The 56,390-nt window shown below is 51.5% G+C and carries 53 protein-coding genes and 20 tRNA genes (1 of these 73 running past the window's edge); 18 read left to right on the forward strand and 55 right to left on the reverse strand.

Translation table 11 applies throughout. The features are described 5' to 3' along the window. The first annotated feature begins 20 nt into the window (after positions 1-20). Positions 21-97, forward strand: a tRNA-Trp gene (locus L6J37_RS07850). A 316-nt stretch (positions 98-413) separates the two neighbouring features. Further along, positions 414-1,271 (forward strand): endonuclease/exonuclease/phosphatase family protein, encoded by an 858-nt coding sequence (locus L6J37_RS07855; protein WP_192014561.1) that lies wholly within the window; start codon positions 414-416, stop codon positions 1,269-1,271. On the opposite strand, the gene L6J37_RS07860 is transcribed toward L6J37_RS07855, so the two are convergent. From L6J37_RS07860 to gloB, 3 genes are all read right to left on the reverse strand, one after another. Continuing rightward, positions 1,237-1,926 (reverse strand): YIP1 family protein, encoded by a 690-nt coding sequence (locus tag L6J37_RS07860; RefSeq protein WP_192014562.1) that lies wholly within the window; start codon positions 1,924-1,926, stop codon positions 1,237-1,239. The genes L6J37_RS07855 and L6J37_RS07860 overlap by 35 nt on opposite strands. Then, positions 1,923-3,512, reverse strand: a complete 1,590-nt coding sequence (locus tag L6J37_RS07865; RefSeq protein ID WP_237794715.1) for a LysM peptidoglycan-binding domain-containing protein — start codon at positions 3,510-3,512, stop codon at positions 1,923-1,925. Before L6J37_RS07865 ends, L6J37_RS07860 begins: the two co-directional genes overlap by 4 nt. A 71-nt stretch (positions 3,513-3,583) precedes the next feature. After that, positions 3,584-4,342: a hydroxyacylglutathione hydrolase gene (gene gloB, locus L6J37_RS07870; RefSeq protein WP_192014564.1), complete on the reverse strand. Its 759-nt coding sequence runs from the start codon at positions 4,340-4,342 to the stop codon at positions 3,584-3,586. A gap of 38 nt (positions 4,343-4,380) precedes the next feature. Between gloB and L6J37_RS07875 the strand changes: the two genes are divergently transcribed. Continuing rightward, positions 4,381-5,124, forward strand: a complete 744-nt coding sequence (locus tag L6J37_RS07875) for a methyltransferase domain-containing protein (RefSeq protein WP_192014565.1) — start codon at positions 4,381-4,383, stop codon at positions 5,122-5,124. Between the two features lie 16 nt (positions 5,125-5,140). On the opposite strand, the gene rnhA is transcribed toward L6J37_RS07875, so the two are convergent. Continuing rightward, positions 5,141-5,605 (reverse strand): ribonuclease HI, encoded by a 465-nt coding sequence (gene rnhA / locus L6J37_RS07880; RefSeq protein WP_192014566.1) that lies wholly within the window; start codon positions 5,603-5,605, stop codon positions 5,141-5,143. Positions 5,606-5,656: 51 nt separating this feature from the next. On the opposite strand from rnhA, the gene dnaQ reads away from it, so the two are divergent. Both dnaQ and L6J37_RS07890 read left to right on the forward strand, forming a co-directional pair. Then, positions 5,657-6,388, forward strand: coding sequence for a DNA polymerase III subunit epsilon (dnaQ, locus tag L6J37_RS07885; protein WP_218383886.1), 732 nt, complete (start codon positions 5,657-5,659; stop codon positions 6,386-6,388). A gap of 7 nt (positions 6,389-6,395) precedes the next feature. Continuing rightward, on the forward strand, positions 6,396-7,652 hold the full coding sequence (locus L6J37_RS07890; RefSeq protein ID WP_192014568.1) for a TIGR03503 family protein: 1,257 nt from the start codon (positions 6,396-6,398) through the stop codon (positions 7,650-7,652). 161 nt (positions 7,653-7,813) lie between these two features. Here L6J37_RS07890 and fadE read toward each other — a convergent pair whose 3' ends face one another. Next, positions 7,814-10,267, reverse strand: a complete 2,454-nt coding sequence (gene fadE / locus L6J37_RS07895; RefSeq protein WP_192014569.1) for an acyl-CoA dehydrogenase FadE — start codon at positions 10,265-10,267, stop codon at positions 7,814-7,816. Positions 10,268-10,624: 357 nt separating this feature from the next. On the opposite strand from fadE, the gene lpcA reads away from it, so the two are divergent. Then, a complete protein-coding gene (gene lpcA, locus L6J37_RS07900) occupies positions 10,625-11,209 on the forward strand; it encodes a D-sedoheptulose 7-phosphate isomerase (RefSeq protein WP_120510134.1) in 585 nt (194 codons plus the stop codon). A 30-nt stretch (positions 11,210-11,239) separates the two neighbouring features. Further along, positions 11,240-12,052, forward strand: coding sequence for a class II glutamine amidotransferase (locus L6J37_RS07905; protein ID WP_237794716.1), 813 nt, complete (start codon positions 11,240-11,242; stop codon positions 12,050-12,052). A 65-nt stretch (positions 12,053-12,117) separates the two neighbouring features. On the opposite strand, the gene purN is transcribed toward L6J37_RS07905, so the two are convergent. Beyond that, positions 12,118-12,762, reverse strand: coding sequence for a phosphoribosylglycinamide formyltransferase (gene purN / locus L6J37_RS07910; protein WP_192014571.1), 645 nt, complete (start codon positions 12,760-12,762; stop codon positions 12,118-12,120). Positions 12,763-12,765: 3 nt separating this feature from the next. Further along, positions 12,766-13,806, reverse strand: coding sequence for a phosphoribosylformylglycinamidine cyclo-ligase (purM, locus tag L6J37_RS07915; protein ID WP_192014572.1), 1,041 nt, complete (start codon positions 13,804-13,806; stop codon positions 12,766-12,768). Positions 13,807-14,000: 194 nt separating this feature from the next. Between purM and upp the strand changes: the two genes are divergently transcribed. Continuing rightward, complete coding sequence (gene upp / locus L6J37_RS07920; protein WP_192014573.1) at positions 14,001-14,627, forward strand: uracil phosphoribosyltransferase; 627 nt, start codon at positions 14,001-14,003, stop codon at positions 14,625-14,627. 76 nt (positions 14,628-14,703) lie between these two features. Here upp and L6J37_RS07925 read toward each other — a convergent pair whose 3' ends face one another. Further along, positions 14,704-15,954 carry a uracil-xanthine permease family protein gene (locus L6J37_RS07925; RefSeq protein WP_192014574.1) on the reverse strand — a complete coding sequence of 417 codons (1,251 nt, stop codon included), beginning with the start codon at positions 15,952-15,954 and terminating at the stop codon, positions 14,704-14,706. A gap of 455 nt (positions 15,955-16,409) precedes the next feature. On the opposite strand from L6J37_RS07925, the gene L6J37_RS07930 reads away from it, so the two are divergent. After that, complete coding sequence (locus tag L6J37_RS07930; RefSeq protein ID WP_237794718.1) at positions 16,410-17,546, forward strand: DUF2066 domain-containing protein; 1,137 nt, start codon at positions 16,410-16,412, stop codon at positions 17,544-17,546. Positions 17,547-17,617: 71 nt separating this feature from the next. Here the strand turns inward: L6J37_RS07930 and L6J37_RS07935 are convergent, their stop codons facing one another. The 4 genes from L6J37_RS07935 to L6J37_RS07950 form a co-directional block, all read right to left on the reverse strand. After that, positions 17,618-18,043 (reverse strand): DUF2069 domain-containing protein, encoded by a 426-nt coding sequence (locus L6J37_RS07935; protein WP_192014576.1) that lies wholly within the window; start codon positions 18,041-18,043, stop codon positions 17,618-17,620. A 46-nt stretch (positions 18,044-18,089) separates the two neighbouring features. After that, entirely contained in the window at positions 18,090-18,668 is a 579-nt protein-coding gene (gene wrbA, locus L6J37_RS07940; protein WP_192014577.1) for an NAD(P)H:quinone oxidoreductase, read from the reverse strand. Further along, positions 18,668-19,018 carry an arsenate reductase (glutaredoxin) gene (arsC, locus tag L6J37_RS07945; RefSeq protein ID WP_192014578.1) on the reverse strand — a complete coding sequence of 117 codons (351 nt, stop codon included), beginning with the start codon at positions 19,016-19,018 and terminating at the stop codon, positions 18,668-18,670. The genes wrbA and arsC overlap by 1 nt, the downstream gene beginning before the upstream one ends. Positions 19,019-19,126: 108 nt before the next feature. After that, entirely contained in the window at positions 19,127-20,599 is a 1,473-nt protein-coding gene (locus L6J37_RS07950; RefSeq protein WP_237794719.1) for a beta-barrel assembly-enhancing protease, read from the reverse strand. 157 nt (positions 20,600-20,756) lie between these two features. On the opposite strand from L6J37_RS07950, the gene L6J37_RS07955 reads away from it, so the two are divergent. From L6J37_RS07955 to L6J37_RS07965, 3 genes are read left to right on the forward strand one after another with little or no spacing between them, the layout of a single operon-like run. Then, positions 20,757-20,984: a sulfurtransferase TusA family protein gene (locus L6J37_RS07955; protein WP_237794852.1), complete on the forward strand. Its 228-nt coding sequence runs from the start codon at positions 20,757-20,759 to the stop codon at positions 20,982-20,984. Positions 20,985-20,991: 7 nt separating this feature from the next. After that, positions 20,992-22,059 carry an AI-2E family transporter gene (locus tag L6J37_RS07960; RefSeq protein WP_237794721.1) on the forward strand — a complete coding sequence of 356 codons (1,068 nt, stop codon included), beginning with the start codon at positions 20,992-20,994 and terminating at the stop codon, positions 22,057-22,059. 50 nt (positions 22,060-22,109) lie between these two features. Then, positions 22,110-22,976, forward strand: coding sequence for a DMT family transporter (locus L6J37_RS07965; protein WP_237794724.1), 867 nt, complete (start codon positions 22,110-22,112; stop codon positions 22,974-22,976). A 51-nt stretch (positions 22,977-23,027) separates the two neighbouring features. Here L6J37_RS07965 and bcp read toward each other — a convergent pair whose 3' ends face one another. Continuing rightward, positions 23,028-23,498, reverse strand: coding sequence for a thioredoxin-dependent thiol peroxidase (bcp, locus tag L6J37_RS07970; protein ID WP_192014580.1), 471 nt, complete (start codon positions 23,496-23,498; stop codon positions 23,028-23,030). A gap of 24 nt (positions 23,499-23,522) precedes the next feature. Continuing rightward, positions 23,523-24,065 carry a glycine cleavage system protein R gene (locus L6J37_RS07975; protein ID WP_192014581.1) on the reverse strand — a complete coding sequence of 181 codons (543 nt, stop codon included), beginning with the start codon at positions 24,063-24,065 and terminating at the stop codon, positions 23,523-23,525. Positions 24,066-24,353: 288 nt separating this feature from the next. Between L6J37_RS07975 and dapA the strand changes: the two genes are divergently transcribed. Both dapA and bamC read left to right on the forward strand, forming a co-directional pair. Further along, positions 24,354-25,250 (forward strand): 4-hydroxy-tetrahydrodipicolinate synthase, encoded by an 897-nt coding sequence (dapA, locus tag L6J37_RS07980; protein ID WP_027253793.1) that lies wholly within the window; start codon positions 24,354-24,356, stop codon positions 25,248-25,250. 17 nt (positions 25,251-25,267) lie between these two features. Further along, the gene (gene bamC, locus L6J37_RS07985) at positions 25,268-26,299 is read left to right on the forward strand and encodes an outer membrane protein assembly factor BamC (RefSeq protein ID WP_237794726.1); all 1,032 of its coding nucleotides are present in this window, start codon (positions 25,268-25,270) and stop codon (positions 26,297-26,299) included. Between the two features lie 139 nt (positions 26,300-26,438). Here the strand turns inward: bamC and lipA are convergent, their stop codons facing one another. The 12 genes from lipA to leuS form a co-directional block, all read right to left on the reverse strand. Next, positions 26,439-27,410 carry a lipoyl synthase gene (gene lipA / locus L6J37_RS07990; protein ID WP_192014583.1) on the reverse strand — a complete coding sequence of 324 codons (972 nt, stop codon included), beginning with the start codon at positions 27,408-27,410 and terminating at the stop codon, positions 26,439-26,441. A gap of 2 nt (positions 27,411-27,412) precedes the next feature. Further along, positions 27,413-28,057, reverse strand: a complete 645-nt coding sequence (gene lipB / locus L6J37_RS07995) for a lipoyl(octanoyl) transferase LipB (protein WP_192014584.1) — start codon at positions 28,055-28,057, stop codon at positions 27,413-27,415. Between the two features lie 115 nt (positions 28,058-28,172). After that, positions 28,173-28,448: a DUF493 family protein YbeD gene (gene ybeD / locus L6J37_RS08000; protein ID WP_192014585.1), complete on the reverse strand. Its 276-nt coding sequence runs from the start codon at positions 28,446-28,448 to the stop codon at positions 28,173-28,175. Positions 28,449-28,605: 157 nt separating this feature from the next. Then, on the reverse strand, positions 28,606-29,781 hold the full coding sequence (locus L6J37_RS08005; protein ID WP_192014586.1) for a serine hydrolase: 1,176 nt from the start codon (positions 29,779-29,781) through the stop codon (positions 28,606-28,608). 151 nt (positions 29,782-29,932) lie between these two features. Continuing rightward, on the reverse strand, positions 29,933-30,745 hold the full coding sequence (locus L6J37_RS08010; RefSeq protein WP_192014587.1) for a septal ring lytic transglycosylase RlpA family protein: 813 nt from the start codon (positions 30,743-30,745) through the stop codon (positions 29,933-29,935). Beyond that, complete coding sequence (gene mrdB / locus L6J37_RS08015) at positions 30,745-31,866, reverse strand: peptidoglycan glycosyltransferase MrdB (RefSeq protein ID WP_237794728.1); 1,122 nt, start codon at positions 31,864-31,866, stop codon at positions 30,745-30,747. The genes L6J37_RS08010 and mrdB overlap by 1 nt, the downstream gene beginning before the upstream one ends. Continuing rightward, positions 31,863-33,800, reverse strand: a complete 1,938-nt coding sequence (gene mrdA / locus L6J37_RS08020) for a penicillin-binding protein 2 (protein ID WP_237794730.1) — start codon at positions 33,798-33,800, stop codon at positions 31,863-31,865. The genes mrdB and mrdA overlap by 4 nt, the downstream gene beginning before the upstream one ends. A 5-nt stretch (positions 33,801-33,805) precedes the next feature. Further along, positions 33,806-34,276 carry a 23S rRNA (pseudouridine(1915)-N(3))-methyltransferase RlmH gene (gene rlmH / locus L6J37_RS08025; RefSeq protein ID WP_192014590.1) on the reverse strand — a complete coding sequence of 157 codons (471 nt, stop codon included), beginning with the start codon at positions 34,274-34,276 and terminating at the stop codon, positions 33,806-33,808. 7 nt (positions 34,277-34,283) lie between these two features. Beyond that, a complete protein-coding gene (rsfS, locus tag L6J37_RS08030; protein WP_192014591.1) occupies positions 34,284-34,601 on the reverse strand; it encodes a ribosome silencing factor in 318 nt (105 codons plus the stop codon). 172 nt (positions 34,602-34,773) lie between these two features. Beyond that, positions 34,774-35,805, reverse strand: a complete 1,032-nt coding sequence (holA, locus tag L6J37_RS08035) for a DNA polymerase III subunit delta (RefSeq protein ID WP_237794731.1) — start codon at positions 35,803-35,805, stop codon at positions 34,774-34,776. Next, entirely contained in the window at positions 35,802-36,449 is a 648-nt protein-coding gene (locus tag L6J37_RS08040) for an LPS-assembly lipoprotein LptE (protein WP_237794733.1), read from the reverse strand. Before L6J37_RS08040 ends, holA begins: the two co-directional genes overlap by 4 nt. Positions 36,450-36,528: 79 nt before the next feature. Beyond that, positions 36,529-39,105, reverse strand: coding sequence for a leucine--tRNA ligase (gene leuS / locus L6J37_RS08045; protein ID WP_218383860.1), 2,577 nt, complete (start codon positions 39,103-39,105; stop codon positions 36,529-36,531). Between the two features lie 214 nt (positions 39,106-39,319). Between leuS and L6J37_RS08050 the strand changes: the two genes are divergently transcribed. Beyond that, on the forward strand, positions 39,320-39,802 hold the full coding sequence (locus L6J37_RS08050; RefSeq protein WP_027253806.1) for a zinc ribbon-containing protein: 483 nt from the start codon (positions 39,320-39,322) through the stop codon (positions 39,800-39,802). 65 nt (positions 39,803-39,867) lie between these two features. On the opposite strand, the gene lnt is transcribed toward L6J37_RS08050, so the two are convergent. The 5 genes from lnt to miaB all read right to left on the reverse strand — a co-directional run bounded on the left by lnt (position 39,868) and on the right by miaB (position 45,434). Beyond that, positions 39,868-41,427 (reverse strand): apolipoprotein N-acyltransferase, encoded by a 1,560-nt coding sequence (lnt, locus tag L6J37_RS08055; protein ID WP_237794735.1) that lies wholly within the window; start codon positions 41,425-41,427, stop codon positions 39,868-39,870. Further along, on the reverse strand, positions 41,427-42,299 hold the full coding sequence (gene corC / locus L6J37_RS08060; protein WP_192014595.1) for a CNNM family magnesium/cobalt transport protein CorC: 873 nt from the start codon (positions 42,297-42,299) through the stop codon (positions 41,427-41,429). Before corC ends, lnt begins: the two co-directional genes overlap by 1 nt. Before the next feature lie 97 nt (positions 42,300-42,396). Continuing rightward, positions 42,397-42,861, reverse strand: coding sequence for an rRNA maturation RNase YbeY (ybeY, locus tag L6J37_RS08065; RefSeq protein WP_237794737.1), 465 nt, complete (start codon positions 42,859-42,861; stop codon positions 42,397-42,399). Between the two features lie 8 nt (positions 42,862-42,869). Continuing rightward, positions 42,870-43,934 (reverse strand): PhoH family protein, encoded by a 1,065-nt coding sequence (locus L6J37_RS08070; protein ID WP_237794853.1) that lies wholly within the window; start codon positions 43,932-43,934, stop codon positions 42,870-42,872. A 75-nt stretch (positions 43,935-44,009) separates the two neighbouring features. Continuing rightward, on the reverse strand, positions 44,010-45,434 hold the full coding sequence (miaB, locus tag L6J37_RS08075; RefSeq protein WP_192014597.1) for a tRNA (N6-isopentenyl adenosine(37)-C2)-methylthiotransferase MiaB: 1,425 nt from the start codon (positions 45,432-45,434) through the stop codon (positions 44,010-44,012). 302 nt (positions 45,435-45,736) lie between these two features. On the opposite strand from miaB, the gene L6J37_RS08080 reads away from it, so the two are divergent. After that, the gene (locus tag L6J37_RS08080; RefSeq protein WP_237794740.1) at positions 45,737-46,897 is read left to right on the forward strand and encodes a 2-octaprenyl-3-methyl-6-methoxy-1,4-benzoquinol hydroxylase; all 1,161 of its coding nucleotides are present in this window, start codon (positions 45,737-45,739) and stop codon (positions 46,895-46,897) included. A gap of 256 nt (positions 46,898-47,153) precedes the next feature. Here the strand turns inward: L6J37_RS08080 and L6J37_RS08085 are convergent. The 24 genes from L6J37_RS08085 to lolB all read right to left on the reverse strand — a co-directional run bounded on the left by L6J37_RS08085 (position 47,154) and on the right by lolB (position 54,096). Next, a tRNA-Leu gene (locus L6J37_RS08085) sits at positions 47,154-47,240 on the reverse strand. A gap of 59 nt (positions 47,241-47,299) precedes the next feature. Continuing rightward, a tRNA-Gln gene (locus L6J37_RS08090) sits at positions 47,300-47,374 on the reverse strand. A 29-nt stretch (positions 47,375-47,403) separates the two neighbouring features. Further along, positions 47,404-47,490, reverse strand: a tRNA-Leu gene (locus L6J37_RS08095). Between the two features lie 45 nt (positions 47,491-47,535). Then, positions 47,536-47,612 (reverse strand) — tRNA-Met (locus L6J37_RS08100). Positions 47,613-47,647: 35 nt separating this feature from the next. Continuing rightward, positions 47,648-47,722: transfer RNA gene (locus tag L6J37_RS08105), tRNA-Gln, on the reverse strand. 55 nt (positions 47,723-47,777) lie between these two features. Then, positions 47,778-47,864: transfer RNA gene (locus L6J37_RS08110), tRNA-Leu, on the reverse strand. Between the two features lie 66 nt (positions 47,865-47,930). Then, positions 47,931-48,005: transfer RNA gene (locus L6J37_RS08115), tRNA-Gln, on the reverse strand. A 4-nt stretch (positions 48,006-48,009) separates the two neighbouring features. Beyond that, positions 48,010-48,094 (reverse strand) — tRNA-Leu (locus tag L6J37_RS08120). A 34-nt stretch (positions 48,095-48,128) separates the two neighbouring features. Further along, a tRNA-Leu gene (locus L6J37_RS08125) sits at positions 48,129-48,215 on the reverse strand. Between the two features lie 85 nt (positions 48,216-48,300). Then, a tRNA-Gln gene (locus tag L6J37_RS08130) sits at positions 48,301-48,375 on the reverse strand. Between the two features lie 3 nt (positions 48,376-48,378). After that, positions 48,379-48,463, reverse strand: a tRNA-Leu gene (locus tag L6J37_RS08135). A gap of 32 nt (positions 48,464-48,495) precedes the next feature. Next, a tRNA-Leu gene (locus L6J37_RS08140) sits at positions 48,496-48,582 on the reverse strand. Between the two features lie 35 nt (positions 48,583-48,617). Beyond that, positions 48,618-48,694, reverse strand: a tRNA-Met gene (locus tag L6J37_RS08145). A 40-nt stretch (positions 48,695-48,734) separates the two neighbouring features. After that, positions 48,735-48,809 (reverse strand) — tRNA-Gln (locus L6J37_RS08150). A 78-nt stretch (positions 48,810-48,887) separates the two neighbouring features. Further along, positions 48,888-48,974 (reverse strand) — tRNA-Leu (locus L6J37_RS08155). A 41-nt stretch (positions 48,975-49,015) separates the two neighbouring features. Further along, positions 49,016-49,092 (reverse strand) — tRNA-Met (locus L6J37_RS08160). A 45-nt stretch (positions 49,093-49,137) separates the two neighbouring features. After that, positions 49,138-49,212: transfer RNA gene (locus L6J37_RS08165), tRNA-Gln, on the reverse strand. 4 nt (positions 49,213-49,216) lie between these two features. Further along, positions 49,217-49,301 (reverse strand) — tRNA-Leu (locus L6J37_RS08170). Positions 49,302-49,338: 37 nt separating this feature from the next. After that, a tRNA-Met gene (locus L6J37_RS08175) sits at positions 49,339-49,415 on the reverse strand. A 276-nt stretch (positions 49,416-49,691) separates the two neighbouring features. Continuing rightward, a complete protein-coding gene (gene ychF, locus L6J37_RS08180; RefSeq protein ID WP_192014599.1) occupies positions 49,692-50,783 on the reverse strand; it encodes a redox-regulated ATPase YchF in 1,092 nt (363 codons plus the stop codon). A gap of 70 nt (positions 50,784-50,853) precedes the next feature. Next, positions 50,854-51,444 carry an aminoacyl-tRNA hydrolase gene (pth, locus tag L6J37_RS08185; protein WP_192014600.1) on the reverse strand — a complete coding sequence of 197 codons (591 nt, stop codon included), beginning with the start codon at positions 51,442-51,444 and terminating at the stop codon, positions 50,854-50,856. Between the two features lie 125 nt (positions 51,445-51,569). Further along, positions 51,570-52,517, reverse strand: coding sequence for a ribose-phosphate pyrophosphokinase (locus L6J37_RS08190; protein ID WP_027253816.1), 948 nt, complete (start codon positions 52,515-52,517; stop codon positions 51,570-51,572). Between the two features lie 31 nt (positions 52,518-52,548). Then, a complete protein-coding gene (ispE, locus tag L6J37_RS08195) occupies positions 52,549-53,412 on the reverse strand; it encodes a 4-(cytidine 5'-diphospho)-2-C-methyl-D-erythritol kinase (RefSeq protein ID WP_192014601.1) in 864 nt (287 codons plus the stop codon). Positions 53,413-53,430: 18 nt separating this feature from the next. Then, complete coding sequence (gene lolB, locus L6J37_RS08200; protein ID WP_225445033.1) at positions 53,431-54,096, reverse strand: lipoprotein insertase outer membrane protein LolB; 666 nt, start codon at positions 54,094-54,096, stop codon at positions 53,431-53,433. A 290-nt stretch (positions 54,097-54,386) separates the two neighbouring features. Here lolB and hemA point away from each other — a divergent pair, with 290 nt between their 5' ends. Then, positions 54,387-55,661 (forward strand): glutamyl-tRNA reductase, encoded by a 1,275-nt coding sequence (gene hemA, locus L6J37_RS08205; protein WP_237794742.1) that lies wholly within the window; start codon positions 54,387-54,389, stop codon positions 55,659-55,661. Positions 55,662-55,754: 93 nt separating this feature from the next. Then, positions 55,755-56,390 carry the 5' portion of a peptide chain release factor 1 gene (prfA, locus tag L6J37_RS08210; protein ID WP_192015032.1) on the forward strand. Its footprint extends 453 nt past the window's final position, so 636 of the gene's 1,089 nt are visible here — the first part of the coding sequence; the start codon lies at positions 55,755-55,757; its stop codon lies off the right edge, out of view.

The following is a 56,390-nucleotide window of genomic DNA, read 5'->3' on the forward strand; positions in this document are numbered from 1 at the left end:
ATTAGCTAGAAATAGCTTGCAGGGGATTAGTTCAGCCCGGTAGAACGTCGGTCTCCAAAACCGAATGTCGGCGGTTCGAATCCGTCATCCCCTGCCACTTATAAAAAGCCTCGTCTTCGGACGGGGCTTTGTCGTTTCTGAGAGTCAGCGTGTTACGCTGATGTCGGCGGCTGGATCGTCAGCCCGCTGAGGCGCCTGTTCGATCGTCCGTCATCCTTTGCCACTTTGAAAAGCCTCGTCTCCGGACGGGGCTTTGTTGTTTCTGATATGTCCGGTCAGTGTATATGGATACAGATTTGTGAGTCGTATTTGGGTGTTATCTTCTAAGTGGATCTGAGTTACAGAAATTGCGCTTAGGTGTGGAAAATGTCTGATGATAATATGGTCAAATCAGAGATGGATGCAGGTGCAGAATGTTCAGAAAGCTCGCCATTGTTGTTGGTTTAACCCTGCTGGTCGCCGGAGGCGGAACCTATTACTCATTTGATATCCCTGATCAAGCGCAGGTGACAGACGCAGTGCAGGGAAAACAGTATAGTATTCATTGTCTTGATGCTAAGCCGAAAGCGGCCATTGATCGGAATGGAATGCTTCAGGTTACAGTCTGGAATATCTATAAACAGCAACGTGACACTTGGCAGACAGCACTGGAAACATTCAGTGCAGACAGTGATCTGGTGTTGATCCAGGAAGCCAAGCTGAGTGAGTCTTTTCGTCACTATCTGGCGCAGAGTCCATGGCAGGTCACGATGGCAAATGCGTTTGCTTTTCTGGATACGCCTGCGGGCGTGATGAACCTTTCGCGCCATCAGGCGGCACAGACATGCGCTTATCTGGCTGTTGAACCCTGGTTGCGTATTCCAAAGTCTGCGTTGCTAGCCAGATTCCCGCTGACGAATGGGCAGCAGCTGACGGTGGTGAATCTGCATGGGATAAATTTTGCGTGGGGACTGGACGAATACAGGGCACAGTTTAACGCTTTGTCAGAACAGCTTGAACAAGCCAAGGGACCGGTATTATTGGCAGGCGACTTTAATACCTGGCGGCAAGAGCGTATGGCTGTGGTGACCCGTTTTATTGAAGAGTTGGGTCTGCATGAAGTTACCCTTGATAAAGACCTGCGTACCCGGGTTCTAGGTTGGCCACTTGATCATTTATTTTATCGTGGCCTTAAACTGGAACAGGCTGAGGCACCGGGAACCGATGCCTCAGATCATCATCCAATCATCGCCCGTTTCAGGCTGTTAGAATCAAAAGGGGCCAAACAGTAACGACCAGTAACCAAGGTAATGTAGCAATAACAATGGCTTTGGCACGCTCGATACCACACCACAGGCTGACTGCTATATAACTAAGCGCAATATACCAAGGTGCAAGCAAAGGAATGCTAGAGGCAAAAGCGGCCCAGGGATGATTCATCGGCAGTTTGATGAAAGCGTTCAGGCTGTTCAAATCAGCGGCGTTTGGCAGTACTTGCGATGGGTTGAACAGCACATTCAGATAGCTGGCCAGATCGCCAATCAGAGTTGGTAGCATAATAAAGCAGCTTGCAGCCAGCCACTTGCCGAAACTTTGCGGTGCTTTACTGTTCTTGGTCGCCAGGTTCAACCAAAGTGCCAGAAGCAGGAGGTTGGCAGTGCGACCGAAAATATCACTGAACACTTCTCCTGCAAGCAGCACTTCCCGTGATAGCCAATCAAGCTGATTTTCTTCCGTAAGCTGGGCTAACTGGTTGCGAAGTGTGTCTTGCAGCCAGGCCAAATCGACCTGATTAAAGTAACTGCCCCACAAACCAAAGGGGGTGAGTATCAATAACAGATAAGGTAACAGCGCCCATTTAGGGCGCTGGTGCAATGCAGTAAAGCAATCTACCGGTGAGCGAAACAAGTCCAGTAAAGCGATAAATGGATTGCTGGACGGCATCATACGCTCACCTTAGTGACATCAACAAACAGCTTCAGTTTTTGACCCGGCTTGAGGTACTTTTGGCTCCCCAGTTGATTCCATTTAATCACATCTGCCAATTTTACATTGAACCGATCCGCGATAGCACTGAGGTTGTCACCGGTTCGGACTTCATAATAAACCGTTCTGATCACACCGCCGTTTTGGCTGGTTTTCCAGATGTTCAGCTTCTGTCCGACGCGAAGCGTTGATTGCTTGCTTAAGCCGTTCCACTTCATCAGCTCTTTAATACTGACTTTCTGCTTTTTCGCGATGGTCCACAAACTATCACCGGGTTCCACCTTGTAAATCGTGCGGTATCCGCTGCCGTGGCTAACCTGGGAGCGAACTTCGGTCAGGCTTGGAAATGCATTTTCACCATTCATAGCAACAGGGATAAGAATATACTTACCCTCTCTGATGCCTGAACCTGCCATTTTGTTAGCCCGCTGAATAAGATCAACCGAGGTATGGTGCTTCTTGGCCAGTACGCTCAGGCTGTCCCCGGCTTTGACCTGGTAGCGCACGACTTTCATGCCCTGTCGGCCATTCTCTTCAAAGGATTGATTGAACGTCGCGACATTAGCGACCGGTAGCAGGAGATGCGTTTGACCTTCGGGGGCTGTTGCCCACTGATTATAAGCAGGATTGAGCGATTTCAGTTCCGAAAGAGAAAGTCCTGCATATTTAGCGGCCATGGCTAGATCCATTTGGGTTTTTGGATCGACGGTTTCAACCGCAGGCTCATTGGCAATGAAGGGAATATCGACGCCGTATTTGCTTTGATGACGGACAATGTCAGCAACAGCTAGCAGCTTGGGAACGTATCCGCTGGTCTCTTTGGGCAGATCCAGTGACCAGAAGTCTGTAGGTTTACCGGCTTTCTTATTTTCACGAATCGCCCGGAATACTCTGCCTTCTCCTGAGTTATAAGCGGCAAGAGCATGAAGCCAGTTACCATCGAAACGGCGGTTGAGGTACTCAAGCAGGTCAAGGGCAGCTTCGGTTGACTGGACGACATCACGACGGCCGTCGTACCACCAGTTTTGCTTCAGGCCAAACTGACGGCCAGTACCTGGGATGATTTGCCACAAACCGGCCGCGCGGCCATGTGAATAGGCAAACTGATCAAATGAGCTTTCTACGATAGGCAGCAGTACCAATTCCAGCGGCATGCCACGTTTTTCGACGGCGTCAGTAATGTAGTAGAGGAAGGGTTCTGCACGTGAAGCGACAATAGTGAGATGCCCGGGGTGGCGAAGATACCAGTTGCGGTAGTAATTGACACGCTTGTTATCCGGGACATCGAGCTTGAGCTGCATGGCAATGCGTTGCCATGCATCATCCTGTTCCTGTGGTGTCACCACGGGTGCCGGCGGCGCAACATCAGCCATTGGTGTATCCAATGCGGTCACTGGCTTGTCTGCTGTGCCTGTATCTGTATTGTTATTATTTTGCGCTGCAGCTGAACTTTCCTGATTAGTTGCCACAGGCTCTTGTTGAGAATTTCCTGTTATTTGGCAACCAGCCAGAAGCAGCGCACTCGCTAAAAAAAATCGGTATTTCATGTAACCTGCCTTTAGCCAAAATCGCAGGTGATAATACTTGGCGAAAGGTGCTGGTTACAAGTGACCGTCCTTCAAAAATTGTCCTTCCAACGTCTGAGGGCTGCGAAGGTTTCCAGGTCACTGTCGTTAACCGCTTTATCTGAAACAGCTTTTTTGATACTTGGCTGATCACAACGTAAAAACGGATTGACGCGTTTTTCCAGCCCTAAAGTCGTTGGAATCGTACTTATTCCACGGGCACGTCGCTGACTGACCTCTTCACGGTAACGCTGCAGGTGAGGATTATCCTGCTCAGCAACTAACGCAAAGGCCAGGTTACTACTGGTATATTCATGCGCACAGAAAACTTCAGTTTCGTCTGGCAATGCGGTTAATTTTTGTAACGAACTGTACATCTGGGCTGCTGTGCCTTCAAAAAGGCGGCCACAGCCAGCCGAGAACAATGTATCGCCGCAGAAAAGTTTGCCATCGCCAACGTAGGCAATATGTCCCGAGGTATGGCCGGGCAAGCCTAACACCATGAAACGTTCGTCGAAAATATCGACCTGATCGCCATCTTCGACAGACTGTGTCAGTCCGGGAATGGCCTCAGATCCGGGGCCGACTATTTTACAGGCAGGAAAAGCTCGCTTAAGTTCACTGATTCCGCCAACATGATCATGATGGTGATGGGTAATCAGGATTGCTTCAAGTGTCAGATTGCTGGTGTTTAAGCAATCCAGAACAGGAGTGGCGTCACCCGGGTCAACAACAACGCAGCGATTATCCGGCCCTTGAACTAGCCAGATGTAATTGTCGTTAAATGCAGGTATGCTCTTAATAGTTAGCATGAAATTGTCTCCAGTCCTTGATGTGTGAGTCATCATTTATGAAGCCAGCCCGCACGATAAAAGAAATCGACACACCCTATTCCTGGTCTCAGCTGGTTCAGGGAGAATGGGCGGCACAAATGCTTCAGGCTCAGCTGGATGAATGGTGGCCGAGACTCTTTGGCTACCACATGCTGAAGTTGGGCGGCCTGAGCTGCGAATTTGTCAGTGGCCATTGTAACATCCGCCATCAGGTTTGTATTGATCGCGATAATCCGCTTCGGAATCTTGAAGCCGATCCGATGGCATTACCTTTTCTGGAAAAGTCCTTTGATGCCTGTGTGTTAGCGCATCAGCTGGATTTCTGTGGCGATCCCCATTCTCTGCTTCGGGAAGTTGACAGGGTGCTGGTCGATGACGGCTATCTGCTGATCACAGGTTTTAATCCACTGAGCTTGCACGGTATGCGGGGGCTGTTGCCCTGGAACCGGAAACGTGCGCCTTGGTCGGGGCGTATGTTCATGCCTATCCGGGTCAAAGACTGGCTGGGGGTGCTGAATTACGAAGTCGTGTTTCATGAAAACCTGGCGATATTACCGCCCACCAGATATCCGGCGTTTTCTGCCTGGGCAGAAAGTATGCTATCGGGCTCCTTCTCCGGAGTCGGCGGGATTTATCTGATTGTGGCCAGAAAGCGAACCTTTCCACTCAAGCCGATCAAGCCAAGCTGGAAGCTGCGGCGACAACTCACGCCAATCAGTGTGAATTGCCGCACTCAGGCTAATAAGAAGCAGTCGGGATAATACCGACTGAGAGCAGTCAGCTTTCCTGGTAACCGGTATCGTCTTTCGAGGGGGATTCGGCCGCCTGGCGGGCCAGCTCGTCACAGCGTTCATTTTCGGGATGGCCGGCATGGCCTTTTACCCAGTGCCAGCGGACTTGATGGCGTTGCGTTTCCTGTTCCAACTGCTGCCACAGATCAGCATTTTTGACCGGTTTTTTATCTGCCGTTTTCCAGCCACGCTTTTTCCAGTTGTGGATCCACTGTGTGATACCCTGACGCACATATTGGCTATCAGTGGTCAAATCAACGTCGCAAGACTCTTTGAGGCTGGCCAGTCCGACTATGGCTGCTAACAATTCCATGCGATTATTGGTGGTCATGAAGAAGCCATCATTGAGCTCTTTGACATGGCCTTTATAACGTAAAATTGTGCCATAGCCGCCTGGGCCTGGGTTGCCGAGGCAAGAACCGTCGGTGAAAATCTCTACCTGCTTGGTCATCTTTGGTAGTATTCATCTTTATTAAAACTCTAGTCTGACATAACCGATACTATGAAAGCCACCAATGAACGCATAATTGTATTTGATACCGAAACCACAGGTATGAATATGACCGGCCCTCACTATGAAGGGCATCGCATCGTTGAAATCGGTGCTGTGGAAATCGTTAACCGAAAATTCACCGGACGGACTTTTCACGTCTACATCAAACCGGATCGGCCGATTGATCCAGAAGCCGTTGCCGTTCATGGTATTACGGATGATTTTCTGCGCGATAAGCCGTCTTATGCTGACATCCATCACGAGTTCATGGATTTTATCCGCGGTGCTGAGCTAGTCGCACATAACGCCCCCTTCGATATCGGCTTCATGGATTATGAATTCAGGAAGCTGGATCCTTCTATCGGAAAAACCACCGACTTTTGCTCGGTGACCGATACCCTGGACATGGCGAAGAAAATCTTCCCGGGTAAACGCAACAATCTGGACATACTTTGTTCGCGCTACGGTATTGATAACTCTCACCGTACTCTGCATGGCGCTTTGCTCGATGCTGAGATCCTGGCCGACGTTTATCTGATGATGACGGGCGGGCAGACCTCACTGGCATTAAATGCCGCCGGTGAAGAAAGTGACAGCGGTGCAGAAAGCGGGATACGTCGTCTTGCCTCGGGAAGGAAAACATTAAAGATTATCCGTGCTTCTGCCGATGAACTAGAAGCGCATGAAGCGCGTTTAGATATCATCGAGAAAAAAGGTGACGTCACACTCTGGCGTCGATAGGAGAAGCATGCGAAGGCTAGCGTTACTGTCTACATTGATCCCGGTGCTGCTTGGTACGCAAAGCGTGCAGGCTGCGTCCTGGCTGGACAACCGATTCCGGGTTGATCCTACCATCAAGCAAGTGGCCTTCGTGGTAGAAAGAGAATCCGAGAACCAGAATGTGGTCTTGGTCAGGCCGGACGGGGAGAAATACTATCCGTGGCGGCATCCGGATAATGTCGCCTGGCACGAAGAACCGGGCAGGGACATCATTACGATTGAAAACCCGATGCCGGGCCCCTGGCAGGCGGTTGGCCGGGTCAGTGATAAGAATCAGGTCAAGGTGCTTTCAAACCTGAAGCTGGATGTGGCACCGTTGCCGGAAAGATTATATCAGAGCGAATCTTACAAATTCACTGCTCGCCTGACACAAGATGGTGAGTTGCTCACTGACCGGGATTTTCTCGACAGCGTCAAGATGTCGGTGAACTTCTTTGAATATGTGGACGAGCCTGAAACGCAATCTGAAGATGCTTTGCCCACCCCTCTGTCATTGGGCGAGTTTGCCGATGATGGGCTGAATCTTGATGAAGCCCCCGGAGACGGTGTGTTCACCGTCGCCCTGCCGGTACATATCCAGCCGGGGCGATACCGGGTGAATATCACCTCTGGCAATGGTATTTTTCTCCGTACTCATGAGCAGCAGGTCATGGTTTACCCGCCACCGGTATTATCCACCTTCATTCAGGCGAGAGCGCAGGAAGATTCCCATAAGTTGGTGGTGACCTCTGATGAAGGCATGATTGAGCCGGGCTCTGTGTCGGTGCATGTTGAGCAGGATGCACCGGATGGCAGCGTGACTATCAGCCAGGAACAGTCTCAGCCAGAGACAACCAATGTGGACGTTGCCGTTCCTAACCTGCAACAGCCTGGAAGCTATGCCTGGTCTGGGTGGGTGTATGCTACGGATACTTATCAAAAGCGGCCTTTGGTTTTCCCGTTAGAGAAAAGTCATTTTGCCATTACGTCAGTTCTGCAATTAGATAAGAACCTGGCAGAGTACCGTGCCCGACAAGAAGAAAAAGCCAGACTTGAAGCTGAAAAACAGCGACTTGAGGAACAACTGGCCGCCCGCAGTCAGGCATGGAAGGTGATTCTGGCGGGTAACGGTGTGATGGTATTGATGGCGCTTGTCTTTGTGATGCTGAGAAAAAGGCGAACAAAACCGGTTGCTGCAGAACCGGAAGCGCCTAAATTGGAAATACCACCGGATGTCAAAGTCTAGCCGCGTAAAGGAAAGGTGCGGTGAATCCTGAACTCGGCTTTATACTAATCAGGCCAGCGAATCAGATGAAAAGAAAAAGGGAAGCGCAATGCTTCCCTTTTGGTTTGTGCTTTCAACAAGCAGATGTGTTTACGCAAGCAGGCAGATACGTAAGCAAATAGTTACGCAGCATTTTCAATGTTTTTCTGCGTATCGGCCATGCCTGCGACTAAACGCTGGGGGTCGAAGTCATCCACATTGATGGTGCGCAGACGACCAGTTTCAGCACGTCGCAGCAGCTCAGCTTCATCTTCGTTGATAGCTTTCAACTCCAGGCCGGTGTCGGCCACTTTATCCAGCTGCATGAACGGCAGTTTTTTACCTGCAGCCTGGCACACTCGGTCGTATAAAGGCTCAGCAGCCAGAATGTCTTTCAGCGCTTCTTCCATCATACCCACGGGGTTAGTCTCAATGGCTTCAAGGAACTGGCCGCGGCCTAACCGGTCACGGGTTTCACTTGGTGTTTGCAGCATAACGGCCAGCTTGTGATCCAGTTTGTCGCTAGGTTGAACACGAGACAGACCACGTGGCAAGATCAGCACGCGTAGCAGCCCGGCAACGGCACGGTTAGGGAAGTTGCGCAGGAACTGGTCGATGGCTTGCTCGGTCTGATACAGCGCATCCTGCAGGCCCCAGTGAACCAGCGGCAGATCTTCTTGCTTACTGCCGTCATCGGCATAACGTTTCAGGGTTGCAGAAGCCAGATACAGCTGGCTCAGGATATCACCCAGACGCGCCGACAGGCGTTCTTTACGCTTCAGTGAGCCACCCAGAACAGCCATGGACATATCAGACAGCAAAGCCATGTTGGCACTGTAGCGGTTCAATTGCTGGTAATAACGTTTAGTGGCGTCTTTACGCGGCGAAGAAGATCCGCGACCGTCGGTCAGGCCCAGCCAGAATGAGCGCATCAAATTACTGATCACAAAGCCAACATGCCCAAACAGCGCATCGTCAAAGTCGATCAGTGCCTGACGCTGGTCTTCGTTGTAGGCGGCATTCATTTCTGTCAGCACATAGGGATGACAGCGAATGGCACCCTGACCATAAATAATCATGGAGCGGGTCAGGATATTGGCGCCTTCCACAGTGATCGCGATAGGTGCCCCCTGATAGCCACGCGCCAGGAAGTTACTTGGACCCAGGCAGATGCCTTTACCGCCGATGATGTCCATCGCGTCTATGATTCCGCGCTGGCTGCGGTGAGTACAGTGGTATTTCACGATGGCAGAAATAACCGACGGCTTTTCACCGAGATCAATACCGGAGACAGTCAGGCTGCTGGCAGCGTCCAGCACATAAGCATTACCGGCAATACGTGCCAGCGGCTCTTCAATACCTTCCATCTTACCGATAGGCAGCTTGAACTGGCGACGGATACGTGAGTAGGCGCCGGTTGCCAGGGCTGTTGTTTTCAGGCCACCTGTGGTGTTTGATGGCAGTGTGATACCGCGGCCAACCGACAGGCATTCCACCAGCATACGCCAGCCTTGCCCTGCCATTTCCTGACCACCAATGATGTAGCTCAGCGGAACGAAGATTTTATCGCCCTGAGTCGGACCATTCTGGAACGGCACGTTGAGTGGGAAGTGGCGGCGACCTATCTTCACGCCGTCTAAATGCGTCGGAATCAGAGCACAGGTGATACCTAGCTCTTCTTCATCGCCCATCAAATGCTCTGGATCGTACAGCTTGAAAGCCAGACCCAAAACCGTGGCCACGGGAGCCAGCGTGATATAACGCTTGTTCCAGGTCAGCTCCATACCCAGGATTTCTTCGCCCTGCCACTGGCCTTTTTTGACAATACCGAAATCTGGAATCGCGCCGGCGTCAGAGCCTGCCTCAGGACTGGTCAGAGCAAAACAGGGAATTTCTTTACCTGCCGCGAGGCGAGGAAGGTAGTGGTTTTTCTGCTCTTCTGTACCGTAGTGTTGCAGCAGCTCACCCGGACCTAATGAGTTAGGCACGCCAACGGTAGATGACATCACCATAGACACACTGGACAGCTTTTGCAGCACCAGTGATTGCGCATAAGCCGAAAACTCCAGACCACCGAACTCTTTCTTGATGATCATGGCAAAGAATTTCTTGTCTTTCAGGTACTGCCAGACTTCCGGAGGGAGATCGGCCATATCATGAGTGACTTCAAAGTCATTGACCATACGGCAGACTTCATTGACCGGGCCTTCCAGGAAAGCTTTCTCTTCTGCACTCAGGCGTGGCGCAGGAATATCATGCAGCTTGTTCCAGTCCGGCGCACCGCGGAACAGATCCGCTTCCCACCAGACAGTGCCGGCGTCGATCGCTTCTTTTTCCGTCCGCGACATTTCCGGCATCACGCCTTTGAAGGCTTTCAGTGCCGGTTTGCTGAGTAATTTCTGACGGATTGCCTGCAGATTCAGCGGCAATGCAATAATCAGGAAAGCCAGCCAGCTGTATTCGCCGGTGATATCCAGCACAGTACCAACAGCAAGCGCTACGGCGAAAACAAGGGTGAAGGTTCTGAGGCTGGCTCTGTGATAAGCGAGCACTCCGGTTATCCCCAACAACCCCAGCAGGTACACGAGTGTAGCCATTGTTTCTTCTCCTTATTAGAGATATTCCCTTAGGGTATTTTTAATGAGTTTTGTATTCGGGTAAGAGGTCATACCACTTGATTTGATTGTAAGGTAATCTTTAGCGAAATGTAAAAATCTTTTTTTGATTTTGCTGAGTAGGTTCTCATCGCCATTGGAGGACAGGGGCGACAAAAAGGCGGAAAAAGTGGCAGGAAATCGGTTTCCCTGTTCGCCGGGACGCTGATATGAGGGGAAAATCACTGCAATTGCTGCCCGGTCAGTCGACACTTCCTAGTGTTTGTGGGTAAACTGCCTGTCAGGGCATATCCGGCAGGGAATTCCTTGCTTTACACAACAAATCACAGAGAAAAGCCTATGTACCAAGATCTCATTCGTGCCGAACTGACTGAAGCGGCGGACGTACTGAACCGATTCATCAGCGATGAAAAAAATCTGGCGGATATTCAGGCTGCCGCGAAGCTGCTGGCAGATTCTTTCAAACAAGGCGGTAAGGTTTTGTCCTGCGGCAACGGCGGCTCGCACTGTGATGCGATGCATTTTGCCGAAGAGCTGACGGGCCGTTACCGGGATAACCGTCCTGGCTATCCGGGCATTGCGATCTCTGATCCCAGCCATCTGTCTTGTGTCAGTAACGACTTTGGTTATGAATATGTGTTTTCCCGTTACCTGGAAGCGGTTGGTGCGAAAGGCGATGTACTGTTTGGTTTGTCAACGTCCGGTAATTCAGCGAATATTTTGAAGGCCATAGAAGCGGCAAAAGCGAAAGGCATGAAAGTGATTGCACTGACAGGCAAAGACGGCGGCAAAATGGCCGGTATTGCGGATGTGGAAATTCGTGTGCCGCATTTTGGTTATGCTGATCGTATTCAGGAAATTCACATTAAGATCATCCATATTCTTATCATGCTGGTTGAAAAGGAAATGGAAGGGGCCGAGTAATTCGGCAACCTGACTGAGGGACAAGGAAACATGTGTGAATTGCTTGGCATGAGTGCCAACGTACCTACTGATATTTGTTTCAGTTTCACCGGTCTGATGCAACGCGGTGGGCGCACAGGCCCGCACGCAGACGGCTGGGGCATTACCTTCTATGAGGGTAAAGGGTTTCGTACATTCAAAGATCCCAAACCCAGTTGCCATTCTAAAATTGCTGAGTTGGTGCAACAGTATCCGATCAAAAGCTGTGCAGTGATCAGCCATATCAGACAGGCGAACCGGGGTGGGGTGTGTCTGGAAAATACCCATCCCTTTACCCGTGAGCTATGGGGACGCTATTGGACCTTCGCACATAATGGCCAGCTGACAGGGTATGATACCCTGGAAGCGGGGCGCTATCAGTCAGTCGGAGATACAGACAGTGAAATTGCCTTTTGCTGGTTGATGAATCAGATTGACAGCAAATTTCCTCAGCCACCGGATGACTGGAGCCAGATCTTTGAGGTGGTGGCTGAGTGTTGCGATGAGCTGAGGAAGCTCGGTGTATATAACATGCTGCTCAGTGATGGTGAGTTTGTACTGGCTTATTGTACTAATAACCTGCACTGGATCACCCGGCGGGCACCTTTTGGCAAAGCTTCGCTGATTGATGAAGATGTCACCATTGATTTTCAGAAAGAGACCACACCGAATGATGTGGTGACTGTGATTGCGACTCAGCCGCTGACTAATGATGAGCGCTGGCACAAAATGGCAACGGGCGAATTTGCGGTATTCCATTATGGCGAACTGATCAATAAGCGCGTGCTGGACGTACCGGAAGATCCCCCGCCGTCACTAACTTAACCTTGTTTTCTGGATATAAAAAATGCGGCTCTATAGCCGCATTCTTGTATTCAGCACCTGAAAGATCACTCTTCTGAGGCGTAACCCTGTTGTGGCAGACGTTTGCCGTCCAACAAGGCAGCATCATCTTGCATGATCACTCGTCCTTGCAGGAACCACTGACACACCAATGGGTAAATTCTGTGCTCTTGCTGCTGAACCCGCGCCATAACATCTTCAGCCGTATCATCTGAAAAAATCGGCACTTTGGCTTGCAGAATAACCGGGCCACCGTCTAACTCTTCCGTGACAAAGTGCACACTGGTGCCGTGTTCCTGATCGCCGGCATCCAGCGCACGCTGGTGAGTGTGCAGACCGGTATACTTAGGCAGCAGGGAGGGGTGGATGTTCAGCATACGGCCATGGTAGTGACTGACAAAGTCGCCACTCAGGATACGCATGTAGCCAGCTAGCACCACTAAGTCCGGCTGATACCCATCGATGAGATCTGCCAGCGCGCGATCAAAGCTGTCGCGGTCGGCGTAATCTTTTGCAGCGAGATGGGCCGTCGAAATACCGGCCAGTCGCGCACGCTCCAACCCGTAGGCGTCCGATTTATTGGAGATAACGGCTGCAATGCGGCCGTTATCTATCACGCCGTTTTCACAGGCATCTATGATGGCCTGTAAATTAGAGCCGCTGCCTGATATGAGGACAACAATGTTTTTCATTGTTTAGCGAATCTCCACCTGGGCTTCACCCTCGGCAGCATCCGCAATGGTTCCCAGCAGCCAGGCGCTCTCACCTTCAGCGTTGAGCAGGGCAACAGCTTGCTCCGCCTGTGTCTGAGGCAGGGCAATGACCAGGCCAACACCACAGTTAAAGGTACGGTACATTTCATGCGTTTCCACATTGCCCGCGGTTTGCAGCCAGTTGAATACAGCCGGCCACTCCCAGCTTTTGCCATCAATGATCGCTTTTGTACCTTGTGGCAGTACGCGTGGGATGTTCTCCCAGAAACCGCCACCGGTAATGTGAGAGATGGCGTGCAGTTCGCAGCTTTCCATCATCTTCAGTACGGATTTCACGTAAATGCGGGTTGGCTCCAGCAGGTGGTCAGCTAAAGGTCTACCTTCCAGATCCTGAGTCAGATCGGCTTGAGACACTTCAAGGATTTTACGGATCAGAGAATAGCCGTTTGAGTGCGGGCCACTGGATGCGACGGCAATCAGTGCATCGCCTGCTTTCACTTTGGTGCCATCGATGATCTCAGACTTTTCCACGACACCGACACAAAATCCGGCTACGTCGTAATCTTCACCATGGTACATGCCCGGCATTTCTGCCGTTTCACCACCGATCAATGCACAGCCAGACTGTACACAACCTTCACCGATACCGCTCACTACGCTTGCTGCTGTGTCTACGTCCAGCTTACCCGTTGCATAGTAGTCGAGGAAAAACAGTGGTTCTGCACCCTGTACGATCAGATCGTTCACACACATGGCGACCAGGTCGATACCAATGGTGTCGTGCTTTTTCAGATCCATCGCCAGACGCAGCTTGGTTCCTACCCCGTCTGTGCCAGAAACAAGTACAGGTTCTTTGTACTTGGTCGGCAGTGAGCACAGGGCGCCAAATCCACCCAGACCACCCATGACTTCAGGACGAGTTGTGCGTTTGACTACACCTTTGATTCGATCAACCAAGGCATTCCCTGCATCAATATCGACACCTGCATCTTTGTAACTAAGAGAAGAATGATTACCGCTCACAACAGATCCTCACCGGTTAAATCGCAAAATCCGCAGTATGATAACAGCAGTCAGGGCGGAAAGGAAAACGTTTGCGTCAAATATTCCTGGTGGAGGAATGCTAAGCAGATAAGCTGCTATTCCCTACCTGTAAGACTATGGACTAGTGTATAATAGATCGATTTTTTTGAAATTTTGTTGTGTAGGAGTCCAAGATGAAAGTCGTTGAGGTAAAACATCCGCTGGTGAAGCATAAAATTGGCCTGATGCGTGAAGCCGACATCAGCACCAAGCGGTTCCGCGAGCTGGCGACAGAGGTGGGAAGCCTGCTGACTTATGAAGCGACGTCTGACTTCGAAACAGAGACAATTACCATTGAAGGTTGGAATGGCCCGGTTGAGGTTGATCAAATCAAAGGTAAGAAAGTGACAGTGGTGCCGATTCTGCGTGCCGGCCTGGGTATGATGGACGGTGTGCTGGAACATATGCCAAGTGCCCGCATCAGTACTGTCGGTATTTATCGTGATGAGGAAACGCTGGAGCCTGTGCCTTATTTCCATAAGCTGGCATCAAACATTGATGAGCGTATGGCGCTGGTGGTTGATCCTATGCTGGCGACCGGTGGTTCTATGATTGCCACTATTGATTTGCTGAAAGAGCACGGCTGTAATGCCATTAAAGTGCTGGTGCTGGTGGCAGCGCCTGAGGGCATTGCGGCTCTTGAGAAAGCGCACCCGGATGTAGAGCTGTACACAGCGGCTATCGATCAGAAGCTGAACGACAAAGGCTATATCGTCCCAGGTCTGGGTGATGCCGGTGACAAAATCTTTGGCACTAAGTAACAGCAGTTAATGCGCATAAAAAAACCGGCAGTTCGCCGGTTTTTTTGACTCTGTCTATTGGCTCAGAATAATGGGATCAGACGTCGTTAGAACCCATTTGTGCATTATCCACCACTTTGCTTTCACCCAAGTCTTTCGGCAGCACCAGGTTCAGGACAATGGCAACGATACCGCACAAGCTGATGCCCTGCAGGCTGAATTCGCCAATGCCAAACGCCATGCCGCCAATACCGAACACCAGAGTCACAGCCACAATCACCAGATTGCGTGATTTGTGCAGATCGACCTGATGCTTAATCAGAGTATTCAGCCCTACTGTCGCGATAGAGCCGAACAGCAAAATCATGATACCTCCCATCACAGGCACAGGTATGGTTTGCAGTGTGGCGCCCAGCTTACCGACAAAAGCCAGAATGATGGCAGTGACAGCGCTCCAGGTCATGATGGCCGGGTTGAATGCTTTGGTTAGCATAACGGCACCTGTGACTTCTGAATAAGTGGTATTAGGCGGCGCGCCAAACATGGATGCGGCAATGGTTGCCACGCCGTCACCGGCCATGGTGCGGTGCAGACCCGGTTTTTTGAGATAGTCTTTGCCCGTCACATTCGAAATGGCCAGCATGTCACCGACGTGTTCAACAGCCGGGGCAATCGCCACAGGGATCATGAACAGAATGGCATTGATATTGAATTCTGGCATGGTGAAATTCGGCATGGCCAGCCAGCTTGCTTGCTGTACCGGTGTGAAATCGACCACACCGAATGCCAGGCTGGTGGCATAACCGGCCAGAATACCTGAGATGATAGGCACGAGCTTGAAAATGCCTTTGGCGAGTACGCTGACCAGAATAGTCACGAGCAGCGAGATACTGGCAATCCACAAAGCCACATCGCCGTTTACAATCTGGATGGCGCCATCACCACTTTTTCCCAGCGCCATGTTGACTGCCGCAGGTGCCAGCCCTAACCCGATCACCATGATGACGGGGCCGACCACCACAGGCGGAAGCAGTTTATGGATAATGCCGACCCCGCGGACTTTAATCACACTGGCCATGATCAGGTAGATCACCCCGGCCATCATCAGGCCACCGAGTGTCGCAGGGATCCCCCAGGTTTGGACGCCGTAAAGGATGGGAGCGATGAAAGCAAAAGAGGAAGCAAGGAAGATGGGGACACTGCGTTTGGTGATGACCTGGAAAAGTAAGGTGCCGATACCGGCGCCGAACAGCGCGACGTTGGGATCCAGTCCGGTTAAAAGCGGCACCAGAACCAGCGCACCAAATGCTACAAAAAGCATCTGCACACCTTGTAATATCTGCATCATTGTCACGAATCTCCCTTGGTATAAAAAAATCGCGCAATGCTAGCACAAGCGCAAACGTTTCCCCAATGATCCTGAATATTAATTTTATAGTCTTGTTATTAGTGTGGCGTGAAAGGCTAAAGCTGGCGGACTGTCTATGATTTCATCTTGCGATACGCGTAGTAAGTTTGTTCAGGACGAGAACCTCTGATGCAAGGTTAATCTGTCTGAAGAAAGAAAGCTAACTTGTCCCCGTTTTTGGTATTTTTTTATGGTAAATAACGTCATTTGTCGCTAGCTAAGGTATAGTGAGCCCTGTCAATTTGCTGACGTCAGGTTATGGCTCACTGCAGTCATAACTCTCACAACAGGATGATTCTCATCCTTTATTTACAATGATATTCGACGAGTGATTTATGTGGCGTGTTGCTTTTTTTCTTGTAGCGCTCATGGCTTTGCCGCTGCAGGCGGCTACAGTGAATACTTTATATCAGGCGCAGGTGCCTCTGCCTGATTCCGACCGGCAAACGGAGCGAACCGCACGGGTTGCCGCCTTACAACAAGTGCTGGTGAAAGTGTCCGGGCAGCGAGACATCGTCAGCAATGACGTTATCCGGAAAGCGCTGGAAAACAGCAGCTCTTATGTCAGCCAGCTGGGTTACGGCAATGAGCAGGGACAGCCGGTGCTGGAAATCAGTTTTGACAGCGAGAAAATCCGTACACTGCTGACTCAGGCCAGTGCCACGTTTTGGTCCGAGCAACGACCCACTGTGCTTGTCTGGCTGGTGGAAGAGGCTAATCGTGATCGCGCGATAGTGTGGGATCAGTCCGGTAATAGCCTGCAAGCTAGTCTGAACCTGGCGGCGGCGCACCGTGGTGTGCCAGTGCTGCTGCCCATCGGTGATTTTCAGGACGTGACCGCTATCAGTGTGCCGGATTTGTGGGGCGGATTTTCGCAGCCAATTGCGAATGCCAGCACTCGTTATCAGCCCGATGCAGTACTGATTGCGCGTGTTCAGCGTCGCAGCGACAGCATGCAGCTGGCCTGGCAACTGTATCCGAGTTCACCGGCAGCCATGCTGGATGGCAACTCAGCATCACTTGAGGGGCGTAACAGTGGAGACAGTGTGGCGGCCATTACGGCGATGATGGATCAGGTTGCCGACAATCTGGCATCACGCTATGCCGTCCAGCTGGGTGGTGCCACCGAAGGCGGTTTTGCCATTGACGTGGCTAATGTGCGCCGGGTTGAAGACTTTTTTCTGCTTGAGAAACTGCTGAAAGATCTCAGCTCAGTGGCCTCTGTGAATGCCAGCCATTTGCAGGGTGATAAGGTCCGCTTTGCGATTCAGCTGTTGAGCAACGAACAGGTGTTTGCCCGCGAGTTGAGTATGGAACCCAGGATTCAGGCACAGCCGGCTGCGTCGCTGGTGCGTGATGTCGCCTTTGATAATCAATCCGCAGAGGATACAACTCCAGCGAAGCAGGAAGGTATGATAGTGCCGACCTCCAGAGAAGGATCGGCGTCTGAGCCCTTGTCTCAGCTGGATGTGTCTGGCACTCAGGCTGCAACATCCAGCATCGGTTTGTATTACTGGAACCCAAGCGCCTGATACTATTGCAGAAAATTATCGTAAAAAAGCCCCCAGGCTGAGTGCCGGGGGCTTTTTTCATCTCATTGTCTTTACTTATCGCCGTGGGCTTCCCGCTCTTCCCGCTCAACCTGAGACAGTTTTTTAAGCTTGTTGCCCAATTCCCGGCTCCGTGTCCGTGCAAACAGAATGTTGGCGAAAAAAGCCGCGGTGGCCAGTCCGAGTTCAATCAAGGCCAGCCAGCGCTCTCCGCCGTCAATCCAAAGCAGCGTCAGGGCATGCAGAAAATAGAACATCAGAATGAAGTTTGCCCAGGCGTGGGTGTAAGGCTTACCTTGCAGCATTCCTTTGAGAGGCAGCAGCAAAGGCAGTATCCACATCCCGGCAACCACATAGTTGTTCAGGTGCGGGTGGGGCGAAATCACGCTCTGCCACAGAAAAACCCACAGCAGCAGAGACAGGTTGGCTGTCAGTGCGAAGTAGCGTAATTTCTGTGTTGAAGGGCTCATCGGTTTCATATTGGTATCCGTATCCTAAAACTGCGCAGGTGCGACTGGATAATACTTATTGATGTAATTGCCTGGCCGTTTGTGCCAGCCTTTTGCCTAACGCTTGCGCCAGAGCGGCTTCATCTGGTGTCAGTCCGTCGTTCTGATTGAGGTGTGAGGCACCATAGGGAGTACCGCCAGACTGGGTGGTATGCAGCAGTGGTTCGGAGTAAGGCAGTCCTAATACCAGCATGCCGTGATGCAGAAGCGGTAACAGCATGGACTGCAGTGTTGTCTCCTGTCCGCCATGCATTGAAGACGATGCGGTAAACACGCAGGCAGGTTTGCCAATCAGGCTGCCCGAGAGCCATTGCGCACTGGTACTGTCGATGAAGTGTTTCAGTGGCGCGGCCATATTGCCAAAGCGAACAGGGCTGCCCAGGGCCAGCCCCTGGCACTGCTCCAGATCAGCGACAGTCACAAAGGGATCGCCGTTGTCCTGAGCGTTTTCCAGCTCGCCGTTTGCACGTATCTCAGGGACGGTACGCAGTACCGCCTCACACCCCTCAATCTGGCCAATGCCTCGTGCTATCTGTCTGGCGAGCTGGCGGGTGCTGCCATGGCGGCTATAGTAGAGCACCAGAATGGGCAGCATCAGAGGATATCCAGTACTTGCTCAGGCGGACGGCCAAGCGCCGCTTTGTCACCTTTGACCACGATAGGGCGCTCAATCAGTTTGGGGTGGGCAACCATAGCGTCACGCAGCGCCTGCTCAGAGACTGAGTCGTCGGCCAGATTCAGTTCTTTGTAGATGTCTTCTTTGGTGCGCATCATCTGGCGGGCAGAGTCAAATCCCAGCTTTCGCTGCAGCTCGGCTAATTGCTCAGCGGAAGGCGTCTCTTCCAGATACTTAATAATGTCTGGCTGGATGCCTTTGCTTTCAAGCAGGTTTAAAGTTTCCCGGCTTTTTGAGCAGCGTGGATTGTGATAAATAGTGACAGACATAATAGCTCCCGGATTGTCGGTATCTAATTGTTAGGTAAAGTTGTTAAGGTAAAGCCCGCCAGAATCAGCGGGCTAAATAACGGATATTAAGGTGACGTGCCGCTTTGATCAGAGATCGGCAAATCTGGCTCGTGCCAGACGCAGCTGATCGATGCGTGCGTCATATCTGGCCTGATCCAGCGAGCCGACATCGACTATCTGGCTGGCCTGAATATAATTCTGGATCGCTTTTTCCCAGTCGCCGCGTAATGCCATTACTTCCGCACGTGCTGCCAGCTCACCGTCTCTGCGTCCGATGCCGGCATAAGCCTCGGCCAGCATCCCCCAGCCGTTGATATCGGCTGGATTATCATAGGTAAAGCGGCTTAACAGCGACAGGCTGTCTTTCGCCCGGCCTGCTTCAAGGAGGGCGTGGGCCAGGTTGAGCCTGAGGACGGCATTTTCCGGGTTGGACTTAAGCGCGTGCTGTAACCGGTTAATGGCACTGTCATAGCGTTTCTGGAACAAATCTAAATCGGTTGCAGAATCAATAAAGAAACGGTTACCTGGCTCGGCCTGCAGCAGCGGCATCAGCAATTCACGTGCCTGGTCATATTTTCCGCTGTCCATATACACTACAGCCTTGCCGTAATTTACTGCCATCAGGGTGGCGCCGTGTGCCTCTTTTCCTTTGCGGTTGAACCAGTCCAGCGCATTTCGGCTGTCCAGATTGGCATATCGCGCGATGATTCTGGCCTGAGCCAGCAGATAGTTTTCCGAAACGGCTACACGGCGAGGCGGATACTGAGCAGCGCGGCTTCGGGTATCAGCAATACGGGATTCCGGTAATGGGTGAGTCAGCAACATAGCAGGTGGCGTACTGGCGTATCGGTACTGGTCGGCTAAACGGCCAAAAAAGCCCGGCATAGCCTGAACATCAAACCCGGCTTTGGCTAAGGTCGCAATGCCAATGCGGTCTGCTTCCATCTCATTGCTGCGAGTATAGTTTATCTGGCCTTGCACTGAGGCGGCGGTGGTCGCCTGCATGGCAGCAATACCTGCTTCCGGTGAGGCAATCGCCAGCATGAGTGAGCCAATCAGAGCAGCCATAGTGGCAGGTGATTTCTTGGCTTGATCTTCCATGCTTCTGGCCAGATGGCGCTGAGTGATGTGGGCAATTTCGTGCGCCATCACAGAGGCCAGCTCACTTTCACTTTGGGCATGCAAGAACAGTCCGCTGTGCAGGGCAACGTGGCCGCCAAAAAAAGCAAAGGCGTTCACTTCCCGGTTCTGAATCAGAAAAAACTCAAACGGAGTGCGCACATCCTGCGCATTGGCCACTAATCTGTGCCCCAGATCTTTGACATATTCGGACAGTAAAGGGTCATTAATGATAGGTTTACTGGCTCGCAGCAAGCGCATATAAGCATCACCGTACTCCAGCTCTTTTTCGATGGTCAGTGTCGCGGCGGCCGTTGTTCCGATCTCGGGCAGATCTTCCAAAGAAGCCTCAGCCCAGCTCACTGGCGCTGTGCTAAGCAGAGCACACAGCAGCAAACAAACTGGCTTTTTGACAAATCGAAGCTTAGAAAAGGTGATCATCTTCATTCGTATGTTGATATTCCGGTTGCTGCGGGATTTGCAGTTAATCAATCTGCGCGCTTACAGGTATGACAACAAAAGCTCCAGGGTGTTTCTTTCTTGTCGTCATAATGTTATTTACAATAACTTGTTGGATAATAACCGCCTGTGCCTGAGAATGGAAATATCTAAGCTGGATTTAACCGATACCCGTTGCCCGCTGGCCTTACTGACGGCAAAGCGCACTTGCCGTCTGCTCAAAGCCGGGCAGCCGTTGGAGATACATATCTGTGATGCCGGCTCAAGAAAAGATATACCACGCTATTTGTTGAATCATGGGTTTCAGGTTCATATTCAATCAGATAACCCACAGTTACTTGTGATTACCGTTACTAGAAGGTTGTGACGCTCATATGCTCGAAATGATTAGTCGCTGGTATCAGCGCAGATTTTCTGACCCCCACGCGGTCAGTTTGGTGGCGATCCTCTTGGTGGGCTTCATCACCATCTATTTTTTCGGCAACCTCATCGCGCCTTTGCTTGCTGCAATAGTGCTCGCTTACTTACTGGAATGGCCGGTGATGTATCTGACCCGGATGAAAGTGCCACGAACGCTGGCCGTCACTCTGGTCATATTGCTGTTCGCCGGGTTAATGGTGATGGCCGTTTTCGTGTTGATTCCTGTTATTTGGCATCAGATCAGTAATTTGCTTTCTGATATGCCGAGTATGTTTAACGATCTGCAGCATTATGTGTCCAGCCTGCCAGAGCGATACCCTGAACTGGTTCAGCCGGAGCAGATAACGACTGTGATGACCAGCCTTCGCGCAAAAGTGCTGGGTATGGGCGAGAGTGCTCTGAAAGGCTCAGTGGCATCGCTGTTGAGCCTGGCGACACTGGCTGTCTATCTGATTTTGGTGCCCTTACTGGTCTTTTTCTTGCTGAAAGACAAGGATGAGATGCTCAGTGCTTTCAGCCGCATACTGCCTCGCAACCGTCGCCTGGCCAGTAAGGTAGGCGCTGAAATGAACCAGCAGATTTCAAATTATATCCGCGGTAAGGTCACTGAAATTTTTATTGTCGGTACTGTCAGTTACATCACTTTTGCGCTGCTTGATTTGCGTTATGCCTTGTTACTGGCTGTGCTGGTGGGTTTCTCGGTATTGATTCCATATATAGGCGCGGCAGCGGTGACTTTGCCTGTCGCTATGGTCGGGCTGTTCCAGTGGGGGCTGACGCCAGACTTCTGGTGGCTGCTGGTGGCCTACGGCATTATTCAGACGCTGGATGGTAATGTGCTGGTGCCTGTCCTCTTTTCTGAAGCGGTGAATCTTCATCCGGTCGCTATCATTATTTCCGTGCTGGTCTTTGGCGGGTTATGGGGCTTCTGGGGGGTGTTCTTTGCGATTCCGTTAGCCACACTGGTGAAGGCCGTTTGGAATGCTTTACCGGCCACAGATCATGGCGAAGAGGCCGATTAACCATCACTTAGCTAGTCAGCACACAGCTAGTCATCGCACAGGGAGGTTGCGTGAATATATCCGTGAAGATATTACTGCTGACCGGGCTGGCGATGCTGGCGTTTGCTGCCAATTCACTGCTTAACCGGGTGGCCTTGTCTGACACGACAATTGATCCCGCCAGTTTTACTCTGATTCGTTTACTGGCGGGGGCTCTGTTTTTATGGCTCATTCACGCTTACCGTCATTCAGGTAAGAAACACAAAGCGAGTGTGGGCGGCAACTGGCTGTCTGCGCTGGCACTCTTCATCTATGCAGCCGGCTTTTCTTTTGCTTATCTCAGCCTGACAGCAGCGACTGGTGCATTACTGCTATTTGCCGCGGTGCAAATCACCATGATGGCCGTTGCGCTGAGCAAAGGTGAAAGGCTGACCTCCTTGCAAGTGATTGGTTTTACACTTGCCCTGGCAGGGCTGGTGGTGCTTTTGTTACCCGGGGTGTCAGCGCCTTCCTGGCAGGGAGCTGCTCTGATGCTGATGGCGGGGGTGGCTTGGGGAGCCTATACCCTGCGAGGTAAAGGTGCCACAGATCCGCTCCAGACGACGGCAGGGAACTTTTTGCGTGCTGTGCCATTTGGTCTGGCATGCTGGTTGATATGGGGGAAAACTGAGCTGGATGTGCTCGGGGTGTGGTATGCCGTGCTTTCTGGTGGGCTAGCCTCAGGCGTCGGTTATGCGATTTGGTATACTGTCTTACCTTCGCTGAGCGCAATGATAGCGGCTACCGTTCAGCTCAGCGTGCCTGTTCTGGCGGCTGTCGGTGGTGTGCTGATGTTATCGGAGCCCGTGACACTACGATTGCTGGTCGCTTCGATGGCGATTCTGGGAGGGATAGCCATGGTTATCGGGGCCCGAAAAGTGACCAATTCAGGGCGATGACGCTGAAAGCACAAAGGCCGAGCTGACGGCCTTTGCTGAGTGTCTGCAGGACTAGCTGTTACCGTTCAGATAAGCCAGCACGACTTCGTGGTGATCTTTGGTTTTGAACTTATTAAAGACATGTTCAATGACACCGTCTTCGTTAATCAGAAAGCTGATACGGTGCAGGCCATCGTACACTTTGCCCATGAACTTTTTCTCGCCCCATACGCCAAACTGTTCGGCAACAGCATGATCTTCATCAGAGAGCAGAGTGAAGTTCAGGTTGTCGCGCTCAATGAATTTAGGCAGGCGTTTGACCGGATCAATACTGATACCCAGTACAGCGACGTTCAGCGCATCCAGCTCCGATTTGCTGTCGCGTAATCCGCAGGCTTGTACGGTACAGCCCGGGGTCATGGCCTTAGGATAAAAATAAGCGAGTACTTTTTTACCTTTGAAGTCTTTCAGGCTGACAGGCGCACCATTCTGATCTGGCAGAGTGAAGTCAGGCGCAGGAGTACCTGCAGTCAAGGTTTGCATGTGTCGTTCCTTATCATTCGGAGGTTACTTGGGTAAATGGCCGGTAAATGTCACTGTGCCTGTGACTTGCACTGTCTGGCACAGGGCTTCAAATTCTTCCTGCAAAGACATCAGATTGCAACCTTCAGGCAGATTAGTACTGAGTTGTAAGGTGAGCTGGTCTTCTTCACCTTTACCTACTTCTTCCTGGGAGTGAGCACTGAGTGCTGAGATGTCTATTTGGCGGCTGGCACAGAAATGGGTGAACTTTTCTATCAGACCCGGGGCATCATTGCCTTCAATGTGGAAGTCGGCGGTATAGGGATAAAAGCGGTGCTCGTGCTTGGTGGTTCTTTTCATAACGGTCAGCAGATCAAACTGCTGGGCCTGAAGCGGCAGGGTTGCTTCAACCTTGGCTATCGATGCTGCCGTTCCTGACAGTAAAAGTATGAAGGTAAATTCACTGCCAAAAATAGCCAGTCGGCTGTCTTCAATATTGCAGCCGCTGAGTGAGATATGTCGGGTAATTTCATCAGTAATACCCGGGCGATCTGAGCCGATTGCGGTGATGACGAGGTAGTGTTCCATACAGTTTCACATTGATGACCTTTATGTTTGCATGGTAGCACAGCCAACTTATCTCCTGCCATGAAGTTACCTGCGCAAATGATGATATTGTTATGATTGGTATATTTTGTTGTTAAATTCGCTGGCAATGGTGCAAGCCACTGGTTTAATCCACTTTTGACAGGGGATCACAGGACAGAATTAACGAACAGGATATGGCCAGCCATGACAGCTATTTTACATTCTACTTGCTTGTGTTTACTGCCACTGAAAAGTACCATGAGAAATCAATAAAAAAGGGAGATCGACATGTTTACTGGTAGCATGGTAGCGCTAGTTACGCCCTTGGATGAAGTCGGCGAAGTTGATTACGCCAGCCTGAAATCCTTGGTTGAATATCATATTGCAGCGGGTACAGACGCGATTGTCGCTGTTGGTACCACAGGTGAGTCAGCGACTCTGACTGTTGAAGAGCACGTCAAAGTCGTGCTGAAGACAGTCGATTTTGCTCAGGGACGTATCCCTGTTATTGCCGGTACAGGCGCTAATGCCACCCATGAAGCCATCACTTTTAGCAAACTATTCTCGGGTACGGGCGTAGCAGCTTGCCTGACCGTCACACCGTATTACAACAAACCGACTCAGGAAGGTTTGTATCAGCATTTTAAAGCGATTTCAGAAGCCACCGATCTGCCTCAGATTCTGTATAACGTACCAGGTCGTACGTCGGTAGACATGTTGCCTGAAACGGTTGCCCGCCTGTCTAAGCTGGATAACATTATCGGCGTCAAAGATGCGACAGGTGATTTAGCCCGAGTGGAAAAAACACGGGAACTTTGTGGCAAAGATTTCCTCCAATTCAGCGGTGATGATGCAACAGGTCTGGAATTTGTGGCACGCGGCGGTCACGGCGTGATTTCTGTGACGGCGAATATTGCAGCACCAGATATGGCAACTATGTTCCAGTTGGCCTTAAAAGGAGAACTGGACGAGGCGAAAGCCATTGATGCTAAACTGATGCCGCTGCACAAGCACCTGTTTGTTGAGTCCAATCCCATTCCGGTGAAATGGGCAGCACAAAAGCTTGGACTGATTCAGCACGGCACACTGCGTTTGCCATTAACGCCACTGAGCAAAGAGGCTGAACCTGTGGTGTTGCAAGCGTTGAAAGATGCGAAACTGCTGCCTTCACTGGCTACCGCATAGGAACGTAAGAACTCTACATGAATGTGAATTACAGGCTGGCAGTTACAGCTGTCATGGTGGCTGCTTTGGCTGGCTGTTCTGGCAGTGCAGAGCGACGCCGACAGGCTAACCAGGATTTTAATTATCTGGAAACAGCGCCGTTAAGCAGCTGGAACAGCCCTAGCGGCTCAGCAGCGACGCTGTCGAACGAGTATGCGATACCGTCTAAAGAATACCCGGGCGCGATTGGCAGGGCTGTTGATATTCGCCCTCCTCAGCAAGTTCTGGCCCTGATCCCTGGTGCCAGAACTGTGCACAACAGCGATGGTACCGTTAGTTTGCAGTTAGTGAATTCGGCTGAACTGGACGAGTTGTGGACTCTGACCAAACGTATGGCAACTGAGCGTAATATTGCTCTTGATGTGAATACGGCCCGGACGCTTGAAACCGGGTGGGTGAACTGGAACAACGAAGATGAAGATACTGAGATAAGCAGTCGCTATCGGATTTCTCGTGCCAGTGCCAACGACCAGAACCTGTATACCATCAAACTGCTCGACTGGCGTGAAGCCGGTGTAGAGAAACCTGTCAGTATGGTTAATCAGGAGCGTTACAGCATTCTGATGACCAACCTGGTGATGGCCAAGTACGATGCTTATGAGCGAGAGAAAGCAAGATTACGTGCCGAGGAGCTGGTGAAGCAGATCCCAATCACTATGGGCCAGGATCGTAGCGGCTTGCCTGTGATTATCGCCCGCGCGCCTTATAACGTGTTCTGGGAACGCCTGCCAAGTCTGTTGCAGACCCTGGGCTTTACTGTCGACGGGCGTAATCGCTCACAAGGCACGATCGATGTGAGCTTCCGTAACCCGGATGACAGCTTCTGGGTCGATTTAGGCATTCAGCCTCTGCAGTTGGAAAACCGCGAATATAAGTTGCAGCTGGGGGATTTGGGTAACCGGACTTCGATCACAGTGACAGATGAAGACGGAAAACCGATCACAGACGAGGCATTAGAAAGTATTGCTCCGGTATTAGCCGCTGTGATTGACAAAGATAATCAGAAGTAATTTTTTTCTGATTCTTATCGCGACAAAAGTTAACTGACAAAACGAGAACGACAAAAAAACGCTTCGGCATCTGAAAGGATTGCCGAAGCGTTTTCTTATGTACGGATAAGAGAAAGGGTATTCTCTGCTATCACGCGTTTTACTTCACTACTTCGCCTTTTGCCTGCAGATCGGCATGGTAGGATGAGCGAACAAACGGGCCACAGGCAGCATGAGTAAAGCCCAGTTCCAGCGCGATTTCTTTCAGCTCATCAAACTCTGACGGCGGCACATAACGCTCAACCGGCAGGTGATGTCGGCTTGGTGCCAGGTACTGACCCAGTGTCAGCATGGTGACACCGTGAGCGCGAAGATCTTTCAGTACTTCCACAATTTCTTCTTTGGTTTCACCCAGTCCCATCATCAGGCCTGACTTGGTCGGCACTTCAGGATGCATCTCACCAAACTTTTTCAGCAGATCCAGTGACCACTGGTAGTTGGCACCCGGGCGGGCCTTGCGGTACAGGCGCGGTGCGGTTTCCAGGTTGTGGTTGAAGACATCCGGCGGGTTATCGCGCAGGATCTCCAGAGCATGATCCATACGACCACGGAAGTCGGGTACCAGAGTTTCGATTTTGATGTCAGGGTTTTTCACCCGAATCTCACGGATACAGTCAGCAAAGTGTTGGGCACCACCATCACGGAGATCATCACGGTCAACCGAGGTGACAACCACATAGCGCAGTTTCATGTCGGCAATGGTCTGAGAAAGCTGTACCGGCTCTTCGGCATTCGGAGGCAGAGGACGGCCGTGGGCCACGTCGCAGAACGGACAACGACGAGTACAGATAGCACCCAGAATCATGAAGGTCGCAGTACCGTGACTGAAACACTCTGCCAGGTTAGGGCAAGAGGCTTCCTCACACACGGAGTGGAGGTTGTTCTTGCGCATCGCCGCTTTGATTTCCTGAATACGCTGAGTGTCGGCCGGGAGCTTGATCTTCATCCACTCTGGCTTACGCAGCATTTCGCGAGGCTTTTCCTCTGCTTCCATGTTACGTACAGGAATCAGGGCCATTTTATCGGCGTCACGGTATTTGACACCAGGTTCAATTACGATCGGTTTGCTCATGATTAATTGCTTTCCGTTGTCCACTCTATGCTCTGGTAATCGAGCAGTTTCACTAACTCATCGACAAGTACAGGTTGCACGTCAGCCAGTTCTGTAGGGCCATTTAGCCTGGCCAGCTGAGTCATTTCCATACCCGCATAACCGCAGGGATTAATACGCAGAAAAGGTGTTAAATCCATGTCGACATTAAGAGCCAGACCATGAAAAGAACAGCCGCGACGGATACGTAGGCCGAGTGAGCAGATTTTTTTACCGTCGACATACACGCCAGGTGCATCAGGACGGGCGTTGGATGCTACACCGAAGCGGGATAGCGTGTTGATTACGGTGTTTTCAATGTGCGTGACCAGTTCGCGGACGCCAAGTTTATGGCGACGCAGGTCAATCAACAGATACATCATTTGTTGTCCGGGACCATGATAGGTCACCTGTCCGCCACGGTCACTCTGAAAAATCGGGATGTCGCCGGGATTGAGCACGTGTTCAGCTTTGCCAGCCTGACCCTGTGTAAAGACGGGAAGGTGCTCAACCAGCCAGATTTCGTCGACAGTGTCGTCATCACGGTTGGCGGTAAAGTGATGCATGGCCTCATAAGTAACAGAATAGTCTGTCAGGCCCAGATTGCGGACAATGAGATTTCGTTGCACATTTCACCCATGTTGTCTGTCGGTCTCAGTTGAGAGCCATTCGAGACCAATAATGGTGCATTATAAATCGTGGCGGCTAAAATTTCAGCCGCCAATTGCTCGGTAGGACCAGGTATCAGAGCACGACACGAACAATGTCGATTTCACCCAGCTCTTTATACAGGGTTTCAACCTGCTCAATATGGGTCGCTGTGATAGTGATAGACACGGCACTGTAGGTCCCTTTTCCGCTTGGTTTAACGGTTGGGGTATAATCGCCAGGCGCATGACGCTGGACAACTTCCACCACCAAATCAGGCAGCTCAGGCTTGTTAAAGCCCATTACCTTGAAAGAAAACTGACAAGGGAACTCGAGTAAATCTTTAAGTTTTGGCTGTTCTTGCTGTTGCATGCTGAACTCCCAGGAAGGTATGCGGTATATCACAATTTAGGGCAGCATATTAATGGCTCGCAGTCCATAACACAAGTCAAGCATAGGGGCTGGGAAGCAGGCCGCAGCGGCAAAAAGAAAAAGGACAGCGAGGCTGTCCTTTATCAAAAGCGGTGACTTAGCTTAGCCAGCCTTTAAAGAGTAAGACTACGTAGTCAATTAAGCGGCTGAAAATACTGCCTTCGTTAACTTCGTTGAGCGCCAGAAGCGGGTATTCAGCCACGTCTTCATCGCCCAGACGGTAGTAAAGTTTACCTACCACGTCGCCTTTACGGATAGGCGCTTTTAACTCTTTTTCCAGCACAAAGTTAGCTTTCAGATCTTTGGCGGAACCGCGAGGCAAGGTCACGAAAGTATCCTGATTGACGCCCAGGGAGACTTCATCGTTGTCGCCCATCCAGACTTTTTCGGTGACAAAAGTTTCGTTCGCTTTATGCGGCGAAACGGTTTCGAAGAAGCGGAAACCGTAGTTCAGTAACTTCTTACTCTCAGCCTTACGGGCATTGGCGCTTTTGGTGCCCATCACAACCGCAATCAGGCGCATCTGACCTTCAGTGGCGGTACTGACCAGGCTGTAACCCGCATTGTCCGTGTGGCCGGTTTTCAGGCCGTCAACATTCAGGCTTTTGTCCCACAGCAGGCTGTTACGGTTAAACTGTTCAATGCCGTTGTAACGGAATGATTTTTCTTTATAGATGGCAAACTCATCCGGCACATCACGGATCAGACCCTGTGCCAGCAAGGCCATATCATAAGGTGTGGTGTACAGTTTGTCGTTGTCCAGGCCGTGTACATTGGCGAAGTGTGTTGAATCCATGCCCAGCGATTTCGCCCAGCCATTCATCAGATCAACGAACGAGTCTTCTGAACCGGCGACATGTTCAGCCATGGCCACACAGGCATCATTGCCGGACTGAATAATAATGCCGCGATTAAGGTCAGCGACTTTTACTTCGCTGCCCACTTCAATGAACATTTTTGATGAACCCGGGAAATTTTTTGCCCAGGCATTTTTGCTGATCACAACAGTATCATCCATAGAGATGTTACCGCGTTTGATTTCCTGACCGATCACATAACTGGTCATCATTTTAGTCAGGCTTGCAGGTGGAATCTTATCGTATTCTTGTTGCCCGGCAAGAATTTTGCCTGAATGGTAATCCATCAGGACATAACCTTTAGCGGCTATCTGCGGGGCTTCTGGAACAACGGCGGGCGCCGCGGCCGCTGAAAGACTAGTCAGTAAAGCGGTTGAAACAGCGACAGAGCGAAAAAATGCAGCAGATTTATTCATGATATATGTTACTTGGGTTACGGATATCAAAAAATTGGAACCACTATATCAGATTGAGCTTGTTTAAACAGTTCTCAACCAGAGGAATAGTGGTTCATTGAGGGATCTTGTGAAATTTTTACATTCTTTTGTCAGACTTTGCCCTGACAAATTAGTTCAACTCACGTTGTTCAGAAACGACAAATGCTTCTGGGAATTGGCTCGCCCTGGCTTTATTTCTTTGTATCTCGGCTTCACCTGAGTCGAGGTACGGACCCAGGCGAAGCCGATAGACGGCGGCGGACTCGGCTTTTTTTACATCAACCTGGGTGTTGAACTCTGATTTGAGCTTCTGAGCGGCGAGTTGGGCTTTATTGAGATCACTGAATGCTGCCAATTGCACAAAGAACCATTTGGGATTTGCGCTTTGCCATTCAGCAGTAGAGTCTGGTTTGGGCATCTGCAGCAGCTCAATTTTGACCGGCGCCGTGCCGTGACCCACCACATCCAGTTTGGTGGCCGCTGCCATGCTGAGATCTATGATACGTCCTTCATGGAACGGGCCGCGGTCATTGACCCGGACAATGGCACTTTTGCCATTGCTGGTATTGGTGACTCTGACATAGCTGGGTAACGGTAAGGTTTTATGCGCCGCTGTCATCGAATACATGTCATAAATTTCGCCGTTAGACGTTTTGTGACCATGAAACTTTTTGCCGTACCATGAGGCCAGCCCTTCTTCACTAAAAGGCTGCTCGGCCGGTACAATGGCGTAGGCCTGGCCTCTCAGCGTGTAATCTTTATTGCCGGCCAGACTTTTGGGCTCGTACCTTGGCTGTGCATCTTCAATGTGATCCAGGGTGGGGGAACTCTCTGGCGCGTGGTCATCTTTTATCTGATAGCGATCGGAGTGAGTCGTGCTGCACCCTGCCATGAGCAGGGTGACACTGAGTGAAAAAGCGAGTGATTTGGACACTGTGTGCATCAGTTAGCCTTGGACAACATTTTTCTGTGGGTGTGGATAGACATCAGGATACCGAAACCTGCCATCAGGGTGACCATGGAGGTGCCGCCGTAGCTGATCAGGGGCAGCGGAACGCCGACCACAGGCAATAAGCCACTGACCATGCCAATATTGACGAATACATAAACAAAAAAGCTCAATACGATACTGCCTGCCATCATACGGCCAAAGGCGGTTTGTGCCCGGCTGGCCAGTAGCAGTCCGCGGCCGATAACGAACAGATACAGGGCCAGCAGGCCGATGACCCCGGACAGTCCCCATTCCTCTGCGATGACGGCAAAAATGAAGTCGGTATGGCGTTCCGGCAAAAACTCCAGCTGTGACTGGGTACCGTGGAGCCAGCCTTTACCGGTAATACCGCCTGAACCAATGGCAATTTTCGACTGAATGATGTGATAACCCGCGCCGAGTGGATCGGACTCAGGGTTAAACAGTGTCAGCACCCGGGTGCGCTGATAATCATGCATCAGGAAGAACCAGAGCACCGGGATGAACGCACCGATCAGCATGCCGGCAAAAATAATAATCCGCCAGCTGATGCCGGACAGAAAAAGCACAAATACCCCGGATGCGGCGATCAGGATCGATGTGCCCAGATCGGGTTGTTTGGCAATTAGAATGGTTGGCACGAAAATCATCAGGGTTGCGATGATAATATTTTTCAGGCTGGGGGGCAGCGGGTGGTTTCCGATAAAACGGGCCACCATTAAGGGGACAGCCAGTTTGATCAATTCAGAAGGCTGGAAACGGACGACGCCCAGATCCAGCCAGCGCTGTGCCCCTTTGGAAATTTCGCCCACCAGCAGTACTCCCACCAGCAGCAGTAAGCCGACCCCGAACAGATAGGGAGCCCAGGCTTCATAGTGGCGAGGGGCAATCTGGGCCAGGATGAACATCACCGCCAGAGACAGCAGCATACGGACCGCCTGGCGTTCCATCATGTCAAGGTTCTGGCCGCTGGCACTGTACATGACGACCAGGGCGAATCCCATCAGCGTCAGGATCCCCAATAATAAAGGAACGTCGATATGCAGGCGATCACTCAAGGTGGCTTTGCTGCCTGCCGCAGCCATGATACTCATTGCGAAACCTCAGCCAATGTCGATTTATCTTTGTCATCTTGATTGAGCAGCATATGGTCAAAAATCTGCCTTGCTACCGGGCCACCATTACTGGAACCGCCACCGGCATTTTCAAGCACCATTGCCACTACGTATTCAGGGTGCTCAAAGGGGGCAAAAGCGGTGAACAGCGCGTGGTCTCGCAGATGTTCTTCAAGCTCTTCGGCATTATATTCTTCATCTTCAGCCAGTCCGAAAACCTGGGCTGAACCGGATTTACCGCCAGCTTTGTATTCTGCGCCGTAGAAAGCGCGTCTTGCCGTCCCGCGGTTGCCATGCAGTACCCGGTACATACCATCTTTGGCGACCTGCCAGTATTTAGGATCGACACCGGAAATGGGTGGAAAAACTTCGTACTTGGCGGGGATTTCTCCATCGGCATCCATAATGCTTTTCAGCAAATGCGGCGCCCGGACAACACCGTCATTGACCAGTACTGTGGTCGCTTTGGCTATCTGCAATGGCGTTGATGTCCAGTACCCTTGCCCGATCCCGACAGGAATGGTGTCGCCCTGATACCAGGGCTGGCGGAAACGTGCCTGTTTCCATTCGCGGGTAGGCATGTTTGCTTTGCTCTCTTCCGCAATATCAATCCCGGTATATTCACCGTAGCCAAACTTGCTCATCCACGATGATAACCTGTCGATCCCCATGTCATAGGCAATCTGATAGAAAAAGGTATCGACTGACTCTTCAATGGCTTTGTGGATACTGACTTTGCCGTGACCCCAGCGCAGCCAGTCACGGAATGGCCGGCTGTTGGTGTTCGGGATTTTCCAGTAGCCAGGATCGTTGCGTGTCGTCCGTGTTGTGATGACGCCTTCGGCTAAGGCTGCCACAGCAATCGCCGGTTTGACGGTTGAGGCCGGCGGGTAAATCCCCAGAGTAACCCGGTTCACCAGCGGCCTGTCTTTGTCATTGAGTAATTCGTTGTACTGTTTCGAAGAAATGCCATGTACGAACAGGTTAGGGTCATAACTCGGGCTGGAAACCATCGCAAGCACGGAGGAATCTTCTGGATCCATCACCACCACAGAACCCCGTTTCAGCTTGGTGTATTCTTCACCGGTTTCCGGGTCGATTTTCTTTTCAGTCAGCAGCTCTTTAACATACAACTGCAGACCAATATCCAGATTCAGGCGCAGATCTTTGCCCGGCACAGGCGGTACATATTTCAGGGTGCGGATGATACGGCCGCGGCTGTTGACTTCGACTTCCTGGTAGCCAGAGGTGCCGTGCAGCAACTCTTCATAGTATTTTTCAATGCCCAGCTTGCCGATATCCCGGGTGGCCTTGTAGTTGTTAAGGCGCTCTTCCCTGTCCAGCATCTCTAGATCCCTGTCATTGATTTTTGCCACATAACCAAGCACATGGGTGAGCGCGTCGCCGTAAGGGTAGTAACGTTTCAGGTAGGCTTTAACCTCCACACCCGGAAAACGGTGCTGATTAACGGAGAAAAGGGCGACTTCTTTTTCGGTCAGCTGGTTACGCAGCGGTACAGAGTTAAAGCGCCGAGTACGGCGACGCTCTTTGTCAAAGCGTTCAATCTCTTCCTCTGAGATCCCCAGCAGTGATTTCAGACGGCCAAAGGTATCATCCAGATCCGGGACTTTCTCTGTGACCACTTCCAGCGAATACACTGGCCTGTTTTCGGCCAGTAATACGCCGTTACGGTCGTAAATCATGCCGCGGTTAGGCGAGACAGGGACAATTTTGATGCGGTTGTCATTGGAGCGGGTCTGATAATCTTCAAACTCACGAACCTGAATGTGATACAGGTTCGCAATCAGCACACCAATCAAAGCAAAGATACCGACAAAGGAGAAGACCGCTCGTCTGAAAAACAGAGACGATTCGGCCTGATGATCCCGGATCTGAAGTCGCTTTCTGCGCATGCCGTCTATTCCCTGTGGTATGGGTGGTTGGCTGTGATGCTCCAGGCCCGGTAAAGGCTTTCGGCCATCACAATACGCACCAGCGGATGTGGCAGCGTTAACGGAGACAGGGACCAGCTTTGTTCTGCAGCGGCTTTACAGGCCGGTGCCAGACCTTCAGGTCCGCCAATCAGTATAGACACATCCCGGCCGTCCAGTTTCCAGCTTTCCATCTGATCGGCCAGTTGTTCTGTGTCCCAGCGTTTACCCGGAATATCTAAGGTGACAATGCGGTTGCCTTTGGCAACGGCAGCCAGCATAGCCTCGCCTTCTTTTTGCAGAATACGGGCTATATCCGCATTTTTACCCCGTTTGCCGGCTGTAATTTCAATCAGTTCCAGCGGCATATCTTTAGGAAAACGGCGGCGGTATTCCTCAAAGCCGGTTTCTACCCATTTAGGCATTTTTGTGCCGACCGCGATCAGTTGCAACTTCATCCGTCAGTTAGCCCCAAAGCTTCTCCAGTTGGTAAAGCTGACGCGCATCTTCTTGCATGATGTGCAGCATGACGCTTCCCATATCAACCACGACCCATTCAGCGTCTTCTTCGCCACTGATACCAAACGGCGGGAAGTCTATCAGTTTGGAGGCAGTGTTGACATTGTCTGCAATCGAAGCGACGTGGCGGTTTGAAGTACCGGTACAAACGACCATGAGATCAGTAATGCTGGATTTGCCGCGCACATCCAGAGTGACTATGTCCAGGGCTTTCATGTCATCAATTTTGTCAATGACGAAGTCGTGTAGTTCTTGTAGCTGCAAAGGGGTCTCCCTCAATTCAGTCTTCTCTTGTTATTAGAGTCAGGTGGGCCGATCGGGTTCACATTTTAACGCTGGAGTATACCATGCTCAATTCTGGCTGACGCTTGCGTGGTGCAGTGATGTACAGATTTTTTGAGCATCAGCCAGTTTTAACAATAATTTGCCAGCGGTGTCAGTGGGACTGCAAAGGTAAGCCCTTACTCAGTCCGCACATCATGGCGCATAATGTGCTTAAACCGGGCCAGACACTAGTGTCATAGTCGGTTTTAGCCTGGCGTTCAAGCTGACTGAGTTGTTGGATAGCTGTTAGCAGGGCAGGTAAGGGTAATCGGTGCAAGGCGCCCACATAGAGCTCACGCCGGTTTTGCCAAACCCGAAAATTTTCGAGGATCCGATTCAAAGGGATTCCATGTTTACCCATTTCCTGCATGCGGTACAGCTGGGTCAGTTCACGTTGCAAGGTACGCAGAATAATAATAGCTTCCACCCCTTCGGCTTCGAGCTGGCGCACAATGCGCTGACTGCGTTTTGCCTGGCCGGCCAGTAAGGCATCCAGCAACTGAAACGGGGTGTAGTGGTTATGGCGGCTGAGCGCCTCCTGAATCCGGGGCACGGTCAGGGTGCCGTCAGGATAAATCAGGGTGAGTTTGTGCAGACTCTGTGCCAGTGCCAGCAGGTTACCTTCATGCCACTGAGCCAGTATCTGTATGGTTTCTGCATCGGCATTCAGCCCCAGTTGCTGACAACGCTGCTGGATGAAGCGGGGTAGCTGACGGGCATCAGGCGTATTGCAGGGCACATATATCCCCTGAGTCGTGAGCGCTTTAAACCAGGCGCTGCTTTCTTGTTTTTTATTGAGACGCGGGCCCTGCACCAGCAACAGGATATCCGGATGTAAAGCATCAATCACTGTTTGCAGTGATTTGGCCTGAGTCGCCGTGATACCGCTGTCCGGCATGGTCAGTTCGATGATCTGGCGTGAAGAGAACAAACTCAGCGCCTGGCAATTATCCAGTACTTCATTCCAGTCCAGCTGATTATCTATGCTGTGGCTGTGTCGCTCGAGAAAACCGGCGTCTTTGGCCTGTTGCCGCACCCGGTCAGCCGTTTCCTGTAACAGCAAAGGTTCGTTGCCAGCAAGCAGATAAGCGGAGGCTAACCCCTGTTTTAATCGCTCAGCCAGCTGTTCCGGGTAGATCCTCATTGCGCCGCGCTGTCCATGGTGTCGAACATCCGATCTGCGGCCTGTTTATCGGCATCGGTTTCTGTCTCAATTGTTGTGACACTGCCATTGGCGTCGCTGGCAGAACGCTCTGCATTGTCAGAGTCTGACTGGTTCAGGTCGGCGGTCAGACGGGCAAGCTGACGCATAATCTGGCGCGAGGCCTGCTGGCGCATTTCATCGAGCAACATATCGCGTTCCACCGACTTTGCCAGTGCGGTTAACGGGTTATCCAGAAAGCTGCGGTTAACTTTAGTGGTAAAGCGCTTGGCCCCTTTTTCAGGCACCACCACCTGATAGTTGACGGTATAGGTCAGTTCGTACTCGGCGGCACGGCTGTTCTGGTATAAGGATAAGGTACGCTCCCCCTGAGATTCACTGATCAGATGCAGATTGGGCACCTGAGACGATGGCGGAACGGCTTCAATACCGTGCAGTTTGAACTGGGATTTCACCATACGGGTCAGCGGGCCGTATTTATCAAAGCTGGTCAGAGACAGGCGGGCAATATCGTCGGGCAGCATGTAGTTACCACGTAAATGGAAGCCGCATGATGCAGTGGCCAGCGCCAGTACGACGACAAAGACCAGACGGAAACGGGACAGTAGGGATGACGCTGCGCTCACCGTGTCTACTCCTTAGTAACAAATTCGAGAGTGAAAGAGAAAACGCCTTCCCACTGGGAAGGCGTTGTTGGTATGCCTGTTAGTTGGCAACAATGTTCAGCAGCTTGCCCGGCACGTAAATCACCTTGCGAATAGTTTTATCGTCGGTGAATTTGGTGACGTTCTCGTCTGACAGTGCCAGCGCTTCTACCTGATCTTTACCAGCATCTGCCGCGACAGTCAGTTTGGCGCGCAGTTTACCGTTAACCTGAACTATGATGAGCTTCTCATCTTCCACCATAGCGTTGTCATCGGCAACCGGCCAGTCAGCATGATCCACCTTAGACTCACCCAGTGCATGCCACAGTTCAAAACAGATATGCGGGGTGATTGGGTACAGCATACGGACAACCGCTTTCAGGGCTTCGTCCAGCAGGGCACGATCCTGGGCGCTGTCTTGTGGTGCTTTACCCAGCTTGTTCATCAGCTCCATGATAGCCGCAATAGCTGTGTTGAACGTCTGACGACGGCCAATATCATCGCTGACTTTGGCGATGGTTTTGTGAACATCACGGCGCAGCGCTTTCTGATCGGCGTTCAGTGCTGAAGCATCCAGTGCTTCGACCGCACCTTTTGCCGAATGTTCAAAGACCAGTTTCCAGACTCGTTTCAGGAAGCGGTTGGCACCTTCCACGCCAGATTCCTGCCACTCCAGCGTCATATCAGCCGGCGAGGCGAACATCATGAACAGGCGAACGGTATCCGCGCCGTACTTGTCGACCATTTCCTGCGGGTCGATGCCGTTGTTCTTCGACTTCGACATCTTGGTCATGCCAGAGTGCACCAGTTCGTTACCTTGCTCGTCAGTGGCTTTGGTAATGCGGCCTTTTTCGTCACGCTCCAGAGTCACCTCTGTTGGCGATACCCAGACTTTGGCGCCTTTTTCGCTGGTGTAGTAGAAGGCATCTGCCAGTACCATACCCTGACACAAAAGCTGTTTGAACGGCTCGTCGCTCGTCACCATACCGCTGTCGCGCAGCAGTTTGTGGAAGAAACGTGAGTACAGCAGGTGCATACAGGCATGTTCAATACCGCCGATGTACTGGTCAACCGGCAGCCAGTAGTTGGCGGCATCAGAATTCAGCATTTCGTCCGCCTGAGGTGAGCAGTAACGCGCGTAATACCAGGACGATTCCATAAAGGTGTCGAAGGTATCGGTTTCGCGCAGCGCCGGTTCACCGTTAAAGGTGGTTTCTGCCCAGCTCTTGTCTGCTTTGATCGGGCTGGTCACGCCGTCCATCACCACATCTTCCGGCAGGATCACCGGTAGCTGATCGGCAGGGACAGGATGGACTTCGCCGTCCGGGGTGGTAACCATAGGAATCGGTGCACCCCAGTAACGCTGGCGGGAAACCCCCCAGTCACGCAGGCGGAAGTTGACGGTTTTCTTGCCTTTACCTTCGGTTTCCAGCTTGGCGGCAATCGCATCGAACGCCGCCTGGAAATCCAGACCGTTGAATTCACCAGAGTCGAACAGCACGCCTTTTTCGGTGTAAGCTGCTTCACTGATATCCAGTTCGCTGCCGTCGGCCGGCTTGATAACAGGAACAATATCCAGCCCGTACTTGGTGGCGAATTCAAAGTCACGCTGATCATGGGCAGGGACGGCCATCACAGCGCCTGTTCCGTAGTCCATCAGCACAAAGTTAGCGACATAGACAGGCACACGGCGGCCATTGAGAGGGTGAACGGCATACAGGCCAGTGGCCATGCCTTTCTTCTCCATGGTAGCCAGTTCGGCCTCTGCCACTTTGGTGTTCTTACATTCTTCAATGAAGGCAGCCAGTGCAGGATTGTTCTTGGCGGCCAGATCAGCCAGAGGATGACCGGCGGCAATGCCGACGTAAGTCACCCCCATCAGGGTGTCTGGACGTGTGGTATAGACTTCCAGTGGTGTGTCCTGGCCTTCAACGGCGAAGGACAGCTCAACACCTTCAGAGCGGCCAATCCAGTTGCGCTGCATGGTTTTGACCATCTCAGGCCAGCCTTCCAGGTTGTCCAGATCGTCCAGCAGCTCCTGGGCGTAAGCCGTGATCTTAATAAACCACTGCGGAATTTCTTTTTGCTCTACTGGTGTATCACAACGCCAGCAGCAGCCGTCTTCAACCTGCTCGTTGGCCAGCACTGTCTGGTCATTCGGGCACCAGTTTACGGAAGAGGTTTTCTTGTAGACCAGGCCTTTGCTATACAGCTTGGTAAAGAATTCCTGCTCCCAGCGGTAGTATTCCGGGGTGCAGGTAGCAAACTCACGGTTCCAGTCGTAACCAAAGCCCAGTAATTTCAGCTGGTTCTTCATGTAGTCGATGTTTTCGTAAGTCCACGGCGCAGGGGCGGTGTTGTTCTTCACCGCTGCATTTTCTGCTGGCAGACCGAATGCGTCCCAGCCGATTGGCTGCATTACATTCTTGCCCTGCAGGCGCTGATAACGGGAAATCACATCACCGATGGTGTAGTTACGCACGTGGCCCATGTGCAGACGTCCACTTGGGTACGGGAACATGGAGAGACAGTAGAATTTTTCTTTATTAGGGTCTTCACTTACAACAAAGGTTTGGTTGTTGTCCCAATGTGCTTGAACTTTAGGTTCAATGTCCTGTGGACGGTATTGTTCTTGCATCGATGACTTCCGGAATCGTTGTGAGTTAATACAAACACAGTCAAAATAATCGACATAGAATAACTAAAGGTAAAGGTAGCAACAATAGCTGAGGCCGAATAGGCCGGTTATTATCATTATTCAGCCACGGATTGCCCGTGCCGGACTGGTTACTGACCCGGCGCTATGTGTCAGGGTGCCTATGTCCGGCGGATTAAGCCTAGGAGAAACTTACATGGCTAAAGAAAAAGATGCGTATGAATCCATGTTGGAAGAGATCACGGAAGCCCTCAAGCATAGCCCTGATGAACTGAAACATTGGATTGATACCAGTGAAAAGTATCGCACCGCGGCCAGTGACATGACCAAAGATGAACTGGCGCTGATACGTGCGTATTTCAAACGGGATCTGAAAGAATTCGGGCAAAACGTGCAGGAAAGCCCGACCCCTTTCTCTGAAAGTCCGTTTTACAAACTGGTGACCGAGACGATTTGGGAAGGGTTGGCTGAGGTGACAGATAAGACACAGCTGGAATGGTTAGAGGTTATGGACGATATCAAGCATCAGGGCATCTATAAAGCCGGTGAAGTGGTTGGCCTGGGTAATCTGGTCTGCGAGCAGTGCGGACATCATGAACAGTACACGCACGTGCGGACGATTGAGCCCTGTACTAAGTGTGGACACACCCAATTCACCCGTCAGCCTCTGGCGCCGTAAAGCAGCTGCCGCTGACAAGCGACAGGGAGCCTGTTGCTCCCTGTCTGGTTGGATCTGTGTTTGATTTAATGGACGCATTCTTGCGGGGTAGTGTCTCTGAAATCGCCCCGGCGGCGTTTAAGCAGTAGCCAGGAAACAGCAACGGACCAGAGTAAATACAAGTACAATGGCCAGCTGCCCAGTGTCGTGTAGGGCGTCAGACCCTTGGTCGGGGTTACAGTGGCACGCAGTACGCCGGTTTCGAACTGTGGCAGCTCTGCAATGATCTGACCCTGGTGATCGACAACGGCTGTCACGCCCGTGTTAGTGGCACGCAGTAAGGGTTTACCTGTTTCCAGAGCCCGCATCTGGGCGATTTCCATGTGCTGGTGCGGGCCAATGGAGCGGCCGAACCAGGCATCATTGGACAAGGTCAGCAGCATGTCGGTGCCCATGCCCACATTCTGGCGAACCTGCTCGCTGAAGGCGATTTCATAACACAGGGCCGGAGCCAGGGCATAACCCTTGGCTTCCAGATTGGTCTGGACAAAACTGCCGCGGCTGAATGATGACATCGGCAGGTTGAAAAACGGGGCAATCGGACGCAGTAAGTCGCCGAAAGGCACAAATTCACCAAACGGCAGCAAATGGTGCTTGCTGTACCGGCTGGCAGTATCGTAGTGGTATTGACCGTCACGGTTGATACCCAGCGTCAGTATATTGTTGAAAAACTCACCCTGTTCGGTTTTATCTAGCACACCTGTAATTACCGCACTTTGATTTAAACGGGCGGCTTCATCGAGATGACTGAGGAAGGTCTCTACCTGTTTTTCCAGCGCGGGAATTGCTGCTTCCGGCCAGATGATAATATCAGCATCCCAGTTTTCACGGGTGAGATCTAAGTATTTCATCAGGGTTGGCCAGCGTTGCTCAGGTTGCCATTTCAGTGCCTGCGGGACATTGCCTTGCACCAGCGCGACCTTGACCGGTTTATACGGTTCAGTCTGAACCCATTCAATGCCTTTCGCCTGATACGCCAGCAGCAAGACAAGAACCGGCACGGTCAGGGGGCGCCAGTTACGGTAATAGCCGGCGGCAACCAGCGCACCACAACTCAGCACCAGTGCGAGCGTCAGACCTTCAACCCCCAGGATCGGCGCGAAACTGGCCAGCGGGCCGTGAATTTGCCCGTAACCCATCCACAACCAGGGAAAACCGGTAAACAACCAGCCTCTGACCCAGTCCAGCAGCAGCCAGAACACCGGGCCCAGCAACATCAGCTGGTGGAAAGGCCGACCCAGCCCGAACCGGGCAAACAAGGCGCCAAATAAGGCAGGGTAGAGCGCCAGATAACCAACCAGCAGCGCCATAAGGAACAGACCCGCAATGACGGGCATGCCGCCAAAGTCGGCAATGCTGACATGTACCCACCAAACGCCACTGCCGAATAATCCTAACCCCCATGATAAACCTGTCCAGAAGGCGGTTTTAGGGCGTTGATTCTGCAGCAGGGTAAAGAAAATAATCAGGGAGAGCGGGGCGAGATACCAGAGCTTATAAGGGGCGAAAGACAGGGTTGCCAGTGCGCCGGAAGGGACGGCCAGTAGCAGCCGTCCTGTCAGGTTTAGATTGTCGATTCGTCTCATCAGGGCGTCATCGTTGGTTGGTGTGCCTCCTGCGGCACTGTCACTTGTAATTGTATGACCCGGCGGCTGTCTGCGGCGGTGACTTTGAACGCATAGCCTTCCAGTTCGACCACTTCACCACGGGCTGGCAGGTGACCAAAGCTGGTCATGACCAATCCGCCTATGGTGTCGATATCGTTAGCACTGAAGTTGGTCTGGAACAGTTTATTGAAGTCATCGATAGTGGTTAATGCCTTCACATTCCAGGTGTGCTTACTTAACTGACGGATGTCCTGTTCTTCTTCATCGTCGAATTCATCTTCGATTTCACCAACGATTTGCTCCAGAATATCCTCGATAGTGATCAAGCCGGATACGCCACCAAACTCATCGACCACTATGGCCATGTGGTAGCGTTCTTCCCGAAATTCTTTCAGCAGGCGATCTACCCGCTTGCTCTCCGGCACAACAACTGCCGGGCGCAGAATGGCGCTGAGGTCAAATGGCTCGCTGTCCGGGCGCAGGTAGCGCAGCAGATCTTTAGCCAGAAGAATACCTTCAACGTGGTCTTTATCATCACTGATGACCGGGTAGCGAGAGTGCTGGGCATCAACAATGATATCAATGAGGTCTTCAACCTTCTGTGAACGCTCTATGGTGGTCATTTGGGAGCGGGGAATCATGATATCCCGAACCCGCATCTCAGAAATCTGGATCACACCTTCGAGCATGTCGCGTGTGTGGTGATCAATCAGATCATTTTCTTCGGAATCACGGATCACATCGACCAGTTCTTCCTTATTCTGAGGTTCGCCCTGAAAGAGCTGGCCAATACGTTCAAAGAAGGTCTTTCGACTCGGACCGTCAGAATTTTGGGGGTTATCTTCGTTCATTGCTTTCTATTCAAATATGTGGACAGAGCCACGGAAGGTCGGCGTCGCCACAGGCGCAGCCGACAGTATCTTAGCCAAAGACAGCCAGAAGCTGATGTTAGTATTGGTCAGCTTCGTAAGGATTGGCAAACCCTAAACCTTGCATTATCTCGGTTTCCAGGGCTTCCATTTCTTCGGCTTCTTCGTCATCAATATGGTCATAACCTAGCAGATGAAGTGAGCCGTGTACAACCATATGTGCCCAGTGGGCAAACAAGGGTTTACTCTGCTCCAGCGCCTCACTTTCAACCACCTGACGACAGATAATCAGATCGCCCAACAGCTCCAGTTCTACACCCGGAGGCGCTTCAAACGGGAAAGACAGCACATTGGTGGGCTTGTCTTTCCCCCGGTATTCACTGTTGAGTGCCTGGCTTTCGGCTTCATCAACCAGGCGCACAGTCACTTCGGCTTCGGTTTGAAACGGAGTCACCGCCGCTTCCAGCCAGCGCTGAAAGTCAGCCTCAGTCGGCATGCCACTCTCATCAGCGGTGGCAAGCTGTAAATCCAGATAAATATCCATCTGTATGATTATTCCGTTTCAGGACTGGCCTGACGCGCTTCCTGCTGGTCGCGACGGCGTTGTTCAGCCAGTTTTCGTTGTTTCTGATCTTCGCTCTCCCAGGCTTCATACGCCTGGACGATACGAGCTACAACAGGGTGACGTACTACGTCAGTTGCCTGGAAGAAGTTAAAGCTGATTTCATCCACATCGGCCAGCACTTCAATGGCATGGCGCAGCCCGGATCGCGCCCCGCGCGGCAAGTCGATCTGGGTCACGTCACCTGTGATCACGGCACGCGAGTTAAAGCCGATACGGGTCAGAAACATTTTCATCTGCTCTACTGTCGTATTCTGGCTTTCATCGAGAATAATGAAGGCATCGTTCAGTGTCCGGCCGCGCATGTACGCCAGCGGTGCCACTTCAATGACATTACGCTCAATGAGCTTTTCTACCCGCTCAAAACCCAGCATTTCGAACAAGGCATCGTAAAGCGGGCGCAGATACGGATCGACCTTCTGGCTCAGATCCCCCGGCAGGAAGCCCAGTTTTTCACCGGCTTCTACGGCAGGGCGGGTCAGCAGAATACGGCGGATTTCCTGGCGCTCCAGCGCATCAACCGCAGCGGCAACAGCCAGATAAGTTTTCCCCGTACCGGCAGGACCAATACCGAAGGTGATATCGTGACCAACCATATTGGCAATGTACTGCGCCTGGTTTGGTGTCCGCGGCTTGATGACGCCTTTCTTGGTCTTGATATGAATTTCTTTGCCGTAAGGGATACTTGAGCTCACATCTTGTTCCAGCACACCCGATTCTTTAATGGCGAGATGAATCTGCTCAGGCTCAATATCCGGGATCATGTTGCGCACCGGAGCGGTGTCAACATACAGATTCTTAAGGATATTGGCTGTGGCTTCGGCTGTGTGCGGCTGACCGACTATGCTGAAATTGTGGCTGCGGTGGTTAATTTCAACGCCCAGACGGCGTTCCAGCTGCTTGATATTGTCGTCGAAAGGACCGCAAAGGCTGGCCAGGCGGTGGTTATCGGCGGGTTCGAGATTCAGTTCAACAGTAATAATTTTGCTCAAGATTTGCCTCTCTGTGGGCCACCCACTGTGACGGGTGGCCGGAATAGTTGGGCACAGGCAGAAATTTCTGTCCTCTTATTAAGGAGTATAAACGCCTACACCTATTTCATCTTCTTTACGGGTTTTCTCTATGACCTCGCTGGGAGACATAGCGATCCGCAGATTCATGTCTGCTTCAGTACGGACAAGTTCACCACGCAGGGAATTATTGAATACATCCGTGATTCTGACATCAACAAATTGGCCGATCAAATCCACTGAACCTTCAAAGTTCACCACACGGTTGTTCTCGGTACGGCCGCGCAGCTCCATGATGTTCTTTTTCGATGGCCCTTCCACCAGAATGCGCTGTTCAGTGTCCAGCATCTGGCGGGAGTAGCGCATTGCCTGCGCATTGATCTGCTGCTGCAGTTCATACAAACGCGCTTTCTTCACGTCTTCAGACAAATCACAAGGGTAATCGGCCGCTGGTGTCCCCGGGCGAGCTGAATAAATGAAGCTGAAACTCATGTCAAAGTCGACATCGCGGATCAGTTTCATGGTGTCCTGGAAGTCCTGATCGGACTCACCCGGGAAAGCGACGATAAAGTCGGAGCTGATGGTGATGTCCGGGCGAGCTTTACGCAGCTTGCGGATCTTGGATTTATACTCGATGGCAGTATGAGGCCGCTTCATCATCGCCAGAATACGGTCGGAACCGCTCTGAACCGGCAGGTGCAGGAAGCTGACCACTTCCGGCGTGTCTTCATAAACGGCAATAATGTCGTCGGTGAACTCAATCGGGTGGCTGGTGGTATAGCGAATGCGATCGATACCGTCAATTGCTGCCACCAGGCGCAATAACTCAGCAAATGAAGCGATCTCGCCATCGTGTGTCTCACCGCGGAAGGCATTCACATTCTGGCCCAGCAGGTTTACTTCACGCACGCCTTGCTCTGCCAGCTGAGCGATTTCAAACAGCACGTCATCCAGCGGGCGGCTGACTTCTTCACCACGGGTGTATGGCACCACACAGAAAGTACAGTATTTGGAGCAACCTTCCATGATAGACACGAACGCGGTAGGGCCTTCGGCCCGTGGTTCAGGCAGGCGGTCGAATTTCTCGATTTCCGGGAAAGAAATATCCATGACCGGCGCATCGGAAGACTGTGATGTGCTGATCATTTCAGGCAGACGGTGCAGCGTTTGCGGACCAAAGATCACATCGACATAGGGAGCACGATCCCGGATGGAATCCCCTTCCTGAGTAGCGACACAGCCGCCAACGCCAATCACCAGGCCTGGCTTTTTGTCTTTCAGCGTTTTCCAGCGGCCCAGCTGGTGGAAGACTTTTTCCTGTGCCTTTTCGCGAATAGAGCAGGTGTTAAGTAGCAGTACATCGGCTTCTGCTGGTTCTTCTGTTAATTCATAACCGCCATTGGCGTTGAGAAGATCGGCCATCTTGGATGAATCGTATTCATTCATCTGACAACCCCAGGTTTTGATAAGCAGTTTCTTCGCCATGTCTAACTCTTCACTCGTAGTGTTAATTCAGTGCATTTACGTTGCGTTTGCAGCGTCAGAGATCGCCTCTGGGGCCGCCTTAAATAGCAAGCCGCGTATTGTACTGCTTTCGACACGGCGTGACCAGATCATCCATGCTGATTATAAAATCAGCAGCAGGCGCATCTCTGGCCGGTGGCTATTGGCACAGATCAAGCTTCAGTGCCAAAGATGACAGAAAAGCGAGCGCAGAAAGTGTTGAGTGTAGTAAACCCGCGTAAAGCCGTTAGAATGTCGGCAGAGTAATGAGATGAGATACCTGCATGGAACAGTTTGATATTGTGATTGCTGGCGGCGGCATGGTGGGTGCGGCGGCAGCATTGGGAATGGCCCGGCAGGGACGCAGAGTGGCGGTGATTGAAGGTCAGCCTCCGGTGGCTTTTGACTCCGCACAGGAGATGGATCTGCGTGTGTCAGCCATTTCTGCCCAGTCGGTCACCCTGCTGAACCGTCTGGGGGCATGGCCACATATCCAGGCCATGAGGATGTGTCCTTTCCGGCGTTTGGAAACTTGGGAGCACCCGGAATGCCGCACCCGTTTTCATGCCGCTGACCTTGGGTTAGCTGAGCTGGGCTTTATGGTGGAGAACCGTTTGATTCAGCTGGGTCTGTGGCAGGCGTTTGACGCATATTCCAATCTTTCACTGATTTGTCCTGCCCGTTTAGCGCATTTTCAGCGTGCTGATGAAGGGTACCAGGTCACATTGGATAACGGTCAGGTGCTGCAAACCCGCTGGTTGGTTGGGGCCGATGGTGCCAATTCCCGCGTTCGTCAGCAGGCCAATATCGGCATTACAGCCTGGGATTATCGTCAGCATTGCATGCTGATCAATGTTGAAACCGCTTTGCCCCAGCAGGATATTACCTGGCAGCAGTTTACGCCGCGTGGCCCTCGCTCTTTTCTGCCGATGCCGGGTCACAACGGATCGCTAGTCTGGTATGACAGCCCTCAGCGGATCAAACAGTTATCAGCCATGTCGGCGGAGCAACTGGAAAAAGCGGTGCGGAGTGAATTTCCTGTTGAACTCGGTGCGGTTCGTGTGCGGAACAAAGGCAGTTTCCCGCTGACACGACGCCACGCCCAGTCTTACTATAAAGACGGGATTGTTTTGCTGGGAGATGCCGCGCATACCATTAACCCGCTGGCGGGGCAGGGAGTGAATCTCGGTTTTAAAGACGTTGATGTGCTGCTTGAAGAAATGGCGCACGGTGGAGAACACTGGTTCGGAGAGCCGGTTCTTCAGCGCTACCAGAGGCGGCGAAGACCCGATAACCTGATGATGCAGACCGGGATGGATGTGTTTTACTGTGTCTTTAGCAATGATCTTAAACCCGTTGCCTTGCTGCGAAACCTTGGCCTTAAACTGGCCGAGCATACCGGACCGCTGAAACACCAAGTGCTGAAGTATGCGCTAGGGTTGTAAGCTTTTTGTTTTTATTCGATTTTATAAGCCACCAATAGCGTGGCTTTTTTACTGCGTGTGTCCCGTCCTAAATAAGGTTGACACTTTTCCAACCCATTTCAGGACGGTCAGTGTGAAAAGAGATGTGAACAAAGAGAGGTGTTAGGGCGGGCCGTATTTTTCAGGTATAAAAAAAACCAGCAAAAAGCTGGTTTCTTAACAGATATTACAGCGAGTAATACCCAAGTGTTTTACAACTTCTGCCTGAACAGTAAGTTGGTGCGGAGGGAGAGACTTGAACTCTCACGTCCTTGCGGACACTAGCACCTGAAGCTAGCGCGTCTACCAATTCCGCCACCACCGCAACATGGTGAAAGAGACTCAGTCTCTCACTTTTTTTGACACCTTAGGTCAGCATCAATATGGCAGGGCTACCTGGATTCGAACCAGGGAATGGCGGCATCAAAAGCCGCTGCCTTACCGCTTGGCGATAGCCCTAAAGTCTCAGATTAATATCAAAAGTCAATTGGTGCGGAGGGAGAGACTTGAACTCTCACGCCCTTGCGGGCACTAGCACCTGAAGCTAGCGCGTCTACCAATTCCGCCACCACCGCGTGTATTGACTCTTTTCCATTTTCAACCATGGTAGGGGATGAAAATGGTGGCTACGACGGGATTCGAACCTGTGACCCCATCATTATGAGTGATGTGCTCTAACCAACTGAGCTACGTAGCCATTTTCAAAACGCTAATGTTATAGCGTATTGTTAATGGCAGGGCTACCTGGATTCGAACCAGGGAATGGCGGCATCAAAAGCCGCTGCCTTACCGCTTGGCGATAGCCCTGCTGGTGATCCTTTCAGATCGAAGTTGTGTAGCTTTTCACTCACAACTAAAAAGTTGGTGCGGAGGGAGAGACTTGAACTCTCACGTCCTTGCGGACACTAGCACCTGAAGCTAGCGCGTCTACCAATTCCGCCACCACCGCACGTGGTATTTCGTTTGCAATATAACTCTGTATCACAGCACCGGCTGACACCCATACTGTAAAATATGGCAGGGCTACCTGGATTCGAACCAGGGAATGGCGGCATCAAAAGCCGCTGCCTTACCGCTTGGCGATAGCCCTAAAATGGTGCGGAAGGAGAGACTTGAACTCTCACACCTTGCGGCGCCAGAACCTAAATCTGGTGCGTCTACCAATTTCGCCACTTCCGCAAATTGTTTGATGTGTAAACATCTGAAAAGTCACTGGTGCGGAGGGAGAGACTTGAACTCTCACGTCCTTGCGGACACTAGCACCTGAAGCTAGCGCGTCTACCAATTCCGCCACCACCGCATGTGTGACTTTTCTTTCAGGGTGAAACTCACCCGGCTCCCTTGTTACAGGGGAGATTCCGACACATTTATCGAAACCTGAAACATGGCAGGGCTACCTGGATTCGAACCAGGGGATGGCGGCATCAAAAGCCGCTGCCTTACCGCTTGGCGATAGCCCTAAATGGTGCGGAAGGAGAGACTTGAACTCTCACACCTTGCGGCGCCAGAACCTAAATCTGGTGCGTCTACCAATTTCGCCACTTCCGCAAATTGTCTGCCTGTCAAGGCAAGGATGTCATTGGTGCGGAGGGAGAGACTTGAACTCTCACGTCCTTGCGGACACTAGCACCTGAAGCTAGCGCGTCTACCAATTCCGCCACCACCGCGTGGAATGACATCTTTTCTCACATTGTTGTGAGATTGGTGGCTACGACGGGATTTGAACCTGTGACCCCATCATTATGAGTGATGTGCTCTAACCAACTGAGCTACGTAGCCACTTTGTGTTAAACGCCGGCGTTGCCTACGTCAAGTAATGTGGCAGGGCTACCTGGATTCGAACCAGGGGATGGCGGCATCAAAAGCCGCTGCCTTACCGCTTGGCGATAGCCCTGCAGAATGTCACAAAGAATTGTGCAATTCAAGCAAGAAATGGTTACTTGTCCACTTCTTAACTGTTCACCTCAGAGATTGGTGCGGAGGGAGAGACTTGAACTCTCACGCCCTTGCGGGCACTAGCACCTGAAGCTAGCGCGTCTACCAATTCCGCCACCACCGCAATACGCTGGGTGAACCATTCATCGTCGAATGATGAATTTATGGTGGCTACGACGGGATTTGAACCTGTGACCCCATCATTATGAGTGATGTGCTCTAACCAACTGAGCTACGTAGCCATTCAATTTTTATAACGCCGACAAACATGTCCACGCTGAGTAAGATGGCAGGGCTACCTGGATTCGAACCAGGGGATGGCGGCATCAAAAGCCGCTGCCTTACCGCTTGGCGATAGCCCTAAAATGGTGCGGAAGGAGAGACTTGAACTCTCACACCTTGCGGCGCCAGAACCTAAATCTGGTGCGTCTACCAATTTCGCCACTTCCGCATCTTACTGTTTTTTATCACCATTTCAAGTGGTGATATGGTGGCTACGACGGGATTCGAACCTGTGACCCCATCATTATGAGTGATGTGCTCTAACCAACTGAGCTACGTAGCCAACGTGTCCGAAACAGCCAGCGCAGGCGCTGTCCAATACAGGGTTGCTGTCTCGGGAACGGGGCGCATTATGCGTATACCAGCTTTGAGCGTCAATAGTTTTTTTAATTATCCCCGTAAAATCTGCCTGTTCGATGGTTATTTGGACGAAATGGCCGAATGCCATGCTAGATGTGTGATTTCAAGGGTAAAAAAGAAGTAAGCGGGACAGTGAAAATAAAAAAGCCGGCAGAAGCCGGCCCTTTATCAGATGTTTTGCAGAGGTTTTGACTTCAAGTTATACATTGAAGCGGAAGTGGACGACGTCGCCATCTTTAACGATGTAATCTTTACCTTCCAGACGCCACTTACCGGCTTCTTTCGCGCCGTTTTCACCGTTAAACTCGATGAAGTGCTCATAACCGACCACTTCGGCACGGATAAAGCCTTTTTCAAAGTCGGTGTGGATCTTACCGGCAGCCTGAGGTGCGGTTGCACCAATAGGGATAGTCCAGGCGCGAACTTCTTTGACACCTGCCGTGAAGTAAGTCTGCAGATTCAGCAGTTCGTAGCCCGATCGGATAACACGGTTCAGGCCCGGCTCTTCAATGCCCAGATCTGCCAGAAACTCTTCACGATCCGCATCATCCAGTTCAGCAATTTCAGACTCGATAGCCGCACAGACTGGCACAACAACGGCGTTTTCTTTGCTGGCGTGCTCAGTCACCATATCCAGGAACGGATTGCCTTCAAAACCGTCTTCGCTGACGTTCGCGATATACATGGTCGGTTTCAGAGTCAGGAAGTTCAGGTAATCAATCGCGGCTTTTTCTTCTTTGGCCAGCTCGACTGAACGTGCCATGCCGCCTTCAGTCAGTGTTGGCAGCATTTTTTCCAGCACTGTGATTTCGAATTTCGCTTCTTTATCACCGCCTTTGGCGCGTTTGGCCTGGCGCTGAATGGCACGCTCACAGGTGTCCAGATCTGCCAGAGCCAGTTCCAAATTGATGATTTCGATGTCTGCTAATGGGTTGATCTTGCCCGCAACGTGCACGATATTGTCGTTTTCGAAGCAGCGAACAACGTGGCCAATCGCATCGGTTTCACGGATGTTGGCCAGGAATTTGTTACCCAGACCTTCACCTTTGGATGCACCGGCAACCAGACCGGCGATATCCACGAATTCCATAGTGGTAGGCAGGATACGTTCCGGGTTGACGATGGCAGCCAGCTTATCCAGACGCAGATCCGGTACAGGAACCACACCCGTGTTCGGCTCAATAGTACAGAACGGGAAGTTAGCGGCTTCGATACCCGCTTTTGTCAACGCATTGAAAAGTGTGGATTTACCTACGTTCGGCAGGCCCACGATACCACATTTAAAACCCATGGCTTGAAACCCTTTAGTGATGTTTCCGGCATCCGGCATAGTGCGGGATGATGAAAAAGTCTGTATTAACTTATTCGGCTTTGAATGAATGTAGCCGGTTTTGCGCCTTGGTCAGGCCGTCTTTCAGCCAGATATCAAGACAGCGAACGGATTCGTCTACTGCAGCGTCAATCTGAGATTGTTCGCTGGCGGGGGCTTTACCCAATACGAAGCCAGTCACTTTATTTTTGTCGCCGGGATGACCAATGCCCACCCGAAGACGGTAAAAGCTTTTGTTGTTACTCAGTTTGCTGATGATATCCCTTAACCCGTTATGGCCACCGTGACCGCCGCCTTGTTTGAACTTGGCGACGCCTGGGGGCAGATCCAGCTCATCATGGGCGACCAGAATTTCTTCCGGGGTGATCTGAAAAAAATTCGCCAGTGCCGAAACGGATTTACCAGACAGGTTCATAAAGGTGGTGGGGATCAGTAAACGCAGATCATCACCATTCAGCTGGATCCTGCCGGTTAAACCAAAATATTTGGGATCGTTTTTGAGGCTGATGTTGTGGATCCGTGCCAACTCTTCCACGACCCAGGCCCCCGCATTGTGGCGTGTTTTGGCATATTCCGGACCTGGATTTGCCAGGCCAACCAGTAAACGGATTTTTTGACTCACGCTGGTCTCTCTATGTCATCGGGATCAAATCGCGCGCTATGTTAACACTGCTGCAGAGATAAATAAAAACAAACACGCCCCGCACAGGGCGGGGCGTGTTGACTGTCATCGCGTTTACTGAGCTATCAGTGCTCGAACATCGCAGAGATAGACTCTTCATTGCTGATGCGGCGAATGGCTTCAGCCAGCATGCCTGACAGAGTAAGAACAGAGACTTTGCCTGTATCCAGCATTGCCTGAGACAGTGGGATAGAGTCAGTGACGATCACTTCATCAATCACAGAGTTTTTGATATTTTCCGGCGCGTTGCCTGAGAATACCGGGTGCGTTGCGTAAGCGAATACACGTTTAGCACCACGCTCTTTCAGTGCTTCGGCAGCTTTACACAGGGTGCCGCCGGTATCGATCATGTCATCAACAATGATGCAGTCACGGCCTTCAACATCGCCAATCAGGTGCATAACCTGTGACACATTGGCGCGTGGGCGACGCTTGTCGATGATAGCAATATCTGTGTCATCCATCAGTTTGGCCGTTGCACGGGCACGGACTACACCACCGATGTCTGGAGAAACGACGACTGGATCTTGCAGCTCTTTTGCCAGCATGTCTTCCAGCAGAACGGGCGAACCAAAGATGTTGTCTACCGGCACATCAAAGAAGCCCTGGATTTGCTCGGCATGCAGATCGACAGTCAGCACACGGTCAACACCCACATTGGACAGGAAATCAGCAACAACTTTCGCTGTAATAGGCACACGAGCAGAACGGACGCGACGGTCTTGGCGGGCATAGCCAAAGTAAGGGATAACCGCTGTGATACGACCAGCAGAAGCGCGGCGCAGTGCGTCGATCATAACGACCAGTTCGATCAGGTTATCGTTGGTTGGGGCGCAAGTCGATTGAATGATAAAGACGTCGCTGCCGCGAACGTTTTCATTAATCTGAACACAGACTTCACCATCGGAGAAACGGTTCACTGTCGCGTCTCCAAGTGAAATGTAAAGACGGTCAGCGATGCGTTGGGCTAGCTCTGGTGTAGCGTTACCAGCAAACAGCTTCATATCAGGCACGGGGTAAACCTCAATTGCGTCCAAGTTGTATTTACTGACTTTCCGCAGTATGTCCGCTCAGGGCGGTCATCAAAGGTGAATGATTCACCCCTTTGGCGACAAAACCTTGGAGCCAGTCGGGTAATTTTTTCAGGGTTGCAGTAGCCGCTTGCTGAGAGCTAAATTCAGCAAAAACACAAGCGCCAGTGCCGGTCAATCTCGACGGCGCGTATTCTAACAGCCACGAAAGCGCCTTATCAACCTCAGGGTAAATTCTTCTGACTATTTTTTCGCAATCGTTTTCGTAATTGCCGGCTAATAACACAGATAAAGGCCGTATTGGTGTGTTTCGGGTTAAGTCCGTCGCAGTGAAGATATCTGCGGTTGCAATGGCAACATCAGGCTTGGCGACCAGATACCATTTCTCTTCTGGTTGAGCGGGTTGAAGCTTTTCGCCGATCCCTTCGGCAAAGGCACTAAAACCACGGACAAACACGGGCACATCTGCTCCCAGCGTCAAGCCAATCTCGGCCAGCTCGTCAGCGCTTAGTCCGGTTTGCCACAAATAGTTTAATGCGACCAAAGTTGTCGCCGCATTCGATGAACCGCCGCCCAGACCACCACCCATAGGTAAAATCTTTTGGATGTTGATATCTGCTCCGGCCTGCAGACCGGCTTTTTTGCGCAGGGCATCTGCGGCGCGGTAAATCAGATTTTGCGCTAATGGTACGCCTTCGATAGCCGGACTCAGGGTTATCTGATTGTCGGCTCGCGCCGTTATGGTCAAGGTATCACCGTAATCTAAAAACTGAAACAGGGTTTGCAGTTCATGATAACCGTCCGGACGTTGCCCTGTGATGTAGAGAAACAGATTAAGTTTAGCGGGTGCTGGCCAGCTTGTAGTGTGTGTGATCATTTTTTGAATGCGCGTCAATTATTTTTGGGTTTGCCAACGGTTGATTATCAGGGTAACTCGCTGTTTGCCTTGCGAAAGGACTAACCGGGAAGGCAAAGCAGGCGACGTTGTTTCATCATAGGCGTTATAGTCCAGTTGCCATCGCTGATTACCCACTTGTTTGACTAAGTAAGCCACGCGGTTTTCTGCATTTAACTGATAGGTATCTGCGCCTGTTGGCAGGCCGAGCAGCCAGTCTCGCATCTGGTTAACGGGTAAGGCAATATTGGTCAGAGATAAGACCAGCTGAGCCGCATCGCTGCCCTGATGGCGTTGGCCTTCATTATCAATCAGCACCGCACGTCCGGGTTGGGTGTCCAGTTTCAGCAATGTGGTGCCGAGAAAGTTAGTCAGCAGCAGATGATCGGCACCCGGATCGGTTTTCCAGTTCAGGTTAGCACTGAAACGTTGCGCCGGGCTGATGTAGCCCAGCTTGCCTGTTGCCTGATAGGCAGTGACTGCGGACAATGCTTGCCTGTGGCTGTTCCAGTCGGTGACTTTACCTGTGTGCGGCGTCGTGGTACAGCCTGCTACCCACAGAGCCAGCAAGGCCAGAAGTTGTGTTTTATGCTGCTGACATTTTCGCGCCAAGATAGGCGGTAACTGAAACGAGAACAGAAAAAGAGGCGCAAACGCCATTCGCATAACATGTCCTTATTCGACAGGTAAGTGAATAATGTGAAAGTAAAAGAATAATAGCATGACTTGTCTGTTGAAATCTCTTTCATGAACGAACGGCGGAATCAGTAAGGGGAAGCAAACTGATTCATGACATTTCCGGTATTTGTCTGTAAAGTCAGGATTTGTTTTGACGTCAGCGCGATAAAATGATGCGCTGGCAGACAGAATCGAGTCATATCCTTTTATTACGCAGGGTCATCAAGTAAAATGACCTGCTGGATCTTTATCATCGGGTAGTAGGTAACACCATCTCCATGACCTTGCTTGCATTAGGAATCAATCACAAAACAGCGTCTGTAGACCTGCGCGAGCGTGTTGCCTTTTCGCCGGAAAAACTGACCGAAGCCTTGCAGACTCTGGCTCAGCATCCGGAAGTCAACAGTGGTGTGATCGTCTCTACCTGCAACCGTACTGAGATCTATTGTGATGTCAGTCACAGCGGGCCAGGTGTGATGATTGATTGGTTCAGCCGCTTTCATAATCTGTCAGCGGAAGAGCTGATGTCCAGCCTCTATTTCCACGAAGAACAGGCCGCGGTGCGTCACTTGATGCGGGTGGCATGTGGTCTGGATTCACTGGTGTTAGGTGAGCCGCAGATTCTGGGACAGGTCAAGCAGTCCTATTCTGAATCCCGCGACCATGACACTATGGATGGCATGCTGGAGAAACTGTTCCAGAAAGCCTTTTCAGTGGCAAAGCGCGTCAGAACCGAAACGGATATCGGTGGCAATGCGGTGTCGGTTGCCTTTGCCGCCTGCACCCTGGCCAAACAGATTTTTGAGTCGATGAGCGAGGCAAGAGTGCTGCTTATCGGTGCCGGTGAGACCACAGAGCTGGTAGCCCGGCACATGGTTGAACACGGTTGCCGCAGTCTGATGATAGCCAACCGTACCCCGGAGCGTGCTCAGGTGCTGGCTGATGAATTTGGCGCTGAAGTTATTAGTTTGCCGGAGATTCCGGACCATATTCATAATGCAGATATCATTATCAGTGCAACGGCGAGTCCTCTGCCGATTGTGGGCAAAGGAATGGTTGAGAAAGCGTTGAAAAAGCGCCGTCATCAACCCATGTTGCTGGTCGATATTGCTGTACCCAGGGATATCGAAGCTGAGGTCGGCGAGCTTGATGACGCCTATTTATATTCAGTGGACGATTTGGAAAGTATTGTTGAACGCAATCGCGAGCAGCGAAAAGTGGCGGCGATCCAGGCAGAAGCGATAGTCAGTGAAGAAAGTGCCGCATTCATGCGCTGGTTACGCTCACTGGAAGCGGTAGACAGTATCCGCCAGTACCGTTGTTACGCCGATGACATTAAAAATGATTTACTGAGCCGCAGCCTGCAAGCGCTGGCTAACGGCGGTGCACCGGAAAAAGTGCTGGCAGAGCTCAGCAACCGTTTGACGAATAAGCTCATTCATGCGCCGACCAAGGCCATGCAGCAAGCCGCCCATGATGGCGAGCCTGAAAAACTGGCCCTTATTCGTGAAACGCTTGGTTTAGGTGCATTGAAAGACCAGTCGGCTGACTGACTCAGCGTTTTTCACATGCATTAATTTTTATGATCGCGCCTTGCCGAACCGGTTTAAGGCGGATCCTTGTTAGGATCTGATGTTGTACACATGATGAAACCGTCCATTTTAGCGAAATTAGAATCCCTGGTTGAACGCCACGAGGAAGTGCAGCATTTGCTGGGTGATGCCACTATCATTGCCAATCAGGATAAATTCCGGGCTTTGTCTCGTGAATATTCGCAGCTAGAGGAAGTGAGTCAGTGTTTTCGTGCTTACCAGCAGGTGCTGACTGATCTGGAAACCGCGGAAGAAATGGCCGGGGAAGAGGATCCTGAATTGCGCGAAATGGCGCAGGAAGAAATCAAGCAGGCGAAAGAGACTATCGAGCGTCTGGAAGACGAGTTGCAGGTTTTGCTGCTGCCCAAAGATCCCAATGACGAGCGCAACTGTTTCATCGAAATCCGCGCCGGTGCTGGCGGTGATGAAGCCGGTATTTTCGCCGGTGATTTGTTCCGTATGTACAGCAAATTTGCTGAAAGCCGCCGCTGGCGGGTGGAAGTGATGAGCTCGAATCAGGCTGAACACGGTGGCTATAAAGAAATGATCGCCAAGATCAGCGGGGAAGGAGCTTACGGTATTCTGAAATTTGAGTCAGGCGGACACCGTGTTCAACGTGTTCCCGCGACAGAATCCCAGGGCCGTGTTCATACTTCTGCCTGTACTGTGGCAATTTTACCTGAAATCCCG

The organism is Photobacterium sp. WH77 (assembly GCF_022014395.1).
Lineage (GTDB): Bacteria > Pseudomonadota > Gammaproteobacteria > Enterobacterales > Vibrionaceae > Photobacterium > Photobacterium arenosum.

Bases quoted from the DNA above. Each gene is read 5' to 3' on its own strand.
- ybeY (WP_237794737.1), bottom strand. From the start codon at position 42,861: ATGGATATTTATCTGGATTTACAGCTTGCCACCGCTGATGAGAGTGGC.
- dnaQ (WP_218383886.1), top strand. From the start codon at position 5,657: ATGAAAGCCACCAATGAACGCATAATTGTATTTGATACCGAAACCACA.
- L6J37_RS08010 (WP_192014587.1), bottom strand. From the start codon at position 30,745: ATGCACACAGTGTCCAAATCACTCGCTTTTTCACTCAGTGTCACCCTG.
- L6J37_RS07925 (WP_192014574.1), bottom strand. From the start codon at position 15,954: ATGATGCAGATATTACAAGGTGTGCAGATGCTTTTTGTAGCATTTGGT.
- bamC (WP_237794726.1), top strand. From the start codon at position 25,268: ATGAATGTGAATTACAGGCTGGCAGTTACAGCTGTCATGGTGGCTGCT.
- ychF (WP_192014599.1), bottom strand. From the start codon at position 50,783: ATGGGTTTTAAATGTGGTATCGTGGGCCTGCCGAACGTAGGTAAATCC.
- mrdA (WP_237794730.1), bottom strand. From the start codon at position 33,800: ATGCGCAGAAAGCGACTTCAGATCCGGGATCATCAGGCCGAATCGTCT.
- L6J37_RS07950 (WP_237794719.1), bottom strand. From the start codon at position 20,599: ATGATCACCTTTTCTAAGCTTCGATTTGTCAAAAAGCCAGTTTGTTTG.
- L6J37_RS08050 (WP_027253806.1), top strand. From the start codon at position 39,320: ATGGCTAAAGAAAAAGATGCGTATGAATCCATGTTGGAAGAGATCACG.
- leuS (WP_218383860.1), bottom strand. From the start codon at position 39,105: ATGCAAGAACAATACCGTCCACAGGACATTGAACCTAAAGTTCAAGCA.
- arsC (WP_192014578.1), bottom strand. From the start codon at position 19,018: ATGTCTGTCACTATTTATCACAATCCACGCTGCTCAAAAAGCCGGGAA.
- L6J37_RS07955 (WP_237794852.1), top strand. From the start codon at position 20,757: ATGGAAATATCTAAGCTGGATTTAACCGATACCCGTTGCCCGCTGGCC.
- lipA (WP_192014583.1), bottom strand. From the start codon at position 27,410: ATGAGCAAACCGATCGTAATTGAACCTGGTGTCAAATACCGTGACGCC.
- L6J37_RS07935 (WP_192014576.1), bottom strand. From the start codon at position 18,043: ATGAAACCGATGAGCCCTTCAACACAGAAATTACGCTACTTCGCACTG.
- wrbA (WP_192014577.1), bottom strand. From the start codon at position 18,668: ATGCTGCCCATTCTGGTGCTCTACTATAGCCGCCATGGCAGCACCCGC.
- ispE (WP_192014601.1), bottom strand. From the start codon at position 53,412: ATGATCACACACACTACAAGCTGGCCAGCACCCGCTAAACTTAATCTG.
- lnt (WP_237794735.1), bottom strand. From the start codon at position 41,427: ATGAGACGAATCGACAATCTAAACCTGACAGGACGGCTGCTACTGGCC.
- purN (WP_192014571.1), bottom strand. From the start codon at position 12,762: ATGAAAAACATTGTTGTCCTCATATCAGGCAGCGGCTCTAATTTACAG.
- L6J37_RS07975 (WP_192014581.1), bottom strand. From the start codon at position 24,065: ATGGAACACTACCTCGTCATCACCGCAATCGGCTCAGATCGCCCGGGT.
- ybeD (WP_192014585.1), bottom strand. From the start codon at position 28,448: ATGCAACAGCAAGAACAGCCAAAACTTAAAGATTTACTCGAGTTCCCT.
- miaB (WP_192014597.1), bottom strand. From the start codon at position 45,434: ATGGCGAAGAAACTGCTTATCAAAACCTGGGGTTGTCAGATGAATGAA.
- rlmH (WP_192014590.1), bottom strand. From the start codon at position 34,276: ATGAAGTTGCAACTGATCGCGGTCGGCACAAAAATGCCTAAATGGGTA.
- lolB (WP_225445033.1), bottom strand. From the start codon at position 54,096: ATGCGAATGGCGTTTGCGCCTCTTTTTCTGTTCTCGTTTCAGTTACCG.
- L6J37_RS07865 (WP_237794715.1), bottom strand. From the start codon at position 3,512: ATGAAATACCGATTTTTTTTAGCGAGTGCGCTGCTTCTGGCTGGTTGC.
- L6J37_RS08005 (WP_192014586.1), bottom strand. From the start codon at position 29,781: ATGAATAAATCTGCTGCATTTTTTCGCTCTGTCGCTGTTTCAACCGCT.
- L6J37_RS07855 (WP_192014561.1), top strand. From the start codon at position 414: ATGTTCAGAAAGCTCGCCATTGTTGTTGGTTTAACCCTGCTGGTCGCC.
- holA (WP_237794731.1), bottom strand. From the start codon at position 35,805: ATGAGGATCTACCCGGAACAGCTGGCTGAGCGATTAAAACAGGGGTTA.
- bcp (WP_192014580.1), bottom strand. From the start codon at position 23,498: ATGCAAACCTTGACTGCAGGTACTCCTGCGCCTGACTTCACTCTGCCA.
- gloB (WP_192014564.1), bottom strand. From the start codon at position 4,342: ATGCTAACTATTAAGAGCATACCTGCATTTAACGACAATTACATCTGG.
- L6J37_RS07905 (WP_237794716.1), top strand. From the start codon at position 11,240: ATGTGTGAATTGCTTGGCATGAGTGCCAACGTACCTACTGATATTTGT.
- L6J37_RS07890 (WP_192014568.1), top strand. From the start codon at position 6,396: ATGCGAAGGCTAGCGTTACTGTCTACATTGATCCCGGTGCTGCTTGGT.
- upp (WP_192014573.1), top strand. From the start codon at position 14,001: ATGAAAGTCGTTGAGGTAAAACATCCGCTGGTGAAGCATAAAATTGGC.
- lpcA (WP_120510134.1), top strand. From the start codon at position 10,625: ATGTACCAAGATCTCATTCGTGCCGAACTGACTGAAGCGGCGGACGTA.
- hemA (WP_237794742.1), top strand. From the start codon at position 54,387: ATGACCTTGCTTGCATTAGGAATCAATCACAAAACAGCGTCTGTAGAC.
- L6J37_RS07875 (WP_192014565.1), top strand. From the start codon at position 4,381: ATGAAGCCAGCCCGCACGATAAAAGAAATCGACACACCCTATTCCTGG.
- L6J37_RS08080 (WP_237794740.1), top strand. From the start codon at position 45,737: ATGGAACAGTTTGATATTGTGATTGCTGGCGGCGGCATGGTGGGTGCG.
- rnhA (WP_192014566.1), bottom strand. From the start codon at position 5,605: ATGACCAAGCAGGTAGAGATTTTCACCGACGGTTCTTGCCTCGGCAAC.
- L6J37_RS07960 (WP_237794721.1), top strand. From the start codon at position 20,992: ATGCTCGAAATGATTAGTCGCTGGTATCAGCGCAGATTTTCTGACCCC.
- corC (WP_192014595.1), bottom strand. From the start codon at position 42,299: ATGAACGAAGATAACCCCCAAAATTCTGACGGTCCGAGTCGAAAGACC.
- mrdB (WP_237794728.1), bottom strand. From the start codon at position 31,866: ATGAGTATCATGGCTGCGGCAGGCAGCAAAGCCACCTTGAGTGATCGC.
- dapA (WP_027253793.1), top strand. From the start codon at position 24,354: ATGTTTACTGGTAGCATGGTAGCGCTAGTTACGCCCTTGGATGAAGTC.
- fadE (WP_192014569.1), bottom strand. From the start codon at position 10,267: ATGGCTACACTCGTGTACCTGCTGGGGTTGTTGGGGATAACCGGAGTG.
- L6J37_RS07860 (WP_192014562.1), bottom strand. From the start codon at position 1,926: ATGATGCCGTCCAGCAATCCATTTATCGCTTTACTGGACTTGTTTCGC.